The organism is Roseovarius sp. MMSF_3359 (assembly GCF_030733385.1).
Classification (GTDB): domain Bacteria; phylum Pseudomonadota; class Alphaproteobacteria; order Rhodobacterales; family Rhodobacteraceae; genus Roseovarius.
The window spans coordinates 1-55724 of sequence record NZ_JASHJC010000020.1 but is presented as its reverse complement, the minus strand read 5'-3'; the positions used below and the strand labels follow the sequence as shown (position 1 = coordinate 55724).

At 59.0% G+C, this 55724-nt stretch carries 53 protein-coding genes, 1 tRNA gene, 1 pseudogene and 1 riboswitch; of the genes and pseudogenes, 20 read left to right on the top strand and 35 right to left on the bottom strand.

The window, feature by feature from the left end:
* The 3 genes from RBB29_RS20520 to aat all read left to right on the top strand — a co-directional run.
* Positions 1–328: biotin/lipoyl-containing protein (locus RBB29_RS20520; RefSeq protein ID WP_306121213.1), on the top strand; the 328-nt coding region annotated here is incomplete at its 5' end.
* 10 nt (positions 329–338) lie between these two features.
* Positions 339–1688 (top strand): acetyl-CoA carboxylase biotin carboxylase subunit, encoded by a 1350-nt coding sequence (accC, locus tag RBB29_RS20515; RefSeq protein WP_306116880.1) that lies wholly within the window; start codon positions 339–341, stop codon positions 1686–1688.
* A gap of 18 nt (positions 1689–1706) precedes the next feature.
* On the top strand, positions 1707–2357 hold the full coding sequence (aat, locus tag RBB29_RS20510) for a leucyl/phenylalanyl-tRNA--protein transferase (RefSeq protein WP_306116881.1): 651 nt from the start codon (positions 1707–1709) through the stop codon (positions 2355–2357).
* Here the strand turns inward: aat and RBB29_RS20505 are convergent.
* From RBB29_RS20505 to RBB29_RS20495, 3 genes are read right to left on the bottom strand one after another with little or no spacing between them, the layout of a single operon-like run.
* On the bottom strand, positions 2321–2683 hold the full coding sequence (locus RBB29_RS20505; RefSeq protein WP_306116882.1) for a DUF2155 domain-containing protein: 363 nt from the start codon (positions 2681–2683) through the stop codon (positions 2321–2323). The genes aat and RBB29_RS20505 overlap by 37 nt on opposite strands.
* Positions 2680–3141 carry an outer membrane lipid asymmetry maintenance protein MlaD gene (gene mlaD, locus RBB29_RS20500; RefSeq protein WP_306116883.1) on the bottom strand — a complete coding sequence of 154 codons (462 nt, stop codon included), beginning with the start codon at positions 3139–3141 and terminating at the stop codon, positions 2680–2682. Before mlaD ends, RBB29_RS20505 begins: the two co-directional genes overlap by 4 nt.
* 7 nt (positions 3142–3148) lie before the next feature.
* Positions 3149–3532: an NADH:ubiquinone oxidoreductase subunit NDUFA12 gene (locus RBB29_RS20495; protein ID WP_306116884.1), complete on the bottom strand. Its 384-nt coding sequence runs from the start codon at positions 3530–3532 to the stop codon at positions 3149–3151.
* Between the two features lie 149 nt (positions 3533–3681).
* On the opposite strand from RBB29_RS20495, the gene RBB29_RS20490 reads away from it, so the two are divergent.
* Positions 3682–3996: a hypothetical protein gene (locus tag RBB29_RS20490; protein ID WP_306116885.1), complete on the top strand. Its 315-nt coding sequence runs from the start codon at positions 3682–3684 to the stop codon at positions 3994–3996.
* Between the two features lie 240 nt (positions 3997–4236).
* Here the strand turns inward: RBB29_RS20490 and clpX are convergent, their stop codons facing one another.
* The 3 genes from clpX to RBB29_RS20475 all read right to left on the bottom strand — a co-directional run bounded on the left by clpX (position 4237) and on the right by RBB29_RS20475 (position 7685).
* Positions 4237–5502 (bottom strand): ATP-dependent Clp protease ATP-binding subunit ClpX, encoded by a 1266-nt coding sequence (gene clpX / locus RBB29_RS20485; protein ID WP_306116886.1) that lies wholly within the window; start codon positions 5500–5502, stop codon positions 4237–4239.
* 145 nt (positions 5503–5647) lie between these two features.
* Positions 5648–6277: an ATP-dependent Clp protease proteolytic subunit gene (locus tag RBB29_RS20480; protein ID WP_306116887.1), complete on the bottom strand. Its 630-nt coding sequence runs from the start codon at positions 6275–6277 to the stop codon at positions 5648–5650.
* A 172-nt stretch (positions 6278–6449) separates the two neighbouring features.
* A complete protein-coding gene (locus RBB29_RS20475; RefSeq protein ID WP_306116888.1) occupies positions 6450–7685 on the bottom strand; it encodes an acyl-CoA dehydrogenase family protein in 1236 nt (411 codons plus the stop codon).
* A 225-nt stretch (positions 7686–7910) separates the two neighbouring features.
* Here RBB29_RS20475 and RBB29_RS20470 point away from each other — a divergent pair, with 225 nt between their 5' ends.
* Complete coding sequence (locus tag RBB29_RS20470) at positions 7911–8621, top strand: Hint domain-containing protein (protein ID WP_306116889.1); 711 nt, start codon at positions 7911–7913, stop codon at positions 8619–8621.
* A gap of 202 nt (positions 8622–8823) precedes the next feature.
* Here the strand turns inward: RBB29_RS20470 and RBB29_RS20465 are convergent, their stop codons facing one another.
* From RBB29_RS20465 to metZ, 4 genes are all read right to left on the bottom strand, one after another.
* The gene (locus tag RBB29_RS20465; RefSeq protein WP_306116890.1) at positions 8824–10272 is read right to left on the bottom strand and encodes a TrkH family potassium uptake protein; all 1449 of its coding nucleotides are present in this window, start codon (positions 10270–10272) and stop codon (positions 8824–8826) included.
* A 93-nt stretch (positions 10273–10365) separates the two neighbouring features.
* A complete protein-coding gene (locus tag RBB29_RS20460) occupies positions 10366–11046 on the bottom strand; it encodes a hypothetical protein (protein WP_306116891.1) in 681 nt (226 codons plus the stop codon).
* Between the two features lie 167 nt (positions 11047–11213).
* A complete protein-coding gene (gene folE2 / locus RBB29_RS20455) occupies positions 11214–12314 on the bottom strand; it encodes a GTP cyclohydrolase FolE2 (protein ID WP_306116892.1) in 1101 nt (366 codons plus the stop codon).
* Positions 12315–12465: 151 nt separating this feature from the next.
* Positions 12466–13647 carry an O-succinylhomoserine sulfhydrylase gene (metZ, locus tag RBB29_RS20450; protein WP_306116893.1) on the bottom strand — a complete coding sequence of 394 codons (1182 nt, stop codon included), beginning with the start codon at positions 13645–13647 and terminating at the stop codon, positions 12466–12468.
* A gap of 58 nt (positions 13648–13705) precedes the next feature.
* A riboswitch (SAM riboswitch) is annotated at positions 13706–13784 on the bottom strand.
* 164 nt (positions 13785–13948) lie between these two features.
* Between metZ and RBB29_RS20445 the strand changes: the two genes are divergently transcribed.
* Positions 13949–14836 (top strand): alpha/beta hydrolase, encoded by an 888-nt coding sequence (locus tag RBB29_RS20445; protein ID WP_306116894.1) that lies wholly within the window; start codon positions 13949–13951, stop codon positions 14834–14836.
* Positions 14837–14847: 11 nt separating this feature from the next.
* Here the strand turns inward: RBB29_RS20445 and RBB29_RS20440 are convergent, their stop codons facing one another.
* The 6 genes from RBB29_RS20440 to RBB29_RS20415 all read right to left on the bottom strand — a co-directional run bounded on the left by RBB29_RS20440 (position 14848) and on the right by RBB29_RS20415 (position 20751).
* Positions 14848–15480: a hypothetical protein gene (locus tag RBB29_RS20440; protein WP_306116895.1), complete on the bottom strand. Its 633-nt coding sequence runs from the start codon at positions 15478–15480 to the stop codon at positions 14848–14850.
* A gap of 90 nt (positions 15481–15570) precedes the next feature.
* On the bottom strand, positions 15571–16176 hold the full coding sequence (locus RBB29_RS20435) for an inner membrane-spanning protein YciB (RefSeq protein WP_306116896.1): 606 nt from the start codon (positions 16174–16176) through the stop codon (positions 15571–15573).
* Positions 16177–16194: 18 nt separating this feature from the next.
* Positions 16195–17097, bottom strand: a complete 903-nt coding sequence (locus RBB29_RS20430; protein ID WP_306116897.1) for an EamA family transporter — start codon at positions 17095–17097, stop codon at positions 16195–16197.
* A gap of 37 nt (positions 17098–17134) precedes the next feature.
* Positions 17135–18373 carry a signal recognition particle-docking protein FtsY gene (ftsY, locus tag RBB29_RS20425; protein ID WP_306121212.1) on the bottom strand — a complete coding sequence of 413 codons (1239 nt, stop codon included), beginning with the start codon at positions 18371–18373 and terminating at the stop codon, positions 17135–17137.
* Between the two features lie 72 nt (positions 18374–18445).
* On the bottom strand, positions 18446–19069 hold the full coding sequence (locus RBB29_RS20420) for a lysoplasmalogenase (protein ID WP_306116942.1): 624 nt from the start codon (positions 19067–19069) through the stop codon (positions 18446–18448).
* Complete coding sequence (locus RBB29_RS20415; RefSeq protein WP_306116943.1) at positions 19066–20751, bottom strand: NAD(P)H-dependent oxidoreductase subunit E; 1686 nt, start codon at positions 20749–20751, stop codon at positions 19066–19068. Before RBB29_RS20415 ends, RBB29_RS20420 begins: the two co-directional genes overlap by 4 nt.
* 183 nt (positions 20752–20934) lie before the next feature.
* Here RBB29_RS20415 and RBB29_RS20410 point away from each other — a divergent pair, with 183 nt between their 5' ends.
* Both RBB29_RS20410 and RBB29_RS20405 read left to right on the top strand, forming a co-directional pair.
* A complete protein-coding gene (locus tag RBB29_RS20410; RefSeq protein WP_371931534.1) occupies positions 20935–22113 on the top strand; it encodes an alkane 1-monooxygenase in 1179 nt (392 codons plus the stop codon).
* Positions 22052–22450: a hypothetical protein gene (locus tag RBB29_RS20405; RefSeq protein ID WP_306116944.1), complete on the top strand. Its 399-nt coding sequence runs from the start codon at positions 22052–22054 to the stop codon at positions 22448–22450. Before RBB29_RS20410 ends, RBB29_RS20405 begins: the two co-directional genes overlap by 62 nt.
* A gap of 90 nt (positions 22451–22540) precedes the next feature.
* Here RBB29_RS20405 and xseA read toward each other — a convergent pair whose 3' ends face one another.
* Positions 22541–24031 (bottom strand): exodeoxyribonuclease VII large subunit, encoded by a 1491-nt coding sequence (gene xseA, locus RBB29_RS20400; protein ID WP_306116945.1) that lies wholly within the window; start codon positions 24029–24031, stop codon positions 22541–22543.
* 101 nt (positions 24032–24132) lie between these two features.
* Here xseA and purD point away from each other — a divergent pair, with 101 nt between their 5' ends.
* On the top strand, positions 24133–25395 hold the full coding sequence (gene purD, locus RBB29_RS20395; RefSeq protein WP_306116946.1) for a phosphoribosylamine--glycine ligase: 1263 nt from the start codon (positions 24133–24135) through the stop codon (positions 25393–25395).
* 69 nt (positions 25396–25464) lie between these two features.
* Here the strand turns inward: purD and RBB29_RS20390 are convergent, their stop codons facing one another.
* A complete protein-coding gene (locus tag RBB29_RS20390; RefSeq protein ID WP_306121211.1) occupies positions 25465–26259 on the bottom strand; it encodes a VCBS repeat-containing protein in 795 nt (264 codons plus the stop codon).
* A 1-nt stretch (position 26260) separates the two neighbouring features.
* On the bottom strand, positions 26261–26584 hold the full coding sequence (locus RBB29_RS20385; protein ID WP_306116948.1) for a 2Fe-2S iron-sulfur cluster-binding protein: 324 nt from the start codon (positions 26582–26584) through the stop codon (positions 26261–26263).
* 277 nt (positions 26585–26861) lie between these two features.
* On the opposite strand from RBB29_RS20385, the gene RBB29_RS20380 reads away from it, so the two are divergent.
* Entirely contained in the window at positions 26862–27377 is a 516-nt protein-coding gene (locus tag RBB29_RS20380) for a peptidoglycan-binding protein (RefSeq protein ID WP_306116949.1), read from the top strand.
* A 55-nt stretch (positions 27378–27432) separates the two neighbouring features.
* Here RBB29_RS20380 and RBB29_RS20375 read toward each other — a convergent pair whose 3' ends face one another.
* From RBB29_RS20375 to RBB29_RS20345, 7 genes are all read right to left on the bottom strand, one after another.
* Positions 27433–28686, bottom strand: coding sequence for an alpha/beta hydrolase (locus tag RBB29_RS20375; protein WP_306116950.1), 1254 nt, complete (start codon positions 28684–28686; stop codon positions 27433–27435).
* 60 nt (positions 28687–28746) lie between these two features.
* The gene (locus tag RBB29_RS20370; protein ID WP_306116951.1) at positions 28747–29196 is read right to left on the bottom strand and encodes a YaiI/YqxD family protein; all 450 of its coding nucleotides are present in this window, start codon (positions 29194–29196) and stop codon (positions 28747–28749) included.
* A complete protein-coding gene (gene sthA / locus RBB29_RS20365; protein ID WP_306116952.1) occupies positions 29193–30629 on the bottom strand; it encodes a Si-specific NAD(P)(+) transhydrogenase in 1437 nt (478 codons plus the stop codon). The genes RBB29_RS20370 and sthA overlap by 4 nt, the downstream gene beginning before the upstream one ends.
* 3 nt (positions 30630–30632) lie before the next feature.
* Positions 30633–31466, bottom strand: a complete 834-nt coding sequence (fghA, locus tag RBB29_RS20360) for an S-formylglutathione hydrolase (RefSeq protein ID WP_306116953.1) — start codon at positions 31464–31466, stop codon at positions 30633–30635.
* 158 nt (positions 31467–31624) lie between these two features.
* On the bottom strand, positions 31625–32761 hold the full coding sequence (locus tag RBB29_RS20355) for a Hint domain-containing protein (RefSeq protein ID WP_306116954.1): 1137 nt from the start codon (positions 32759–32761) through the stop codon (positions 31625–31627).
* A gap of 183 nt (positions 32762–32944) precedes the next feature.
* On the bottom strand, positions 32945–33877 hold the full coding sequence (locus tag RBB29_RS20350) for an AEC family transporter (protein ID WP_306116955.1): 933 nt from the start codon (positions 33875–33877) through the stop codon (positions 32945–32947).
* A 76-nt stretch (positions 33878–33953) separates the two neighbouring features.
* On the bottom strand, positions 33954–34358 hold the full coding sequence (locus RBB29_RS20345; protein ID WP_306116956.1) for a cupin domain-containing protein: 405 nt from the start codon (positions 34356–34358) through the stop codon (positions 33954–33956).
* 245 nt (positions 34359–34603) lie between these two features.
* On the opposite strand from RBB29_RS20345, the gene RBB29_RS20340 reads away from it, so the two are divergent.
* Genes RBB29_RS20340 through RBB29_RS20325 form a run of 4 tightly spaced genes read left to right on the top strand, consistent with a single transcriptional unit; the run spans position 34604 to position 38833 of the window.
* Entirely contained in the window at positions 34604–35254 is a 651-nt protein-coding gene (locus tag RBB29_RS20340; protein WP_306116957.1) for a TetR/AcrR family transcriptional regulator, read from the top strand.
* Entirely contained in the window at positions 35251–36438 is a 1188-nt protein-coding gene (locus RBB29_RS20335; protein ID WP_306116958.1) for a pyridoxal phosphate-dependent aminotransferase, read from the top strand. Before RBB29_RS20340 ends, RBB29_RS20335 begins: the two co-directional genes overlap by 4 nt.
* The gene (locus RBB29_RS20330) at positions 36435–38036 is read left to right on the top strand and encodes a 5-guanidino-2-oxopentanoate decarboxylase (protein ID WP_306116959.1); all 1602 of its coding nucleotides are present in this window, start codon (positions 36435–36437) and stop codon (positions 38034–38036) included. Before RBB29_RS20335 ends, RBB29_RS20330 begins: the two co-directional genes overlap by 4 nt.
* 14 nt (positions 38037–38050) lie before the next feature.
* A complete protein-coding gene (locus tag RBB29_RS20325; RefSeq protein ID WP_306116960.1) occupies positions 38051–38833 on the top strand; it encodes a dimethylarginine dimethylaminohydrolase family protein in 783 nt (260 codons plus the stop codon).
* Between the two features lie 21 nt (positions 38834–38854).
* On the opposite strand, the gene RBB29_RS20320 is transcribed toward RBB29_RS20325, so the two are convergent.
* Positions 38855–39847, bottom strand: a complete 993-nt coding sequence (locus RBB29_RS20320; protein ID WP_306116961.1) for a YcjF family protein — start codon at positions 39845–39847, stop codon at positions 38855–38857.
* Positions 39844–41259 (bottom strand): YcjX family protein, encoded by a 1416-nt coding sequence (locus RBB29_RS20315; protein ID WP_306116962.1) that lies wholly within the window; start codon positions 41257–41259, stop codon positions 39844–39846. The genes RBB29_RS20320 and RBB29_RS20315 overlap by 4 nt, the downstream gene beginning before the upstream one ends.
* 112 nt (positions 41260–41371) lie before the next feature.
* Between RBB29_RS20315 and truA the strand changes: the two genes are divergently transcribed.
* From truA to RBB29_RS20295, 4 genes are all read left to right on the top strand, one after another.
* Complete coding sequence (gene truA / locus RBB29_RS20310) at positions 41372–42139, top strand: tRNA pseudouridine(38-40) synthase TruA (protein ID WP_306116963.1); 768 nt, start codon at positions 41372–41374, stop codon at positions 42137–42139.
* A gap of 49 nt (positions 42140–42188) precedes the next feature.
* A tRNA-Arg gene (locus tag RBB29_RS20305) sits at positions 42189–42265 on the top strand.
* Positions 42266–42400: 135 nt separating this feature from the next.
* Complete coding sequence (locus tag RBB29_RS20300) at positions 42401–43180, top strand: hypothetical protein (RefSeq protein WP_306116964.1); 780 nt, start codon at positions 42401–42403, stop codon at positions 43178–43180.
* Positions 43155–45008: a 7-cyano-7-deazaguanine synthase gene (locus RBB29_RS20295; RefSeq protein ID WP_306116965.1), complete on the top strand. Its 1854-nt coding sequence runs from the start codon at positions 43155–43157 to the stop codon at positions 45006–45008. The genes RBB29_RS20300 and RBB29_RS20295 overlap by 26 nt, the downstream gene beginning before the upstream one ends.
* 3 nt (positions 45009–45011) lie before the next feature.
* Here the strand turns inward: RBB29_RS20295 and RBB29_RS20290 are convergent, their stop codons facing one another.
* From RBB29_RS20290 to RBB29_RS20280, 3 genes are read right to left on the bottom strand one after another with little or no spacing between them, the layout of a single operon-like run.
* The gene (locus RBB29_RS20290; RefSeq protein WP_306116966.1) at positions 45012–46076 is read right to left on the bottom strand and encodes a site-specific integrase; all 1065 of its coding nucleotides are present in this window, start codon (positions 46074–46076) and stop codon (positions 45012–45014) included.
* A complete protein-coding gene (locus RBB29_RS20285) occupies positions 46054–46560 on the bottom strand; it encodes a helix-turn-helix domain-containing protein (protein ID WP_306116967.1) in 507 nt (168 codons plus the stop codon). The genes RBB29_RS20290 and RBB29_RS20285 overlap by 23 nt, the downstream gene beginning before the upstream one ends.
* On the bottom strand, positions 46557–46763 hold the full coding sequence (locus RBB29_RS20280; RefSeq protein WP_306116968.1) for an AlpA family transcriptional regulator: 207 nt from the start codon (positions 46761–46763) through the stop codon (positions 46557–46559). Before RBB29_RS20280 ends, RBB29_RS20285 begins: the two co-directional genes overlap by 4 nt.
* Positions 46764–48060: 1297 nt before the next feature.
* Here RBB29_RS20280 and RBB29_RS20275 point away from each other — a divergent pair.
* Entirely contained in the window at positions 48061–48441 is a 381-nt protein-coding gene (locus RBB29_RS20275; protein ID WP_306116969.1) for a hypothetical protein, read from the top strand.
* 1507 nt (positions 48442–49948) lie between these two features.
* Here RBB29_RS20275 and RBB29_RS20270 read toward each other — a convergent pair.
* The 3 genes and pseudogenes from RBB29_RS20270 to tnpA all read right to left on the bottom strand — a co-directional run.
* A pseudogene (locus tag RBB29_RS20270) lies at positions 49949–50173 on the bottom strand (transposase); the annotation flags it as partial.
* A gap of 433 nt (positions 50174–50606) precedes the next feature.
* Positions 50607–50900 carry a hypothetical protein gene (locus RBB29_RS20265; RefSeq protein WP_306116970.1) on the bottom strand — a complete coding sequence of 98 codons (294 nt, stop codon included), beginning with the start codon at positions 50898–50900 and terminating at the stop codon, positions 50607–50609.
* Positions 50901–50975: 75 nt separating this feature from the next.
* Positions 50976–51293 (bottom strand): IS200/IS605 family transposase, encoded by a 318-nt coding sequence (gene tnpA, locus RBB29_RS20260; RefSeq protein ID WP_306116973.1) that lies wholly within the window; start codon positions 51291–51293, stop codon positions 50976–50978.
* A gap of 100 nt (positions 51294–51393) precedes the next feature.
* On the opposite strand from tnpA, the gene RBB29_RS20255 reads away from it, so the two are divergent.
* On the top strand, positions 51394–53211 hold the full coding sequence (locus tag RBB29_RS20255) for an ATP-binding protein (protein WP_306116971.1): 1818 nt from the start codon (positions 51394–51396) through the stop codon (positions 53209–53211).
* A 1157-nt stretch (positions 53212–54368) separates the two neighbouring features.
* Here RBB29_RS20255 and radC read toward each other — a convergent pair.
* Positions 54369–55283 carry a DNA repair protein RadC gene (gene radC / locus RBB29_RS20250; RefSeq protein ID WP_306116972.1) on the bottom strand — a complete coding sequence of 305 codons (915 nt, stop codon included), beginning with the start codon at positions 55281–55283 and terminating at the stop codon, positions 54369–54371.
* Positions 55284–55724 lie beyond the last annotated feature (441 nt).

Genomic DNA, 55724 nt, shown 5'->3' with positions numbered 1-55724 from the left:
CCCCGCCGCCGCCCCGGCACCGACTGCTGCCGCTGCGCCTGCGGCTTCGGCGGAAAGCAAAGCCGCCGATCCGGTCGAAGATCCCGCCGATCATCCCGGCGCGGTCAGCTCACCCATGGTCGGTACGGTCTACATGCAGGCGGAACCCGGTGCCCCGGCCTTTGTCAGCGTCGGCCAGCAGGTCAGCGAAGGTGACACGCTTCTTATCATCGAGGCGATGAAGACCATGAACCACATCCCCGCCACGCGCGGCGGCACCGTCAAGCGCATCCTTGTGGATGATGGTGCGACGGTCGAATACGGATCACCGCTGATGATCATCGAATAAGGATCCGGACATGTTCGACAAGATCCTAGTCGCCAACCGGGGTGAAATCGCCCTTCGCGTCATCCGCGCCGCCCGCGAAATGGGCATCGCCTCCGTTGCCGTGCATTCAACCGCCGACAGTGACGCGATGCATGTGCGCATGGCCGACGAAAGCGTCTGCATCGGCCCGCCTGCGGGTTCCGAGAGCTACCTCTCCATCCCGTCGATCATCGCCGCCTGCGAAGTGACCGGCGCGCAGGCCATCCATCCCGGCTATGGTTTCCTGAGCGAGAACGCGAACTTCGTGCAGATCGTCGAAGATCACGACCTGACCTTCATCGGCCCCACGGCGGAGCATATCCGCATCATGGGCGACAAGATCACCGCGAAGGACACGATGAAAGAGCTTGGCGTGCCTTGTGTTCCCGGCTCGGACGGTGGCGTACCGACCTTGGCCGAGGCCAAGAAGCTCGGCAAGGAGATGGGCTATCCCGTCATCATCAAGGCAACCGCCGGTGGCGGCGGGCGGGGCATGAAAGTCGCCAATAGCGAAGCCGAGATGGAACATGCCTTCATGACCGCGCGGTCCGAAGGCAAGGCCGCGTTTGGCAATGACGAGGTCTATATCGAGAAATACCTGACCACGCCGCGGCATATCGAAATCCAGGTCTTTGGCGATGGCAAGGGCAAGGCCGTGCATCTGGGCGAACGGGACTGCTCGCTGCAGCGCCGCCACCAGAAGGTGTTCGAAGAGGCCCCCGGCCCCTGCATCTCGGAAAAAGAACGCGCCGAGATCGGCAAGGTCTGCGCCGATGCGGTGGCGCGGATCAACTATGCGGGTGCGGGCACGATCGAGTTCCTCTATGAAAAGGGCGAGTTCTATTTCATCGAAATGAACACCCGTCTGCAGGTGGAACACCCGGTGACCGAGGCGATCTTCGGCGTCGATCTCGTCCGCGAGCAAATCCGCGTGGCCGAAGGCCTGCCGATGTCCTTCACGCAGGACGATTTGCAGATCAATGGCCACGCCATCGAGGTTCGGATCAACGCCGAAAAACTGCCGGAATTCGCCCCGCGTCCGGGCAAGATCACACATTTCCACGCGCCTGGTGGTCTGGGTGTGCGGATGGATTCCGCGCTTTATGACGGCTATTCGATCCCGCCCTATTACGACAGCCTGATCGGCAAGCTGATCGTGCATGGCCGGGACCGCGAAAGCGCGCTCAATCGGTTGAACCGTGCCTTGGGTGAGTTGATCGTGGATGGTGTGGACACGACCGTGCCGCTCTTTCATGCCCTGTTGCAGGAGCCCGACATCCACAGCGGCGAATACAACATTCACTGGCTGGAAAAATGGCTGGAAACCAACCTTCAGGGCTGATCCGGCGCTGAGCGGGTCATGAGCGAACCGGATTTCATCCTGACGCCGGAAATCCTGCTGCATGCCTATACGCGGGGCGTCTTCCCGATGGCAGAAAGCCGTGACGACCCAGAGGTTTTCTGGGTCGATCCGCGCCGGCGGGGAGTGTTGCCGCTCGATGGGTTTCACCTGTCTCGATCCCTGCTCCGGAAGCTACGAAAACCCGACTACGATGTTGATCTGAATACGGATTTCCTTGGAGTCGTTGATGCCTGCGCCGACCGTGAAGAAACCTGGATCAACGATGAAATCCGCGGGCTTTATGCGGAGCTGCATAAAATGGGCCACGCGCATTCCATCGAAATCCGGCACGATGGGCAATTGACGGGCGGGGTATATGGTGTGGCCATAGGGGGCGCGTTCTTTGGCGAAAGCATGTTTTCACGCCGTTCCGATGCGTCGAAAATTGCGCTGGCGCATCTTGTTGCGCATCTGAGGATCTGCGGGTTCACCCTCTTCGACACGCAATTCATCACCAGCCATCTGGAAACACTGGGGGCGCAGGAAATCTCGCGTGCGGCCTATCATGGATTGCTGGAAGAGGCGCTCAGGCAGACCGCCGATATCCTGTCAAAGCCGCTTTGCCGCGCGCCTCACTCGGTCTTGCAGCGCAATACCCAGACGTCATAGCGCGGATGTTCCAGCGCATTGAGCGCCGGGGATGAGGCCAGCATCCAGCCCTCGAAAATCGCGTTCTGGCTCTCGGCATCGCGCACGGTCAGATAGGCATAGGCGTCCGAGATCGCGCCGGGCGGATAGCGGCATTCGCGGAGTTCAACGGACAAACGGCCCAGCTCGGCGGCTTCGCCATTGGCCAGCGACATGTCCACCACGTCGCCATCCACCTTGTCGAGCCCGCGCAGGACTGCGCCCGACCCGGCTCTGACATTTTCTTGCGCGAAACCTTGGCTGGCCATCAAGAGGACCGCCGCGGCCGACAGGCACCATGCCCTCATTCCGCGGCCGCCTCGTCACCATCGCCTGCGACGAATTTCATCAGCAGGGAAATCAGACTGACCGAGCCTTGCGTGAATTCGATTTCGGTCCCCGGTTCCAGGAAGAACGGAGAGCCGCCCGGAAGAAGTTCGACGTAATTGCCGCCCAAAAGCCCCTCCGACGAGATCGCAACTGCGCTGTCATCGGGGATTTCGATCCCGTTCTGCACGCTGAAGACCGTCGCCGCGCGGAAGGTTTCCGGATCAAGTTTGATATCGGTGACGCGACCGATCTTGACGCCCGCCATCCGCACATCCGTGCCCACGTTGATGCCGTCGGCGCTGCGGAAACTGGCGCTCATCTCGTATTCGGAACTGGCGCCCGACAGGCCCGTTGCCTGCCCCGCATAGACCAGGAAACCGATGGCGATCGCCAAAACGGCCCCGCCCACGATCACTTCGGTGGTGTTTTCAGACATTGCCTGCCTACTCCGGGCTCCACGCCTCGTAATCCCGGCGTTCCGCCGGTTTGCCTTTGCGAATCGACCCCGCCGGGGCATAGGCCAGCGCCGTACCGGTCAGGTTCTCTTCGTGCTCTTTTTCCCATGCTTTATGGGGCAGTGGATTATCCGAGGGCGGCTCTTTGTAGGTGTGATGCAACCAGCCATGCCAATCGGGGCTCACCCGGCTCGCCTCGCATTCGCCGTTGAAGATCACCCAACGCCGCTTGTCATCCTGCGTCCGGTAGAAGCGATTGCCCTGCGCGTCCTCGCCAACCTTGACGCCCTTGCGCCAGGTATAGAGTTGTGTGTTCAGGGTTTGCCCATCCCACCAGGTGAAAGCACGTAAAAGCGTTTTCAGAATGCCCATCGGGTCCTCCGCCTATCGTTCCTTCCGATATGGCCCATATATGCCGAAAGGTCCAGTGCCAGCGTGGCAATTCGGCTGTTCTCCGACCGCGCCAAATTCTGCCTCAATTGCGTGTTAGTCGTTTCGTTGAACAACCTGGATAGGGCCGCATGATCATCCGAATTACCATATCGCTTTTCATGGCGGCGGGGTTGATGCTGTTGACCGCCGGGATAAACGGCGTGCTGCAATCGGAAGCAAAGCAGGCACATCTGGGCTGGCGCGCAAAGACCGAGAGCGTTGCGACCCCGGCAAGCAATGAAACATTTTTCGGGCGGTTCATAACGTCATTCAGGGAAATCGTGCGCGCCGAGAAAGAACCGCCCAAGAGCGATCTTCAGCGGCTTCTTGATCGGCGCCGGCGTGACACGTCGCCTTTCGACCTTGGGGACCGCATGCCGAGGGCCCAACCGGTCAATCGTTGACACAGATTTCAGCAAAAATAATAGCAATATCAATTACGTAGAGCATATAGCTCTAGTTTCGGATTATACGGCAGATGGTCCGGGCCATCTTCAAAGGCTGGGTCACAAAATCCGGGCCAAACGATGCTGCGGCGGCACCTCATTACGAAGCATAACCCGTTCTGCATACCCCCCCGGTTATGACACAAAAAATGCCCGCGAAATCCGCGGGCATCCTGAATTTTCTTGCTCCGGCGCGGTTTATCCGGCGCTGGCTTCTTCCTTGGTCGCTTCGGAGTAGATCATCAGCGGGTTGGCATCCGCATTGACCGCCTCTTCGTTGACGACGACCTCGTTCACGTTTTCCATGCCCGGCAGGTCGAACATCGTATCGAGCAAGATATCTTCGAGGATCGAGCGCAGGCCCCGTGCGCCGGTCTTGCGCAGGATCGCGCGTTTGGCAATGGCGCTCAGCGCGTCGTCGGTAAAGCTCAGCTGCGCATCTTCCAGCTCAAAGAGGCGCTGATACTGCTTGACCAGGGCGTTCTTGGGTTGCGTCAGGATGGTGACCAGTGCGTCTTCGTCGAGATCTTCCAGCGTCGCAATGACCGGCAGACGCCCGACAAATTCCGGGATCAGGCCGAATTTCAGCAAATCTTCCGGCTCCAGATCCTTGAACACTTCGCCCACGCCACGGTCGTCTTCGTCCCGGACATCGGCGCCAAAGCCCATGGCGCTGCCCTTGCCACGCTGCGCGATGATCTTGTCGAGACCGGCAAAGGCCCCGCCACAGATGAAGAGGATATTGGTCGTGTCCACCTGCAGGAACTCCTGCTGCGGATGCTTGCGCCCGCCCTGCGGCGGCACGGCAGCCACGGTGCCTTCCATCAGCTTGAGCAGCGCCTGCTGCACCCCTTCGCCCGACACATCCCGCGTGATCGACGGGTTTTCCGACTTGCGGGTAATCTTGTCGACCTCGTCGATATAGACGATGCCGCGCTGCGCGCGTTCGACATTGTATTCACTGGCCTGCAAGAGCTTGAGGATGATGTTCTCCACGTCCTCGCCCACATACCCCGCCTCGGTCAGGGTCGTGGCATCAGCCATCGTAAAGGGCACATCCAGGATACGCGCCAGCGTCTGCGCCAGCAGCGTCTTGCCGCAGCCGGTGGGACCGATCAGCAGGATGTTGGATTTCTGCAGTTCGACCTCGCCCGCCTTGCCGGAATGGTTGAGGCGTTTGTAGTGGTTGTGCACCGCGACGCTCAACACCCGTTTGGCCATCGACTGGCCGATCACGTAATCGTCCAGCACTTCGCAGATCTCGCGCGGGGTCGGCACGCCTTCGCTTGATTTCAACCCGGCGCTCTTGGTCTCTTCGCGGATGATATCCATGCAAAGCTCGACACATTCATCGCAGATGAAAACCGTCGGCCCCGCAATCAGCTTGCGCACCTCATGCTGGCTCTTGCCGCAGAAGCTGCAATAGAGGGTGTTCTTGCTGTCACCGCCGGAACTATTCGCCATAACGTACCTTTCGAGGCCCGAGCCGCAGAATTTGGCCTGATAATCGGGCCGGTTTATCCACCAGTCGCCCTCAGCTTAGGACAGCGACGGGTGGTCCACAATCTCAAAATGTCGAAACCCGGCGCCGGGCCGGATCACCGATCCGTTATTCGTCATCTCCGCCCTTGGCGCGGTTCTCGACGATCTCGTCGATCAGGCCCCAGGCTTTCGCATCTTCGGGCGACATGAAATTATCACGCTCCAACGCCTCTTCGACCTTTTTCAGCGTCTGACCGGTATGTTTCACGTAGATCTCGTTGAGGCGCTTTTTCAGCTTCAGCGTCTCTTCGGCGTGAATCATGATATCCGTCGCCTGGCCCTGGTACCCGCCCGAAGGCTGGTGCACCATCACGCGGCTGTTGGGGAGCGAAAACCGCATGCCCTTTTCCCCGGCCGTCAGCAGAAGCGAGCCCATGCTGGCCGCCTGCCCGATCACAAGCGTGCTGACCTTGGGTTTGATGTATTGCATCGTGTCATAGATCGACAGGCCCGAGGTCACGACGCCGCCTGGGCTGTTGATATACATGGAGATTTCCTTGGACGGGTTTTCCGCTTCGAGGTGCAGAAGCTGCGCCACGATCAGGCTCGACATGCCGTCATGGACCGGGCCCGACAGGAAAATGATCCGTTCCTTCAACAAGCGCGAGAAGATGTCATACGCCCGTTCACCGCGGCTGGTCTGTTCGACCACCATCGGCACCAATGTGTTCATATACGTCTCAAATGGGTCTTTCATATCCGCCTGCCTGCTGCTGTCTTCTTCGATCTTAAACGAGCATGTACTAACCATGTCCTAAGGGAGTCTTAGTGTTGCGCCCATAGGGCTGCAAGGGGGGCCGCACCGTTTTGGTGTATCAACTATTTGTTTATGACTTTGGCATAGGGGCGGCCGGGCTGATGTCGCGGGGTCAGAGTCTCTCGTTCGAGTATCCACGCAACTCCGCGCGGGCCACCTGCCGCCGATGCACCGCATCCGGCCCATCGGCCAGCCTGAGCGTGCGCACATGGGTCCACATCGCCGCCAGCGGCACATCCTGGCTGATCCCCTGCGCGCCGAACATCTGGATGGCCTCGTCGATGATCCGAAGCGCCACGCGCGGGGCCACGACCTTGATCTGACTGATCCAGGGCGCTGCGGCCTTGGCATCGCCCTGATCCATCATCCAGGCCGCCTTGAGGCACAAAAGCCGCGCCTGTTCTATATCCATCCGCGCCTCGGCGATGATGTCGAAATTGGCGCCAAGCTGGGCGATCTTCTTGCCGAAGGCTTCGCGCTCCAGCGACCGGCGGCACATCAATTCAAGCGCGGTTTCGGCCTGCCCGATCGCACGCATGCAATGGTGAATGCGGCCCGGCCCTAACCGGCCCTGCGCGATTTCGAACCCGCGGCCCTCGCCCAGCAACATGTTTTCCACAGGCACCCGCACATCGGTGAACCGAAAATGCATATGCCCGTGGGGCGCATCATCCGCGCCATAAACCTGCATCGGGCGGAGCTTTTCAATCCCCGCGCTGTCCGCCGGTACGATAATCATCGAATGGCGCTGATGTTTCGGCGCCTCATCTCCACCGGTGCGCACCATGACGATATAGACCGCGCAGCGTGGGTCCCCCGCCCCGGTGGCCCACCATTTCTCACCGTTGAGCACGTAGTGGTCGCCATCCCGGACACAGGACATGGCGATATTCGTGGCGTCCGAACTGGCCACACCGGGTTCGGTCATGAGATAGGCGCTTCGGATCTCGCCCTTGAGGAGCGGTTCAAGCCAACGGCTTTTCATCTCCCCGGTGCCGTAGCGTTCGAAAACCTCCATATTGCCGGTATCGGGCGCGTTGCAGTTGAACACCTCCGCCCCCATCGGCGTGCGGCCCATTTCCTCGGCGAAATAGGCATATTCGACCGTGGTGAGGCCAATGCCCCGCGTACTGTCGGTCAGCCAGAAATTCCACAGCCCCGCCTCCCGCGCCCGGGCTTTCAACCCCTCAAGGATTTCCGCCTGCCGGGGGGTGAATTGCCAGCGATCCCCCTTGCCGATCTCCGCATGGTATTCGGCCTCCATCGGCATGATCTCATCACGGACCATCGCGGTCACCTTCGACAGCAGGTCCTTGATTTCAGGCCGAATTCCAAAATCCATGTCCAAACTGCCCCTTGTGCCGGTCCAATACCGTTTTGAGTTAGCTCAACGCCCGCCAGCGGCGACTATAGGTTGAAATTTATCCAAATTGTCAAAACCTGACCCCCAAAAACGCAAACTGCGGCCACAAATCAACCGGATATTACCAAATGTGACGTACAGGTACCTATCGGCTGATGGCGCATCTGTACATGTATGTGTTTTGAGTTAACTGAGTAACAGGACAAGTAGATGCAGGTAATGCAAGAGATGAGCACGATATGCTCGCTACAGGACCACAGGCCCGGTCAAATTCGTGGCCTGAACCACCTGCGGCAGCAAGACGACATGTGCAGCGAAGAAGACATTCGCGCCATCACATGTTTCACCCCGGGAACAGGCATCGCCACCCAGGCAGGTCTTCTACCCGTTGAAAAGCTTTCGGTCGGCGACCGCATCCTGACCCGCGACCACGGCTATCAACCCATTCGCTGGATCGGGAAAAGGCAGGTCTCCTGCGCCCGTTTCCCGACCACGCCGAATTCCCTGCCCGTTCTCATCCGCGCGGATGCGCTCGGTCCCGGGCGTCCTGAACGTGACATGATCGTCTCGCCACGCCATCGGGTGCTGACCACCGACCGCATGCACATCTCGATGACCGGCGAAACCGAAGTTCTGATCGAAGCCGGTGCTTTGGTAGGCCAACCCGGTGTCATGTGCGTCGTGCCGCATCACCTGACCTATGTTCACGTGCTTTTCGATCAGCATGAGGTCATCCTGTCCGACAATCTCTGGTCAGAGAGTTTTCATCTGAACCGCAAGGCGGCCGATGCCCTGCTGCATGAGCAGCATACGGCGATCCAGGACGTGTTCCCGGAATTGCGGACGCAATCGGACGCTTCGCTTCAGGTGTTGGCGCGGACCTGCCTGACGCGGGAAAACGTCCTGGCGCATTGCGCCTGATCCCGACCGGGCGTGAAGGAACTTCAAGCGTTCGGCGCCATCTCCCACATTCAGAGCGGGTTCAAAGGTGTTAAGCCGTCAGGGTGACCTATCACCGCCGGCGACACCGTCTAACGCATGACATGGCGGTGCTTTCCCCACGCCTGTTACGCATTGCAATTTGATAGGCTGAGACTGAGGTCCGGCGCCTCCAAACCAGTTATCAGGCGCGCCAGAATGCCACGGTAAAAATGGCATAAACCGCCAGCAATTCCAGTCGCCCGATCAGCATCGCGGCGGCCAGGACCCATTTTGCCGTATCGTTGAGTGAGGCGAAATTTCCCGAAGGGCCGATCGTATCGCCAAGCCCCGGCCCGATATTGGCAAGCGCCGCGGCCGCGCCGGAAATCGACGTGGTAAAATCGAGCCCGGTCAGGCCCAGGACCACGGCGACCACGCCCAGGGTGACGACAAAGAAAACAAAGAAAGACATCACCGAGTTCAGGACATCATCGCTGATGGTGCGGCCTTGATAGCGCGGTGTGAAGATGCCATTTGGCGACCGGATGCGACGCAACTGCGCCCCGATGGAGGCGAAGAGGAGCTGGTAGCGGAATACCTTGATCGAACAGGAGGTCGAACCCGCACAGCCACCGATCAACCCGATAAAGAACAACAGCGCCACCGGAAAGGCGCCCCAAAGCATGTAATCCGCACTCGCGTACCCCGTCCCGGTCAGGATCGAGACGGTGTTGAACAAGACCTTGCGAAAGATCGGCTCGCTCAGCGTTTCCTGCTGCAGGAATTGCCAAGTCGTCAGGACGCCTACAAGGACAATGGTCGTCACAAAAAAACCACGCACCTGCGGGTCGGTCAGCAGGGGCTGCGCCGTCCCCGCGGTAATCTGCACAAAGCGGACGAAGGGCAAGGCCGCGACCATCATGAAGCCAACAGCCACATATTCGGTGGCGGATCCGAAGGCGCCGAAGGAGGCGTCGTAATTGGCAAAACCGCCCGTCGCCACGGTCGTCATCGCATGCACCGTGGCGTCGAACGCATCCATGCCGGTGAGCAGGTAACACAGGATGCAGATCAGTGTCAGGCTGAGGTAGATCACCGATATACGCGACGAAATCTCCGTCGCCCGGGGGAGGATTTTACCAAAGGTATCAAAGCCTTCGCTGCGGAAGATCTGCATACCGCCGACGCGCAGTTCCGGCAGGAAAACCATCGCCACAACGATGATACCGATCCCACCCAGCCATTGCATGACGCCGCGCCACAGAAGCAGCCCCTTGGGCATGCTGTCGAGGCCGGAAAAGACGGTGGAACCGGTCGTGGTCAGGCCAGACATGGCCTCGAACACCGCATCGACAAGCCGGGCTTCGGTCGCGCCCAGAACAAAAGGCAGCGCGCCGAAGATCGGCAGGGCCACCCAGACGCCGGTTGTCAGAAGGAAGGTCTGCTGGATCGTCAACCCCTCGCGCACCCCGTTGCGGCACGCCAGCGCCACCAGGCCGCCAACAAGGACCGTCAGAATACCGCTCTCCGCGAATACCGGCCAATGGCCGAGGCCTTCGGCGATATCCACCATCATCGGCAGGAACATGGCCAGACCAAGCGCCGTGACCATCAAGCCGATCACGTAACCAACGGGACGCAGATCAATCATGAGCCGCAGAGTTGGCCCTGCGCGCTCTGGGTGTCAAGCGGGATTGAGCGGCGGGGGCGCACACGCATGCGCCCCTCCAACCGTCCGGCTGGTCTAGCCCTTGCCGGGTGTTTTGTCGCGCTTGGGCATCGCGGGCGGGGCCGAAGGCGCGCGGTGTGCCTTGTTCACGGTCGGCTTGGCACTTGTCTCAGCGTTCTTGGCAACAGCGGGCTTGGGCGCCTCGGCCTTGGCTTGGGGCGCGGTCACCTTGGCAACCGGGGCAGTGGTGGGCGCCTCTTTCGCGGGTGATTTGGGTTCCGCAGCGGGTCGCGCAACACGGGATTTGAACGCGGGTGCTGCGACGTCGCCGGCTTTCGCGTGACGCGGTTTCGCTGCGGGCGCCTTCGGCGTTGCGGGGCGGGCGGGCTTGCTTGCCTTCTTCACCGGCGCGGCGGGTTCTTTTGCAGGGACCGGCGCGACCGTAACCCGGCTCACCGGCTTGCGCTTGGCAGGTGTGGATTTCGGCGCTGCCACCGCCTTGGACTTGTTGGCCGCGTTGGGCGCCGCCTTTTTCGCCTTGGCGGGCGCGGTTTTTGCGACCGGTGCCGCGGCTTTGACCTTGCGCGAGACCGGCTTCACCACTTGCTTGCGCAAATCCGCAGGGATCGCAAACGGGTTGGCCATGAGCGCAGCTTCGCCTAGCGCCTGCGCGATCCGCAGATTGCTTTCGATCATGTACCCGGCGAGGCGGATACTGGCGGCGGACATTTCCAATTGGGTCGATACAGGGTTCATTTTCAATTCCTGGTTGTTGAGTCGGCAAAAGATAAACCGCAAAACGCGATTCACACCCTGCGGGCGCCCGGGTCAACATGGAAAAAGCACGCAGTGCGGAGTTTCGCCGGTCCGCACTGCGGACTGACGATTTCTTTGGCAGGTTGGCACGAAATCGGGCCGCGTGTTTATCCCACGTGGAAAAGCGTGTTGAAGAGCTTGGGGTCCAGACTGTCCGCGGCAAAGGTCGGCCCTTCGGTCAGGACGCTGACCGCATCGTGGCTGTGCAGGCTTTCCTGGTGGCTGGCGATCACCCGAAAATCACCGATCCGTTCGTCCTTCTGCAAGCCTTCGCAGAAAAGCCGCGCGGCGTCCTCGACGAAAATCGGGTTGGCGGCGTTCAACTCGGCAAAAGCCTGTTCGTCTTCGCGTTTGACCATCACCTGGGTTTCTGTCGGCACGGCCGCGCGGGCGAGGTCGATCAGGTCCTCGAACCACAGGCAATCCTCGCCCAGAACCTCGACCGACAGCCGCGCCACCGAGCGTTGCGAATGCGGTGTTGCCAGCTGCCCGCGCGATTGCCGGGCATGTTCGCTCAGCTCCAGCGAGCAGGGGCAGGTCGAGGAATAGACGTAGTCGAGATGCATGAACTTGCGGTGCGCTCCACCCTGCTCAACCAGTTCCAACGCGATGTCGTAGAATTGGAACCCTTCGAGGCCCGAGCGCAGGGATTTGATCTTCATGGGATAGGAAAACCGCATCTGGATGCGGGCATCGAAACTATCGAGATCGGCGATGTAGTCCTTTAATGCCGCCTCGATCACCTCGAAGCTGAAGGTCTTTTCAGCATGTTTGTAGAAGGACCGCATTATGCGGGACATGTTGATGCCCTTCTTGCCGGCCTCAAGGCTGACCGTGCCGGTCACCGAGGTTTCCAGCGTCAGATCGCCATTATCGCGCGTGTGGAAGCTGATCGGCAGGCGGAAATTCGAGATGCCGACATGCTGCAAATGCTGCTTGGCCCCACGGATCAGGGAACTCGGGCCATTTTGCAGATCGGGTAGCGATGCGCGATACGCGGGGTCGACCTCGAAATCCTCAGGATAAGCACGGGCCAGCGCCGGGTAATTCGATACGGCGTTTTCTGGCAGCAGCCGCGAAATCGACGGGTCGAGCGCGGCAATCTCTTCGGGCGTCACGGACCGGGCCCATGCCTGCAACACCGACAGCGCCTCATGGGCTTCTTCACGCTCCGGGGCCTTCTTTACTTCTGTTGGCTGCATCGTCATGACCGATCCCTATTTCCTGCGCCAAACGCCTATATAACGTCTGCAAATTGAAATTGCTAATCTCGTCATCGGGTACTTCAAAAGCGACCCGATGGATCAGAATTAGCGCAATTTGCGAAAAGACAAGCGGCGGTGGTGTCCTGTCGGAGCGTCAGACCGTCTCAAGCGCCTGCATCACGTCTGCAATCAGGTCGTCGGTATCCTCGATGCCGACGCTCAACCGGACCAGCCCGGGCGTGATCCCAAGCGCGGCCTTCTGGTCGTCCGGCAGGCGCTGATGCGTGGTCGTTGCAGGGTGCGTGATGATCGACTTGGCATCCCCGAGGTTGTTGGAGATGAGGACAATCTGCAGCGCATTCACAAAACGAAACGCCGCCTCCTTGCCGCCTGCCAGCTCCAGTGCCACAACGGTGCCGCCCTTGCCCATCTGTCGGGTGACCAGATCATTCTGCGCATGGCTGGGATGGCCGGGATAAATCGCCCGGCTGAGCTTGGGATGCGCCTGCAAGGCCTCGCTCAGGGCAAGTGCCGACCTGGCCTGCGCCCGGACTCGCAGGTCGATCGTCTCAAGCCCCTTCAGCATGACCCAGGCGGTGAAGGGCGACATCGAACCGCCGGTATGCTTCATATAGGGCTCGACCGTGCCGCGGATATACTCGCGCGACCCAAGAATCACGCCGCCCAATGCACGGCCCTGCCCGTCGATATGTTTGGTCGCGGAATAGACCACCACATCGGCGCCCTGTTCGATGGCGCGCGAAAACACCGGCGTGGCAAAAACATTGTCCACCACAACCTGCGCGCCCACCGCATGGGCGAGCTTGGAGACCGCCTCGATATCGACCACTTCGAGGGTCGGGTTGGCGATGGTTTCGAAAAAAACAACCTTGGTGTCGGCGCGAATGGCCCCGCGCCACCCGTCGAGGTCGGGACCATTGACAAAGGTCACCTCGACCCCGTAGCGCGTCAGGATTTCTTCGAGCACATAGAGACACGACCCGAAAAGCGCGCGCGCGGCGACCACATGATCGCCCGCCTTCAGCATCGAAGTGAGCGCGCCGGAAACGGCTGCCATGCCGCTGGCGGTGGCAAAGGCGTCTTCGACACCTTCAAGCGCGGCAATGCGTTCTTCGAACATGGCAACGGTCGGGTTGCCATAGCGGGCATAGATGAACTCGTCCGGGCCGCTCTCCAGAAACCGCGCTTCGGCCGCCTCGGCACTGTCGTAGACAAACCCCTGCGTGAGAAAAATCGCCTCGCTCACCTCGTTATACTGGCTGCGGCGGGTGCCGCCATGAACCAGCTTGGTGCGTGTGTTCCAATCGTCGCTCATTGTCGTCCTCCGGGCGGCTCCCGCCCACAAAAAAACCCCAGTCGCGGTCAAGCGAAAGGAGTTCCTCCGTCTGACCTCTTTAGCGGTGATGTTTAACGTGGCCCGCAATCCGGTAACAAATCGCCACAACCGCTCTTTAGCGCCGCACCGGAGAGGCGTCAACCGCGTGCGCCCTGCCTTAACGCGCGCTTCAGCATATTCGCCGTAAAATCCGCGGTTAAACACGCGAACTGCCATCGGACCCCTCGCAATGCCGCTTCTCAGGATCAATTCAGGCCCCAATGGCGCGGAACTGCACGGCATGAAACGCCCGCTGATTCCGATGCTTCTGCGCGGGCTGCAACAGCCGGGGCCGGTCATCCTCATGGTGCACGGCTACAAGTACGAACCCGGCCACGCATCCGCCTGTCCACATGACAGCATCCTAGGGATGAAAACCCGGCGCGAAAGCCGCACGGCACGAAGCTGGCCACGGGGGCTGGGCTTTGGCAGCGGGGTCAGTCGCGAAGGTTTGGGGATCGCCTTTGGATGGCCCGCCCGCGGCACGATCTGGCAGGCCTATGGGCAAGCCCGGATCGCCGGACGGGCCTTGGCCGACCTGATCGCGAAAATCCAACAACTGGCCCCGGAGCGCGAAATCCACGCCCTTACCCATTCCCTGGGCGCGCGTGTGTTGTTGAGTGCCCTGCCCCGGCTCCCGACAGGCAGTGTTGGTCGTGTTATCCTCTTGTCCGGGGCGGAATTCGGCAGTCTGGCCGAGGAAGCAGTTGAAAGCCCTGCTGGGAAAACAGCGGAATTCATCAACATCACCAGCCGGGAAAACGATCTCTTTGATTTCATGCTGGAACGGCTCGTGTCGTCGCCGCGACGGCATGACCGATCGCTTGCCCATGCTATGCCTCAGCGGGTCAACACACTGACCCTGCAGATGGACCATCCGCAAACCCTGGACAAATTGCGGCGCTGCGGGTTTCGCATCGCGTCTCCGGCGACGCGGATATCGCATTGGTCGTCCTATATGCGGCCCGGGGTGTTCAGCCTCTATCGCGCGCTGTTGCGGCGCAGCGCCCAGGTCGATCTTGGGCATTTGCAATCGGTGCTGCCAACACAGCCAGAGCCGCGCTGGTCGCGGATCATTCCGCTTTCGATGGTGCGACCGGGATTACCTGGCGGGGACAGGGTGCCCTAGATGCCGAAGCCTCAGGCGCGCTTTTGCTGATCGCTTGCGGTGGGCAGGATCGACAGCACCATCAACCAGTAGAAGGCGTGCAGGGCCAGCACCAGAAGCGGCATGACACTGATCCAGACGGCGAGGGTTTCAAAGGCAATCAGCATCTCGTTCACACCAATCACCACAGCGGCGACAATTGCGTTGATCCGCAGAAGGCTGACCGGCGCGCAGATCTGTTGCGGCATGCGCCCTTCCGGCACGACACGGTCCAGCATCTCCTGCTCCCGCAGGATGCCCCAGATCATCACCAGCAGGAACAGCAGGCAGAACACGGTCACGACCCGCTGCGTGAATAACGGGCTTCCCAGCCAGAGCTGCAGACCCGCAACAGCGATGATGATCGAGACCGGGATGACGAGCATGCGCGGCTTGCCACGTTCGACATGTTGCAGGCTGAGCGCCGCCCCGGGCAGGTTGCGCCAGATCGTGTAGGCCTGCGCCGTCACGCAGCCGATCACAAATGACTGTTCTTCGGAAACACCGCAAAACCGCAGGCCCACCCAGAGCATCACCATGACCAGGACCGGCAAGAGGTTCCCGGGTTTGATCGGTGGGATTGACGTGGCCAGGTGCCACAGGCGGTTCGCAAGTTGCTTAATCATGCCCCCGGCATAGGCGCGAATTGCGGCCTAAAGTCGGCAAGTCTATGTGATTTCGTGGGAAATCCGATTGGTGGCAGGGCTGATTGACCGTTATTCCGTTTCGTCTTCTCCGGTGCCGTGTTCGTTGAACAACCGCCCCTGCGTCATGAAAAAAAGGAAAATCGCGGCGGTCAGGCCAAATGTCTTGAAATAGACCCAGATCTCTTCGCTTTGGGTGCGCCAGACCACCTCGTTCAGCACCGCCAGTGCGAGGAAGAAATACATCAACCGACGGGTCAGAATCATCCACCCCTCGTCCGTGAGCGGCATCAACCCTTCCATCACGGATTGCAGGTAGGATGTACCCCGCATCAGGCCCAGGGCCAAAACACCCCCGAAAAGCAGGTAGACGATCGTCGGTTTCATCTTGAAAAACTTCGGATCATTGAACCAGACGCTAAGCCCCCCAAAGACCACGATCAGGACCGCCGTGACCACCTGCATCTTCGACAGATGCCCGGTCAACTTCCAGAGGATCGCCATCGAGGCCAGGAAAATGGGGATAAACCCGGCCGTCACCACGACAAATCCGGCATATTCCGTACCACCGATGGTAAAGACAGTGTCCTTGAGCCACAGATAGGCGACGAAGAACGCCAGAATCGGCCCCAGTTCCAGCGCCGTTTTCACTTTTCCATCAATCTGCTTCTCGGCCATTGCCGGATTTCTCCTATCCTACCCGCCCATCTCAACTATGACCGCGCCCGCGGCAATCAATGCCATCAGGGCAATTCGGCGCGGTCCCACCGTTTCGCGCAGCACCAGCCAGCCGATCAGGGCGGCAAAGACCACGGATGTCTCGCGCAGTACCGCCGCTTCACCCACCTTGTCCAGCCGTGTGGCCAGCATGATCGACCCGAAGGACGAAAACGCCAGCAATGCACCGATGAAACCCCGGCGCAGGAGCGGCACCATCGGCGGGCGGTCCGGCATCCTGCGCCAGCGCAGATAGGCAACCGTCGGCAAGGTCATGCCCTCGAACATGAAAAACCAGGCAATGAAGGAAAACGGATCGGCGGTCGCGCGGATGCCGTAGGCGTCGTAGGTCGTGTAAAGCGCGACCATCAGGCCAGTCAGCACCGCAAGGAAGAGCGCGATCGGCAACGTGTCGCGATCGGTGACCAGGAAGATCAGGTTATAGACCGCCAGGCCAAAAATCCCCGTTAGCAAAACGGCGATCCCAAGCCACTGCGTCAGCGTGAAGGTTTCCGAGAAGATCAGATAGGCGCCGATGACGGCAAAAAGCGGCCCGGTGCCGCGGACCACCGGATAAACGACGGTATAGGCCCCCTTCACATAGGCCTGCGCCTGCAAGATCTTGTAGATGACGTGAATGACCACCGCGCCCGCAAAGATCGGCCACATGTGCGGCTCGGGCAGCGGCACGACAAAAATGGCGAAGGGGGCCGCCAGCAGGAAGAGCCAGACGTCAATCGCCCCGCGGGTCAGCCAGGGATCAAAACGCCCCTTCTGCAGCGCACCGAACACCGCGTGCAGGAACGCCGCGGCCAGGGCCAGCGCCAACGCAAGCGATTTGCCCTGCTCGGTTCCCTCAAGCGAGATCAGCCAGTCGCTCATGCCGGGCCGCCGGTCACATCAGACGCGGCGGGCGCGGTCATTGCGTCTCCAGCCCCGTGAGGGCAGCGGCAAATTCTTTCGGGTCAAAAGGCGCCAGATCATCGATCTGCTCCCCAACGCCAATCGCATGGATGGGCAGGCCGAACTTGTCTGCCAAGGCCACCAGCACACCACCCTTGGCGGTCCCGTCGAGCTTGGTCATCACAAGGCCCGACACATCCGCGAGCTTCTGGAAGGTTTCGACCTGGCTCAGTGCGTTCTGACCCGTGGTCGCGTCCAGCACGAGCAAGGTGTTATGCGGCGCGGTTTCGTCCTGCTTGCGGATCACGCGGACGATCTTGGCCAGTTCTTCCATCAAATCTGCCCGGTTTTGCAGGCGGCCCGCGGTGTCGATCATCAAAAGGTCCGAGCCATCCTTGTGCGCCTGCGCCATCGCGTCATAGGCGAGGCTGGCCGGGTCGGACCCTTCGGGCGCGGTGAGGACCGGCACACCGGCACGGTCGCCCCAGACCTGAAGCTGCTCAACCGCCGCCGCGCGGAACGTGTCACCCGCCGCGATCACGACCGATTTGCCCGCCGCGCGGAACTGGCTTGCCAATTTGCCGATGGTGGTCGTCTTGCCGGAGCCGTTGACGCCTACCACCAGAACCACCTGCGGTTTCTTGGGGTAAAGCGGCATCGGACGCGCCACTGGCTCCATGATGCGGGTCACCTCGGCCGACAGCAACTCCTTGATTTCCTGAGTGGAAAGCCGTTTTCCCATGCGCCCTTCGGCCATGTTGGCGGTCACGCGCAGGGCCGTGTCAACGCCCATGTCCGCGGTGATCAACAGCTCTTCGAGCTGCTCGAGCATGTCGTCATCAAGCGCCCGGCGGATCACGGTTTTCTTTTCCGTCCGCCCCAGCAAGCGACCCAACAGGCCGGGCTTCTTCGCCTCAGGCTGTGGTTCCGGTTCCGGTTCCGGTTCCGGTTCCGGTTCCGGTTCCGGTTCCGGTTCCGGTTCCGGTTCCGGTTCCGGTTCCGGTGAAATGATCTCGGATTCGGCCTGTGCTGCAAGCACCTCTGGCTCTGGCTCTGGCTCTGGCTCTGGCTCTGGCTCTGGCTCTGGCTCTGGCTCTGGAAGGGGCTCGTCGATGGCGACTGTCGTGTCAACCGCCGGTGCGTCGACCTCGATCTCTTCTTCTTCGCCACCTTCCTCGACGATCGCATCCAGACCTTCTTCGATCTTGGACGAAGACCGGAACAGCCGTTCCTTGAGTTTCTTGAAAAACGCCATGCGTCCCCTCGCTGCGGCCTTTGTGCCAGTGCTTTTCTTCCACCTAATGCGGATCAGCGCCAGATGGAAGCCTCAGCCGATGAACGCCCACAAGATCAAGAGTTGCGCGGCGTAGTAGAGCGCCCAGAGCGCGCGGGCGATGGGGATGTGCCAGCGACTTCCCGGTGGCAAGCGAAAGAGCTGAATGGCGAGGAGCGTGTCGGACGCCATGAAGGCCCCTGCCCCGATGAGCGCCAGTGCCATGGCGGCGGGTAGCGCCAGCGCCGAAAGGCCCATGCCGGTGATCAACACTACATAGAGGCGGACGGCGCTGCGCATCTCGCCGGTATGGGGGGCGAGCCAGACCTCGCTCGATATGGCATAGGCGATCAGGACGACACCCGGCAGTATGGCGGGCCAACCCGTGGCCAATGCGGCAAAAAGCAGGATATACGCCAGATGTGCGAGGGCAAAACTGCCGAGGCCGATCAGGAAAGCGCAGTCCCCGTCCCGCGACAAAGCCATATCCCCAACCGCCGAAAGCCCCAACCCCAGCACGAGCAGCGCAGGCGCGTCGGCGAGGGCTGCGGCGCAGGCGAGAAGTGCGACCCCGGCTGTTTTCAGAACACTGCGAAGCGCGGACGGCCCGCGTTGACAGAAGAACGCCCCATAGATCAGCGCGCTAAGGGCGCTGATCGCGATGAAACCTGTACTCACACCTCGTCGGGGAAATGCTTCATCGTCAGGCGGATCGGGTTGGGCGCGGCCTGCCCCAGACCGCAGATCGACGCATCGGCCATCGCGCTGCAGAGTTCTTCCAGCAGTGGCTGATCCCAGGTGTCGGCCTGCATCAGCTTGACCGCCTTCTCGCAACCCACGCGGCACGGCGTGCACTGTCCGCAGCTTTCATCCTCGAAGAAACGGAGCATGTTGAGCGCGGCCTCTTTCGCACTGTCCTGATCCGACAGGACAACAATTGCCGCCGAGCCGATGAAAGTGCCATGTTCCTGCAGCACATCGAAGTCCATCGGGATATCAGCCATTGATGCGGGCAGTAGACCCGCCGAGGGGCCACCGGGCTGATAGGCTTTGAAACTGTGCCCGTCGAGCATGCCGCCACAGGCCTCGATGATATCCGACATGGTGGATCCCGCGGGCAGCAGGTGCACACCGGGGTTCTTCACCCGGCCCGAGACCGAGAAGGACCGCAGGCCCTTGCGGCCGTTTTTCTCGACCCCGCTCAGGATCTCACCGCCTTCGCGCAGGATGCGGCAGACCCAATGCAGGGTTTCGACATTGTTGACGAGCGTGGGGCGGTTGAACACCCCCACCTGCGCCACGAAGGGTGGGCGGTGCCGCGGTAATCCGCGCTTGCCCTCGATCGACTCGATCATCGCGCTTTCTTCGCCGCAGATATACGCGCCCGCGCCCCGGCGCAGGTCTATGTAACCGGGTTTGACGATTTCAGCGTCTTCCAGCGCCTTGATCTCGCGGCGCAGGATTTCCAACACGGCGGGGTATTCATCGCGCATGTAGATGAAGCAGGTTTCCGCCTCGACCGCCCAGGCGGCGATCAGCATTCCTTCAAGGAAAACATGGGGTTCCCGCTCGAGATAAAAGCGATCTTTGAACGTGCCAGGCTCCCCTTCATCACCATTCACGGCGAGGTACCGCGGCCCCTCTGCGGCCCGGACGAAACCCCATTTGCGGCCCGATGGGAAGCCTGCGCCACCCAGGCCACGAAGCCCCGAGTCCAGAAGCGTCTGCTGGATCGTGTCGAAATCGCCATTGGCTCGCACATCGGCCAGCGTCTCGTAGCCGCCCGCCGCGTGATAGGTGTCAAAGGTCTGATAGTCCGGGATATGCGCGTGGGTGTCATCGGCGGCAATCGCGGCCTGCACCTTCTCGGGCGTGGCATGGTCGATGTGGTTATGGCCAAGTTCAAGCACCGGCGCGGTGTCGCAGCGGCCCATGCAGGGCGCGCGCAGAACCCGCACCTGCGATGCGTCCAGCCCGTCTTCAAGCGCAGATTTCAACTGTTGCGCGCCCGCCAGTTCGCAAGCCAGCGAATCGCACACCCGAATGGTCAGCGCGGGCGGCGGAGCCTCATCTTCCTTGACCACGTCAAAATGCGCATAGAAAGTCGCAACCTCGTAAACTTCCGCCTGGGAAATCCGCATCTCCTCGGCCAAAGCGCGCAGATGGGCGGCCGACAAATGGCCGAACTTGTCCTGGATCAGGTGCAGGTATTCGATCAGCAGATCACGGCGGCGCGGCGCATCGCCCAGAAGCGCCTGGATCTCGGTCCAGGGCTGATCCTCCAACTGGCGGCCTTTGGGCGTCCGACGTCCCTTGCCCTTGCCCGATTTCCACACGCCTTTGCGTTCGTCCAGTGCCATGCGATGCCCTCTGACTTGATACGGCACGACAAATAGCCCTCTGGACCACGCAAAGCGATAGCAAAAGCGACACTCATCCCCTCGGAAGCGTTCAGCGCCGCGCAAAATCCTCTCGTTTCTGCCCCTTCACCGCCGGATTCGCCCTTTAGGGCGGTGTGGAACAACATGACCGGGGCCTCCTGCATGAGCCTTTTCGCCATCGCCACGTTCAGCCCTGCGCTGCTGATCCTCGCCGCCATTCTATGGGGCGGGGTGTGGGCGTGGCTTGCAGCGGGGTTTGTCACTTTTCTGGCCTTTTCGCTCGACCGGCTGACGCCGGAGCAGATCGAAAACACCGACCCGCAGGCGGAGTTTCCTGCAGGCACGCCGCTTCTCATTGCCCTCGGCTTGGCTCACATCGGACTGCTGGCCGCAGGCATCTGGGCAGTCGCCGGAGAAAGCGGCCTGACAATGACCGAGCGTGGGTTGATTGCTGCCGCGATCTCCCTGTTTTTCGGACAGATTTCCCATCCTGTAGCCCATGAGCTCATTCACAGATCGCGCCGCAGCCTGAGGTTTCTGGGCCAACTGGTCTATACGACGATGCTTTTTGGTCATCACGCCAGTGCACATCTGAAGGTGCATCACGCCCATGTCGGCAGCAGGGCAGATCCAAACAGCGCGCCCCTGGGCGAAGGGTTCTACAGCTTTGCCCTGCGCGCATGGCCTCAAGGTTTCATGGCCGGGCTTCGAGCGGAAAACCGGCTGCGCAAGGGGCGTTCGGTCTGGCGTCACCCCTATGTTTTCTATCTTGCGGGCGCGACCCTCGTGGCGGCGGGCTCCCTGATGCTGGCCGGTGTGCCGGGGCTTTCGGCGCTGGTGGTCATCACGCTTTACGCGCAGCTACAGATCCTGATGTCCGACTACATTCAACACTACGGGCTGCAACGGCAGGTGCTGGCAGATGGGCGGCTTGAACCGGTGGGCCCGCAACATTCGTGGAACGCACCGCATTGGTTCACCTCTGCCATGTCGCTCAACGCGCCGCGCCATTCCGATCACCATGTCACGCCTCGACGCCCCTATCCCGCCCTGCAGCTCGACGAGGACAAGATGCCCTGTCTGCCCTATTCCCTGCCGATCATGGCAGGCATCGCACTGGTGCCGCCCGTCTGGCGGCGGGTCATGGATCCGCGATGCGCCCGGTGGCTGCCAGTGTGGATCGACCGGGCTCCGGTCGACGCGCGCAATATCCCGCCCGCGGTCGTGGCCCATGCGAAACCGGCTGGTACCACCGGCGCGGTTCTGCCAGACTTCGCCCATGCCAAGGACACTCCTCCCCCTGTGCCTGATCCTCAGCGCGGCAACCGCCAGCGCCGGTGAGTTGATGACGGCCGAGGAATTCGACGCCTACACGCGCAACAAGACCTTCTACTACGGCAACCAAGGACAGCCTTATGGCGCCGAGGAATACCTGAATGACCGACGGGTGATCTGGTCCTACCTTGATGGTCAATGCGAGATGGGAAGCTGGTACCAGGAAGGCGAACAGATCTGCTTTGTCTACGAACACAAGCCCGAGCCGCAATGCTGGAGCTTCCGGCATTCTCCCAACGGATTGATCGCCCAGTTCGAGAACGATCCGACGCAAATCGAGCTTTATGAGGTCCAAAAAAGCTATGAACCTCTGGTTTGTCCAGGGCCAAAGGTTGGCGTCTAGTATAACAAAGGCGCCTGAAATCGTCTTTCAACCCGAATAATCCAGCCAATAACTTTCACAAATTCAATATTCGCGATCAAATCAAGACGCTCAGAACAGACTGCCTTGGTCCGGCGTGTCCGATTTACGTTTTTCGGCTTTTGGCGCTGGTTTTGCGGGGCCGGTTGGCCGAAAGCGGCCATCCGAGAACTCGATTTCCAGGCTCGATGCCTTGCCGGCGGCGGCCTTGGTGGTCACCACATCGCCATCCCCCCGCACAACCGCGTAGCCGCGCTGCAAAGTGGCTTTGTAGCCCAAGGTTTCCCGCAACCGGTCGATCGCCGTCAGCCGGTCGCGCCAGGTGCCTGCCTGTCGCGTGGCCGCATCCGCAAGACGATGGCTCAGCCGGTCAAGCTCTTGCGCCTTCCGGTTCGTGTCCGCCCGCAGGGCGCGCAGGTTCAGGCGAGCGGAGATATTCTGTAGCCGTTGCCGGTCCCCCTCGACCGCGCGGCGCAAGAGCCCGGGCCGCAATGCGCCCGTGGCCTCAGAGAGTTTCACGCGCCGCGTCTGCACGGAACGGGTCAGGGCGGCCGGGAGTTTCTCGCCCCAGGTATCCAGCCGTTGCCGTGGACCGTCGAGCAACCCATCCGCCCGCGGCAAGGCCCGCGACAGATCACGCAGCCTTTGCCCCCGCGTGGCGATGCCCGAACTCAGCGCATGGGTCAATCGCGCTTCCTGGCCGTCAAGCCAGGCCAGAAGGTCCAGCCGGACGGGCACGGCCATTTCGGCGGCGGCGGTCGGGGTTGGCGCGCGTTTGTCCGCCGCATGGTCGATCAGGGTCGTGTCGGTTTCATGTCCCACGGCGGAAATCAGCGGAATGTCACTCTCAGCGGCGGCACGCACCACGGCTTCCTCATTGAAGCCCCACAGGTCCTCGATGGAGCCGCCACCGCGGGCAACAATGATGAGGTCCGGCCGCGGCAGGGCCCCGCCCGGTGTCAGCGCGTTGAAGCCCCTGATGGCGCGGGAAACTTCCGGCGCGCAATTCGCGCCCTGCACGGCCACGGGCCAGATCAGCACCTTGCGCGGAAACCGATCTCGTAGCCGGTGCAGGATATCGCGAATGACCGCACCCGAGGGTGAGGTCACAACGCCAATGATTTCAGGAAGATAAGGGATGGGCCGCTTGCGATCTGTATCGAACAGCCCTTCGCCCGCCAGTTGCTTGCGGCGTTTTTCCAGAAGCGCCATCAACGCGCCCTGCCCGGCCACGGCAACCTCATCTACGTTCAGGTTGTACTTGGACTGCGCCCCGAATGACGTGAGCCTGCCAGTCACGACAACCTCCAGCCCCTCTTCCGGCACGACGGAAAGCGACGCGATCTGTCCTTTCCACGTGGTGCAGGCCAGCACGTTCTTGTCGTCTTTCACGTCATAGTAGAGATGCCCCGAGCGCGCCTTGAAGACACGGCCTACCTCGCCCTTGACGCGGACACGGCCAAAGGTGCCTTCAAGCGTGCGTTTCACCTCGCCGGAGATTTCCGACACGGTATATTCCGGCAGATTTTGCCCCGGTAGCGGATCATCAATCAGGTCAGACATGTCCCATCAATGACCGATACGGCGCGCAAAGAAAAGTGCTGGCTTGCCTCCGTCCCCTCTGCCGCCTATTGAGGCCGCGATCACCGAAATGGGAGGGGCGGATGAACATTCTGATCTTGGGCAGCGGCGGGCGCGAACACGGGCTGGCCTGGGCGGTGATGCAGAACCCCAAATGCGACCGGCTGATCGTGGCCCCGGGCAATGCGGGGATCGCGGATATCGCCGATTGCGCCGATCTCGACATCATGAGCGGTGCCGCCGTGGTGGGTTTTGCCGAGGAGAACGCCATCGACTTCGTGATCGTCGGCCCCGAGGCACCCCTGGCCGCCGGGGTAGGAGATGATCTGCGCACTGCCGGGTTTCTGGTCTTTGGCCCATCGGGCGCAGCGGCGCAACTTGAGGCGAGCAAGAGCTTTACCAAGGAAATCTGCGACGCCTCCGGTGCCCCCACGGCGGCCTACGCCCGGTTCACCGAAGCCGATCCCGCGCGCGACTATGTCTGCGCCCAGGGCGCGCCCATTGTCATCAAGGCCGATGGTCTGGCCGCCGGGAAGGGCGTGATTGTCGCGATGACGCTCGACGAGGCGTTGGCCGCGATTGACGACATGTTCGACGGTGCCTTTGGCGGTGCCGGCGCCGAAGTGGTGATCGAAGAATTCCTCGACGGCGAAGAAGCCTCGTTCTTTGTGCTTTGCGATGGCGAAACCGCCCTGCCCATGGGCACAGCGCAGGACCACAAGCGTGTGGGCGAAGGCGACACAGGCCCCAATACCGGCGGCATGGGCGCCTATAGCCCGGCCCCGGTGATGAGCGACGCGGTGACGCAAAAGGCGCTCGACGAGATCATCAAACCGTCCCTGGCCGAGATGGCCCGCCGCGGCACGCCGTTTCAGGGCATCCTTTTTGCCGGGCTGATGATCAAGGACGGTCAACCGAAGCTCATCGAATACAACGTTCGGTTCGGCGATCCCGAATGCCAGGTCCTGATGATGCGATTGGGCGCGCAGGTGCTCGACCTGCTGCATGCCGCCGCCGAAGCGCGGTTGCACGAAGCACATGTGAACTGGGCCGACGACCATGCGCTGACGGTCGTCATGGCGGCGCAGGGCTATCCCGGTAGCTATGAAAAGGGGTCTGTTATCAAGGGATTGGAAAACATCCCGGAAGACAGCTTCAACATGGTGTTTCACGCGGGCACATCGCGCAAGGATGGTCAGATCGTGGCCACGGGCGGCCGTGTCCTGAACGTGACGGCGCGGGGTACGACCCTGGCCGAAGCGGCGGAGCGGGCCTATGCCATGGTCGACCGGATTGACTGGCCCCAGGGGTTCTGCCGCCAGGATATCGGATGGCGGGCGCTCTGAGGCCCGTAATTTCGAATTGCTTGCGCAATCCGACCGGCGCGAGGGGCTGCGCCCCTCGCGAGGACGATCTCAGGAACAACTAAGCGCCGCGTTCAGGTCGGCAGGGCCGGTATGCCGTGCAATCTTGCGCGATGAGATCACACCATTTGCGAAACGCGACGCCATGACATGGCTCCAATCGGCATTGGCGCTGATGATTTCCACGACACCACCGCAATTGCGGACACCGCCCGGGATGTAATCCCAGCCGATCTTGTGATTGGTCAGCCCCGGTCGTTCCGCCACCTGCCGAAGCTCTCCCTGCGCAAAACGCCAGATGCGCAGTGTCTTGGCCAGGTGGGGCCGATCAATATAGGCGATCTCGATCCGGCCATCCCCATCCAGGTCCGCCGCACCAATAGGTGCCAGCCACCGAAAACGCGTACCGATCGCGGGGGTCGTTGCGATGTACCGGAAATCATCGCCATCATATCCAATCACCGCCAATCGTGCGCCGCGATCCTGATGACTTATGACGACAACAACTTCGGGAAGGCCATCGCCGTCGATGTCCCAAAGGCGCGGCTCGGTGTCTTCAAAGACCGTTCTGGCGGGAGCTTTGATCCGGTAGGTCCGACTGACAGGACCACTGAGCTGCGCGCCTTTGGGGCGCGAAACCGTGACTTCGACCGCAGCCCATTCCAGGTTATCCCCCAGGGCGCCATGTGGGTAAATGTCCGTCGGGCTGACATAGCGTGCATCGCTCAACCCCTGCGCAGCTGTCGAGACAGGCGCCAGCAACGGCAGCCAAAAACACAACGGCAGCACCGCGCGGCGAGCGGACCGCTGCAACCGGCGCAACAGAATACGCCGCGCCCCGTTCACATCAGATCTGCTTTTCGGGCATCTGCACGACAAGACCATCGAGCGCGTCTGTCACCTTGATCTGACAGGTCAACCGAGACCGGGCCGGATCGGGCTCATAGGCGAAATCCAGCATATCTTCTTCCATGTCATCCTTCGCGGGCAGTTTCTCGACCCATTCAGGGACCACATAGACGTGGCAGGTCGAGCAGGCGCAAGCGCCGCCACAATCGGCTTCGATGCCGGGGATGTTGTTGTCGCGCGCGCCTTCCATCACGGTCAAACCATTGGCGACGTCCACGACATGCTCGGTGCCGTTATGCTCGATATAGGTGATTTTCGCCATGCGAACGCACTCCCTTCACAATCTTTGCTCAGCGGTTCCTAGCCAAGCGATGTAACTCTTGCCAGTCCCATTTGCGACCCCTGTCGAAAAGAGTCGCGACAAAATTCAAATGTTTCCCCTTCGTTCCCGCCGAAATCTCCGTTCGGACCACACCGAACAAAGATCAAAGGGGTAAAACAGGGGGCGACCGGCCGCCGGGCCAAGAGCCGACCATGCTTTCCCCGGGCAATCTAATCCGCTAAGCTGCGCGGCAAACAAGGCTTCGAGGCCCGAGCACATGATCCGATCCCTGCCCTGCCTGCTGATGGCGGTCTCCTTGGCTGCCGGCTGCGCTGTGCCTTTGCCCGGAACGGAACCCGAATTGCCTGATGGCGCCGCAACCGCGCCGCCCGGGGCCAAACCTGGCACCTGTTGGGGCAAGAATGTCAGTCCGGCGGTGGTTGAAACCGTGACTGAACAGGTTCTTGTTCAGCCCGCCGAACTGCGCAGCGACGGAAGCGTATCGCAACCGGCGATCTACCGGACGGAGACCCGCCAGGCCATTGTTCGGGAACGCGACGAAACGTGGTTCGAAACCCCTTGTGCCGCGGTCCAGACTCCGGAATTCGTGGCCACGCTGCAACGGGCACTGGCCGCAAGAAACCTCTACCCTGGCCCCATCACCGGCCAGATCGACGCCCGGACACGTGCCGCCATCCGCGCGTATCAGGCCCCGCAAGGGCTCGACAGCGGGATATTGTCCATGGCGGCGGCCCGAAAGCTGGGGTTGGTTGCCGTTGAACGGCCCGAATGACGAGTAGCCAGGTACCTGGAAAGCCCCGACGTACAACCTGGGAAAGCCAGCGACGTCACTCCAGCCGGATCTTCCAGTAGGGGCCGTCTGGTGTGTCGACCTGCATCAACCCGGGCCGATCCTTGGCGGCGTTGAGGCTTTGCAGGAGCTCATACATATCCGACAGGATCGTGGCGTTGTCCCCGAAATAAGTATGGCCAAAGAAGTCGGACTTGGCCCCCGAGGCGTCGATCAGGTCCACGCCGGGCATCGGAAACAGGCCCTGCGAGGCATCCCCGATCCGGTGGAACCCATTCACCGCCTTGGACGCCTTGAGCGCGGTGTCATCATCCGACGCATAAAGCGTGATCGCGCGCGGCAAGGCCTTGAACTTGGGCAATAATTCCTCACGGAAAATCTGCGCGTCGATATCGGGAGCGGCCAGGATGACGGTGGTCACCCGCGCCGCCGCCTCGGGATCTTTATCCGCCAGCCGCGCTAGCCCCTTGGTCAGAAGCCGGGTGCCCATCGAATGGGCAATCACGATGACCTGATCGGCCTCGCGGCTGGTGAGGTGTTCCAGGAATTCGGTCATATGCGGGACCGACCATTCGGCATTCTGGCTGTCGACCGTATAGGCTTCGGTCCGGTCCTGCGAGGGCCAGCTGAAAAAGATCGACGGCCCGGTAAAGCCCAGATCATAGGTCAACTGCCCCGCCCGGCGCGCGGCCTTGCGGTAGCTCGTGTTGTACCCATGCACAAAGGCCAACAGCGCGCTGTCCTCGACCGCGGCCAGCTTCTCCTTGACCTCGGCCAGCATCTTGTCGCGATCCCATTCGCGCACGTCCAGAAGGGTTACGTGCTTGTCGGGCTCAAACCCCACGAGTTTCTTCATCAGCCAGTTCGGCGTTTCCAGATGCCCCATCCGGTGATCGCGCGGGATGGAGATATCGGCCACGCCATAGCGCATCGTGCCACGCTCGTTATTGTACCGGCTGGACGGGTCGTCAGGGTCCCGCTCGGCCTCGGGGCGCAGCCCGCGATTGGTCGCGTAATACATTGAAACCTTGACAAAATCTTCCTCGACAGCCTCGTGCGCGGCACTGACATCCGGTTCAATCACCGGCGCTTCGAAACTGCCCTCGGCCTCGACCGTTGCCTCCGGTTCGGCTTCGACGATCGCCTCCGGCATGGGCGCTTCGGAAAGCTCCTCGATCGAGGAATTGAGCTCTTCAACCGACGCATCGTCGCCCGTGCGCAGCATCGCAACATAGCCGAGCGCCAGTACGACAAGGATCGGAAGCACGACCCGGAATATGAACTTCGGCATTGATGCGCCCCATCGCATGTTTTGAACCGACGACACTATTGCCGCAAACTTCGGGGAAATCTAGCGTTTCGCGGCCCGTACGGCGCGTTCCAGCGCATCGAGGAAGCGGGATCGGTCGGCCTTGGTAAATCCCTTGCCGCCGCCCTGGCGAAACGGGTCCGCGGCGCGCAGATCGGCCATCAGGTCGCGGGTGGCCAGCACATTGCCGATATTGGCCGCGGTCAGCGCCTCGCCGTTATGTTTGAGGACCTGCGCGCCTGCCTCGACGCATTTGGCGGCCAGCGGGATGTCGCTCGTGACGACCACATCGCCCGCCCCCGCCCGTTCGGCGATCCACATATCGGCTACATCGGGGCCGTCGGGAACAATTATGGTCTCGACCAGCGGGTTTTGCGACGGGCGCAGCCCCCCGTTCGAGACCACATAGATGCGCAACCCATGCCGCGTGCCGACGCGCTCGACCTCGGCCTTGACCGGACAGGCATCGGCATCGACATAGATTGCGCTCACTTGGATTTGGCGGCTTTCTTGGACCGCTTCACCTTGAATTCCTCGGGGATCGGCATCCGGTTGAACGCATCAAGCCCGGCAATCTTGTAGGCCTCGGCCAGGGTCGGATAGTTGAACGTGTTCTGCACGAAGTAATCCACCGTCCCTTTGAGGTTCAGGACCGCCTGGGCGATGTGTATAAGCTCGGTCGCGCCTTCGCCCACGATCTGCACGCCAAGAACCCGGCGGGTCTTGAGCGAGAAGAGCATCTTCAGCATGCCGTGCTCCAACCCCATGATGTGGCCCCGGCTGGTCTCGCGGAACCGCGCGATGCCGACCTCGTAGGGGATGCCGCGTTCCTGCATCTCTTCCTCGGACATGCCGCAGGTCGAGATCTCCGGCACCGAATAGATGCCATAGGGAAACCACGGGCTTTCTTCGAGCGTCGGCACTTCGAGCGCGTGACAGGCCGCAACACGGCCCTGCTGGATCGAGGTCGAGGCCAGGCTGGGATGGCCGATCACGTCGCCGGTGGCATAGATATGCGGCACGGCGGTCTGATAGGTCTTGCGATCCACCGACAGCCGTCCGCGATGGTCGGTCTCGAGCCCGATCGTATCCAGGTTGAGCTTGGTCGTGGCGCCCATTCGGCCCGCGGCAAAGAGCAGCATTTCGCTGCGCACATGGCGGCCATTGCCCATGGTCACCTCGATATGTTCGCCCATATCCTCGATCTTCTCGATCTCGGAGCCGAGGCGCAGATCGACGCCGTTCTCACGGATCTGGTGGGTGAATTCACGGATCGTCTGCTGGTCGATGAAATCGAGGAAACTGTCGCGCGGCTCGATCAAGGTGACCCGCACGTCAAGGGCCGAGAACATCGTCGCATATTCGACCCCGATCACACCCGCGCCCACCACGGTCAGGCTGCGGGGGATCTGGCCCAGTTCCAGGAACTCGTCGCTATCGACGATGGTGCTGCCGTTGAACGGCACATAGTCGGGGCGATATGTCCTGGTGCCGGTCGCGATGAGAAACCGGTCGGCGGTCACAGTGCTGACGTCCCCGGCCTCGGTCGCGACTTCGATGGTGTTGGGGTCGGTGAACCGCGCCATGCCCATCATCGTGTCGACATGGTTGCGGTTGAACTGATGTTCCAACACATCGACCTCGTAATCGAGCGTCTTGTGCAGCCGCGCCTTGAGGTCCTGTGCCTCGATATCGTCCTTCACGCGATAGGAACGGCCGTAGAAACTGCGCTCGCGCCACCCCGAGAGGTTGAGCACCGTCTCGCGCAGGGTCTTGGACGGGATCGTGCCGGTATGGACCGACACACCGCCCAGGCGATCCTTGCGATCGACAACCAGCACGCGGCGCTTAAGTTTGCCCGCCTGGATGGCCGCGGACCTGCCCGAGGGGCCGGATCCGATCACGATCAGGTCATAATGGCTCATGGCCTACCCCGCGTAGAGTGCTTCGGCATGGAAGGCGACGTGGTCTTCCATGAAGGTCGAGATGAAGAAATAGCTGTGGTCATAGCCGGGCTGCATCCGAAGCGTGGCCTGCTGCCGCCGCGCCGCAACCGCTTGCGCCAGGGCCTCGGGGCGCAGCAGGTCGATGAACTGATCGCTGGTGCCGGTATCGACAAGGACTGGACCGTCAAAGCCGGTCTCGCGCATCAAAAGGCTCGCGTCATGGGCGGCCCAGGTGCTCTCATCCGCGCCCAGATAGGCGGTCAGTTGCTTGCGGCCCCAGTCGCTGGCCACCGGGTTGGAAATCGGCGCGAAGGCGGAGACGGATTTGAACCGTCCCTGCAGGCCCATGGCCAGGGTCAGCGCACCATGCCCGCCCATGGAATGGCCGGTGATGGCCTGCCGATCGGGGTCAATGGCGAACTTGTCGGCCAGCAGCGCGGGCAACTCCTCGGCCACGTAATCCCACATCCGGAAATGCGGCGCCCAGGGGTCTTGCGTGGCGTTGACATAAAACCCCGCGCCTTTGCCGAGGTCATAGGCGTCATCATCGGCCACATCATCACCGCGGGGCGATGTGTCAGGAAAGACCAGTGCGATCCCCTGTTCGGCGGCCCATCCCTGCGCGCCCGCCTTGGTCATCGCGTTTTCATGGGTGCAGGTCAGCCCCGACAGGTACCAAAGCACCGGCACCGGACCGTCCTTCGCCTCTTCGGGCAGAAAGAGGCCAAAAGTCATATCGCACGAACAGACATCCGATCTGTGGGTGTAGACCCCCTGCACTCCGTCGAAACAGGCGTTTTCCGATTGGGTTTCCATGCGTTCCTCCCTCCACTGAACCGGTTTTGTTGTCTCTAACAGGCCGTGTGCCGCGGGGGAACGGAAAATCGTTGGATGATGGTCGACGGTCACTGCGCGCACTGCCATCCCGCTTGGTCATTGCTGATGGTGAGACGATCCAAACCGGGGTGCAGGGGCTATTGGCTGATAGTCCAATCGTGCTGATGCGTCCGTCCGGGTTTGGCATGCGATGCCAGATCGCGCCGATTTCCAAAGCCGATTTCGCTCATCAACAGGCGCGCTTCGTTGCGCTTCAGCACCGGTGCCGCGGTCGGTCCGTAAGTGGTGCCGGCACTATCGGCAAGCTCGGGAAACACGGTCAGGATTTCATCACGCGATGCACGAGCCATGCTTTGGAGCGCCATGTCACCCGGATGCAGGCTTTCGCTCGGGGCGCCGTTGGCGAAAATCACCTGATGATCGTCAAAAAGAAGGTGGAAATAGGTGACACGCGGCAGGTCGAAAACCTGCTCAATGCCCGGCTGGCCAACCAGAAACTTGGCCGCGACCAGGACCGAACCTTCGCCGTAGAGAAGTTCATTGCGGGGCGACCGGATCAGCATCCTGTGGTTGGGGGACACCAACAGGTCCTGCTGTGGAAGGCCGTTGCCCAACGATCCGGCGGAAATCCTTACAGGCCAGAGCGCGTTGCTGCTGGTAAACGCTGGCAGAACCACACGATGGCCGATCCAACGGATGGCCTCGGCAGTTCCCGCCTCGGTCAAGACCCGGTCGCCAACCTCAAGCGTTTCGATTGCGCGTTCCCCCTGATCCGTCCGGATCATCGTGCCGGCGGTGAAACAGGGAACGTCGGTAAGCGCGCCGGGATCGGTCGTATCGGGCGCATTGGACGGGGTGACGTTCGAGGTCGTGAAACTGTAATTCGTGCCGGGCACAAGCGGCTCGGACGTGATGTAGCCAACAAGGGTACCGTCCACCTCGACACGAAACAGCTCGATCGACCCGCCGCCCGGCTTGGCAAGGGTATAGGACTGTTCAAGGTACATGTTGCCGCTTGTTCCGGTGGGTGTTCCGTCAAGGTTGCGCACAACGCCAGTCTGCGTGGAATCGTCGCCGGTTTCGTTGTTGAACCGGTCACCATCGAAAAGGATACCGTTATCGGCCCGCCCGCTCAGCACCGTACCACCCGCACCGTCGGTCACATCGAAGATGACCCTGTCCGTATCGGGATCAAACCCGTTCGACAGCGTGATTGCCCCGCCACCAAAGGAAATGACGCCGGGCGCGTAGCCGATATAGGAATAGTTCGCCATGTTACTCGCGCCCTTTCAGCCGACGGCCCATTGCTTGGTACGCGCACCGCACCACCGGCCGATTTGCTCATGATTACTCATCTTGGCCAGAGATAGTTATCATTTGTGGTGATGTTAAGGCGCGGATTTCGGAGAAATTCTCCTTGATTTTCAGAAAACTGCCATTTGAGAGAATCGGGCGGATCAGAGCATTTCCTGCACCCAGCCGATCACCAGGGAGACGGTGATGACCGCCGTCACCGTCGAAATCAGGATCGAGGCCGACACCCGTTGCGGTGCCACGCGGTAGTGTTGCGCCAGGATATAGACATTGCCGGCCACTGGCAGGGCGGCGGCGGCGATCATGACGGCCGCAGCATAGGGCGCGACCGGGAATAGCCAGATCGCCGAGATCGCAACGGCGGCCGGGTGCAGCACCAGTTTACAGAGGCTGAGCCAGCCCGCCACGAAGGGACGTTCGGCTGATTTCCCCGCAAGCGACGCCCCGATGGCAAAGAGCGCGCCCGGCGTGGCCGCCCCGCCCAGAAGCGATAGAAACTCGTTCATCACCTGCGGGATCGGCAACGCAAGCGCCGACCAGCTCAGGCCCAGAACGATCGACACGATCATCGGGTTCCTGAGCAGCCCCATGCCGACGGTGCCGAGGATACCGATGCTCATCCGGCCATCCCGGGCGCCGGTAATGAGGATCACGATCAGCGACCCGAAGACGATCAGATCCACCGCCAGCACCAGCATGACCGGTCCAATCGCGGCCTCGCCCATTAGCAGCACCAGCATCGGCACCCCCAGAAAACCGACATTGCCGATCACCGCGCATTGCGCCTCAACCGCGGCCTCTTCGACGCGCAAGCGCCTTAGCATCGCGACCAGCGTGGCCAGCAGATAGATCGCCATTGTCCCGACCAGGTAGGCGGTGACAAACTGCCAATCCAGGATTTCCGCCAACGAAAGGTTGGCCGAAAAGCGGAAGAGCATTGCCGAAAGGGCAAAGTAGAACACGAACTTGGTCAGCCAGGCGGTGGCCTCTTCGTTGAAGAACCCGCTGCGTTCAGCCCCGAAGCCCAGCCCGATGATGAGGAAAAACGGCAGAGTTTGCAGGAAGATGGCAAGCATTGGGTTGTCGTATCACGCTGAGGATCATCGTCAATGCGTTTAACCGTGGCCGGCGCGGATGATTGACCTTGGCGGTCTATCCCGGCTGCGCCGGATACTGGTCATCGCTGACCTGTTCCAACCAGGTGACCGCCGAACCATCCTGCGCCTCCTGCATTGCGATATGGGTCATCTCCTGCCCGGGCGCGGCGCCATGCCAGTGTTTCTCTCCCGGAGCGAACCACACCGTGTCGCCGGGTCTGATTTCGCGTATCGGTCCGCCCCAGCTCTGCGCCAGGCCGAGGCCCGACAGCACATGCAGCGTCTGACCCAAGGGATGGGTATGCCACGCGGTGCGGGCCGATGGCTCGAACGTCACGACAACCGCACGCAGGCGGGCGGGTTCCGGGGCGGAATGCACCGGGTCTATGCGGACCGTCCCGGTGAAGTAGTCCGGCGATCCGTGGGACATTTCACGAGATGCTTTTTCAAAAATCTCCATGCCGATCCTCCTGCGGCTTACCCAATATGCGTGCGACTGTAGCGAAGAGATGCCCGAAAGGCAGCCCATGCGCGGCAAGAGAGTGGCATTGCATTTGTCCGGCCCGCACCCGACAGGTGGTCGCATTCCCGATGCGGTCCGGCTTGGGGCCGCCCCTCGCGTCGCGGCACCGTCGTTTTCCTGCTTGACTCATGATTGATTTTCGCAATTATGCAAACGTATAATTACTCAACATCAGAAACCCAATGTCCCAAACGGCCCCGAAATTCAGGCGCGAACCCGCAGCGCAGCGCAAGGAGGCGCTGATCCAGGCGACCCTGTCGCTGGTCGCCGAGGAAGGTGTGCATGGGGCCACGGTGCGGGCCATTGCCGATCGCGCCAATGTCACGCAAGGCCTGATCCGCCATTACTTTTCCTCCAAGGAAGAACTGATCATGGCGGCCTATGCGTATCACATGAACGCCATGACGACCCTGACCACCGCCCCAGGTACCGATCCCGGCATGTCGAACAGGGCACGGCTGGCGCGCTTCATTACCGTCGGCCTCAGCCCCCCGGTTGTCGATCCGAAATCCGTGTCGCTTTGGGCGGGCTTTCTCAACACCGTGCGGGCTGATGCGCGCATGAAAGCCATCCACGAACAGACCTACCATGACTTCCGCGACCGGCTTGAGGCGCTGATCGGTGCGGCGCTCGAAGAGGCCGGCACCCCTGCCCCGGGGCACCAGTTGCGGTCCCTGGCAATCGCGTGCAACGCCCTGGTCGACGGCCTTTGGATGGAAGGGGGCGCTTTGCCCGATGCGTTCGGCGCGGGCGAACTGCCCCGGATCGGATTGCGCTCCGCCGGGGCGATCATTGGTCTGGATTTAACGATGTCAGAAGAGGTCTCATCATGAAACACACGGCAATCACGGAACGCCTCGCGGGGTTGGGCGGCGCGAAATGGGAGGTCTATCAGAAGGCCAAGGACCTGGTGGCCGAGGGCCGTGATATCATCGAAATGACCATTGGCGAGCCGGATGTACCGACCCCCGACGCCTTGATTGGCGCCACTGTTGACGCGCTGCACCGTGGGCGGACGACCTATTCCAACGGCCGGGGGGAGGCCGGGCTTCGTGCCGCGCTGGCGGAGCGGTACTCGCGAAGCTGCGGGCGCCAGATCACCACCGATCAGGTCTTGTGCTTTCCCGGCACGCAAACGGCATTGTTCAACGTCCTTATGGGGGTGGCCGAAACCGGGGACGAGGTGCTCGTCGGTGATCCGATGTATGCCACCTACCAGGGAGTGATCCGCGCCACGGGGGCGGATGTAATCCCCGTGCCGTTGCGGTCGGAGAACGGTTTTCGCATCAGTGCCGCCGACATCGCCGCACGGATCACGCCAAAGACATCCGCGATCCTGCTGACCACGCCACATAACCCGACGGGCGCGATCCTCTCCGATGGGGATATCGAGGCAATTGGACGGCTGGCGATCGAACATGATTTCTGGATCATCTCGGATGAGGTCTATGAAGAGCTGATCTTTGACGGTGCCGCGTTTTCCTCGCCCCTGTCGCGATCCGAACTGGCCGACCGGGTGATCGTGGTCTCGTCGATCTCCAAATCCCACGCCGCACCGGGGTTCCGCAGCGGCTGGTGCGTCGGCCCTGCCAGTTTCGCCGAGGCCTTGCTGCCGCTGTCGGAAACCATGCTTTTCGGCAATCAGCCGTTCATCGCGGACATGACCGAAAAGGCCATCCGCGACGGGTCGAGCGTCGCGCGTGGCATGGCGGAGCGGTTTGCCGAAAGGGCAACTCGCCTGCAGGAACGACTCGCAGCAAAGACCAACCTCAGGGCCCTGCGTCCGCAGGCGGGCATGTTCGCGATGATCGACGTGTCGGCCACCGGCATGAATGGCAACGACTATGCGCTGCATCTGCTGGAACACGGGAATGTCGCGGTCATGCCCGGGATCTCTTTCGGCGATACGGTGGATAACTGGGTGCGGGTGGCGCTGACCGTCGATGACGCGCGTTTCGCCGCCGCCTGCGACCGGATCATCGCCCACTCAAACACCCTGCACTCGGAGGACGCATGACAAGTATCGGAGAAGAGTTGGTATCCCAACTGGTCGCGCGGGGCGTCGACACCGTTTTCGGCATCCCCGGCGTGCATACGCTCGAACTTTATCGCGGCATTGCCGCCTCGGGTATCCGTCACGTCACCCCCCGCCACGAACAGGGCGCGGGGTTCATGGCCGATGGATACGCCCGGGTGTCCGGCAAGCCAGGCGTTGCCTTCGTCATCACGGGTCCCGGCCTCACCAATACGTTGACGGCAATGGGCCAGGCCCGCGCGGACAGCGTGCCGATGCTGGTCGTGTCGGGGGTCAATACGCTGGACAGTCTTGGCAAGGGGTTCGGCCATCTGCATGAACTGCCGGATCAGCGGGCGATGACGGCGACAGTTGCCCTGACCTCGGAACGGATCGGTCATGGCGATGACCTCCTGCCCGCCCTCGACCGGGCCTTTGCGCCGTTTCAGTCCGGACGGCCCGGGCCGACCCATATCGAAATCCCGCTCGACGTGGCCGGGACGGATTATGCGCCGGCTGGCGATGCGGCCACCTCGCCCGCTCCTGCAGCAATCGACGCCCAAGACGTCACCAGGGCGGCCGAGCTTTTGTCCACGGCGCGCGCGCCGGTGCTGCTGATTGGCGGGGGCGCGCGGTCGGCCGCGGACGGGATCCGCAAACTGGCCGAACGGCTCGATGCGCCGGTGGTGCAGGCCACCAATGCCCGGGGCCTGCTCCACGACCATCCGCTTGGCGTTCCGGCCAGTGCCAGCCTGCAGGCCATCCGCGACTTGATTGAGGCGTCCGACGTGGTCCTCGCCATCGGGACCGAGCTTGGGCAGACCGATTACGACATGTACGCGACCGGCACGATGGCGGCGATGCCCACCCTGATCCGTGTCGATATCTGCCCCGAGCAGATTGCCCGCCATCCGGCGGCGCATGCCATCCTTGGCGACGCAGCGGCGGTCGTGGCGGCCCTTGGCGACACCCTCGGCCCTGCGCCTGCCCACGCCGATGGGGCCGCGCGCGCGGCACAGGCACGCGCGGCGGCCTGGGAAGAAATCGGCCCCGACATGCAGCACCTCAGCGAGGTGCTGGCAACCATGCGCGACACGATCAAGAACGCGATCATCGTGGGCGACTCGGTTTATCCGATCTATGCGGGCAACCTCTATTACGACCATGACCGCCCCGGCGGCTGGTTCAACGCGGCAACCGGGTTTGGCGCGCTTGGCTATGGCATACCGGCGGCGATCGGAGCGGCCCTGGCGGCGCCGGACGCGCCGGTGATCTGCATCGCGGGCGATGGCGGCGCGCAGTTCAGCCTGCCCGAATTGATGTGCGCCGTGGACGAAAAACTGCCCATCACCTTCGTGATCTGGAACAATTTCGGCTATCAGGAGATTGCCACGTCGATGCAGGCGGTCGGGGTCACCGTCGTCGGGTGTGATCCGACGCCACCGGATTTCGAATTCGTGGCGCGCTCCTGCGACATGCCGTTCTGGCGTATTGGTCCGGCCCTGGGTGAGGTCGCCGATGCCCTGCGTGCGGCCCAGACCGTGGACGGCCCGCGCCTGATTGAGATCAGGGCGCCGAACCAGTCCCACGCCACCGAATAGGGGGGCCGCACACCATGACCGATCCAACCATCGAGTTCACCCGCGCCATCACGCGCCGCCCCGGCCAGAGCATCACCGAAGGCCTCAGGGCGCAGGATACCGGCACACCCGATTTATCCCGGATGCTGGACGCGCATGCCCACTACGTCGCCACGCTCAAGCAGACAGGTGCGGAGGTGATCGAACTGCCACCGCTGGAGGCCTATCCCGACGCGGTGTTTGTCGAGGATACCGCGCTTTGCCTGCCACAGGGCGCGGTGTTGATGCGCCCCGGCGCGCCCAGCAGGATGGGTGAAGTGGCCGCAATGGCGCCCACAATCCGCGAAGTCTATGACGATGTCCGAGAGATCCGCGGACCGGGTCATATCGAGGGCGGCGACATCCTGGTGACGGGTAAAGAGATCCTCGTCGGGCGGTCCGACCGCACTGATGCCGACGGTGTGGCGGAGCTCACAAGGGTCGTGGCCGATTGGGAGCACAAGGTCAGGGAGGTTGTCACCCCACCCGGCGTTCTGCATTTCAAGACCGATTGTTCGCTTCTGGATGCGAACACCATCCTGTCGACCAAACGTCTTGATGCATCGGGATGTTTCGACGGCTACCGCGTTTTGCATGTGGCCGATGGCGAGGAAGCCGCCGCCAATTCGATCCGGTTCAACCAGTTCGTCCTGGCCCCTGCGGGTTTCCCGCGAACCGTGGAAATGCTGCGCGCGCAGGGCTATGATGTGGTCGAGATCGACAACGCGGACTGCGCCAAGCTCGACGGTGGCATGTCCTGCCTGTCACTGCGGCTCTGAAAGACGCGCTACTTAAGCCGCTCAGCCTTTGACAAAAAGGCCGGACAGCGCGCGTTTGACCAACCCCGTCACCGAGGGGCGCTTGGCACGTGCAAAGGGCAAGGGGCGGCAGACCTCGATCGCAGCCACGCCGACGCGGGCGGTCAGTGCGCCGTTCACGATACCCTCGCCAAACCGGCGCGAGATCTTGGACAAGACGCTGCCCCCAGCGACGGAGCCGATCAGGTCATCGCCGATCGCCACTGCACCGGTCGCCACCAGGTGGGTCATCACCGCCCGGGTCAGGCGCCAACTGCCCAAAGTTCCGGAGCGGCCGCCATAGATCTCGGCCACGCGGCGGATCATGCGAATGTTGGACGTGAGCGCCGCCACCACATCCGCCAGTGCCAGCGGAACGATGGCGGTCACGGTGGCCACCTGCCGGGCGGCGGCCTCGACCTCGCGCAGCGCCGCCTGATCGAGCGGGCCGAGCAACTCCACCTCGGCCAGCCCAAGAAGGTCTGCCGCCTCGAACTGATCCCCGCCATATTCTTCTAACCGATCCCGCCCCCAGCGGGTTTCCTCCCGCCCGGCGTAGAAGCTGGTCAGGCGTGACACAACCCGCCGTGCCTTGCCAAGATCACGCTCGGAGAGGGCCTCCTCCGCCTCCGCCTGCAAGGTGTCGATCCGCCTGAGGCGCGAGAATGCCGAGAGTTCCTTGAGCGCAATGGCCAGCATCACGAGGCCCAGAAGCGCCAGCAAGCCGGTGACCGTCCAGCCAAGCACCGGGGATCGGGCAAGCAGGCCGGTGACGAAATCCCACGCGGCGACCGAGACAACCACGCCCAGCAGCGTGAGCAGGATCGACCAGAACCAGCGCGCCAGCCGGGAGGGGCGCCGCGCGGCAAGCGTCGCGACCGCCTGCATCGCCTGCCCCTGCGGCACGGGTGCGATATCGGGCACCGGCGGGGCCGTGTCCGGGCCTTGTTCCGCGGCTTTCCCCTCGAGGTCGATCAACACCGGGCCTTTGCTCATAGCCTGTCTCCCAGAAGGAACTGCGCCGCGCGATCAAGCCGGATATGCGGCGGCCCTTCGCCGGGTTTGAGGGTGAGCGTCGCGGGGGCAAATTGCATCACCTGATAATCCGCGTCGAGCCACTTCTTCGCCCCCTCCCGCGCCGGGGTCAGAAGCCGTTGGGGATCCTGCGGCAGGTCGCCGGGATAGAATGCCGCCTGTTTGCCGGTCTCCAATAGCCGGCCGCGCACACAGGCCAGATCGGCGCCGTCATGCTTAATCGTCTCTTCCACCGTGGCACGCAGCGCGGCGATCGCCATCGCCTGCGTCTCGGCCCCGGCAAAATCCGCCCGATCGCGCGCCTCGCGCGTCAGCGCCTGCATGATCGCGGCCAGCCGGTCATGTTGTGTATGATGCAGGTGATCGGCCTTGGTCGCCGCAAAAAGGATCTTCTCAACCCGCCGCCCCATCAACAGCCGGGTCAGAAAGTCGTTCCGGCCCGGGCGGAAAGCCCCGAGTATCTCGGTCATCGCATGGCGCATATCCTCGACGGCCTTGGGCCCCTTGTGGATCGCCCCCAGCGCATCGACAAGCACAACCTGCCGGTCGATGCGCGCGAAGTGATCGCGAAAGAACGGTTTGACCACCTGCGCCTTGTAGGCTTCGAAGCGGCGGTCCATCTCGCGCCAGAGCGACCGGCGCGGCGGGCGATCGGGTTGCGGCAAGGGGGCGAAGGTAATCGCCGGAGACCCCGCCAGATCCCCCGGCAACAGGAACCGCCCCGGCGTGCAATCGTAGAACCCGGCATCGCGGGCCGCATGCAAATAGCCGGTGAAGGCTTCGGCCAGGGATTTCGCCACCGGCTCATCAAGTTTCGCGCTACCATCGGTCGCCTTGGCTTGCGCCAGGTATGCCTGCGCCTCGGGGCGATCCTGAACCCGGGTCAGAACCTCGTCGCTCCATTGCGCATAACTCTTGTCGAGCAGGGCCAGGTCAAGCAGCCATTCACCGGGATAGTCGACGATATCCAGATGCACGGTCTGCGGACCGCGCAAGCCCCCCAGTAACCCTCCGGGGCGGACCCGAAGGCTCAACCGCAATTCCGAAATCGCGCGGGTGCTGTCGGGCCAATGGGGGGTGTCGGCGGTCAATGCGGCTTTATGAGTCTCGAAGTCAAAGCGCGGGACGGTATCGTCGGGTTGTGGCTGCAGGAATGCGGTCTGTACGCGCCCATCGGAGGCCGCCAGAAGCGCGGGCATCCGGGCGCGGTCCATCAGGTTCGCTACGAGCGACGTGATGAAGACCGTTTTGCCGGACCGTGCAAGACCCGTCACACCCAGGCGGATCACCGGCTCGAACAATGTCTCTGATATCGTGTCACTGACGCTCTCAAACCCGCGCGTCACGCCGTCCGCGATCGTTGTAATGACCAAATGGCTGCCCTTTCCGCCCGCTACCGCCCCTAGATAGCCACCCGGTGCCGCCGTTGCCAGAGGGGAGGTTTGGGGGATTGTTCCCCTGCCCGCCCCGGTTTATGGGGGTCGCATGCCCAGATACGCCCTCAAAGTCGAATATCACGGCGCGCCCTTCGCCGGATGGCAGCGTCAGGCCGATCAACCTTCGGTTCAGGGCGCGATCGAGGCGGCATTGGCCAGGCTTGAGCCGCGCGAACATACAATCGCGGCGGCCGGGCGGACCGATGCAGGGGTGCACGCGCTGGCGCAGGTGGCCCATTGCGACATGGAGAAGGACTGGGACCCTTTCCGCCTGTCCGAGGCGCTGAATTATCACCTGAAACCCGACCCCGTCGCCATTCTCGCCTGCGCGCCGGTCGCGGAGGATTGGCACGCGCGGTTTTCGGCGTTGGAACGGCGGTATTTCTTTCGGCTGCTGACCCGCCGCGCGCCCGCGACCCATATGGCCGGGCTGGTCTGGCAGGTACCGCACCAATTGGACATATCCGCGATGCGCGAAGGCGCCGCGCACCTGATTGGCCGACATGATTTCACCACCTTCCGCTCGTCGATCTGCCAGGCCGCAAGCCCGGTCAAGACGCTGGATGCGCTCGACATCAAAGAGGTCGAGACGCCCGGCGGGGCCGAGGTGCATTTCCACATCCGCGCGCGCTCGTTCCTGCACAATCAGGTCCGCAGTTTCGTGGGCACCCTGGAACGGGTCGGCACCGGCGCCTGGCCGTCTGCGCAGTTGAAATCCGCGCTCGACGCCCGCGACCGCGCGGCCTGCGGCCCGGTCTGCCCGCCGCAGGGGCTTTATCTTGCGGGCGTCACATATCCCACGGACCCTTTCGCCTGATTTGCCTTTGATCTTATGCCCGGCCCGCGCTAAAGCTGCGGATCAGAGCGGTCCCGTAGCTCAACTGGATAGAGCAGCTGACTTCTAATCAGCAGGTTCGGGGTTCGAGTCCTCGCGGGATCGCCAATTATTTCAAATATTTAGAGTTAATTTACTTTTATCACGCTGGTATGGGTAAGCATAGGGTAAGCGTAAGGACCTCCTTTTTGTTTGATTTCTTCTATAGGTTGCGTCAGCGTTAGAGGCCACAGGGAGAACGTCATGGGCCATATTCGGCTCGGCACATTGCCACAGTCGAAAAAGTGGCGAGATGTCGTTGATTTGATTGATTCTGATGCGCCGATTGACGCAATAGCCGAGGCGGCGACCAGAGCGTCAGAACTCGATCTTTCACGTGCCAGCGACGACCCCCGCTTTCAATTTATCAGCGCCCTACTTGTACGATTACCTTTGATGGCGCGAGCTCCGGGTTTCGAGCATGCATTGGCTGGACTCGGTGTGGGTGAAAACGCGCTGTCTTCGGTCGCAGGATTGCTGTCCGGACTTGAGTTGGTAGTTGACCAACAGAGTTTCCAGAGCGGTGCCTCATCGGATGCAGGCGAACTCGCAAAATTTGCATTTCTTGAAACTCTCTCAGTACAGTTGCGCGACCAGCTACCAACCCTCTTTGAGCCAACACCGCAGGAAATCCGCACGGCTTTGGGTAAATACTCGTCCGGAGATCGGTTCGCTGAACTCGCCCGTGGTTTTTTTGCTCGGTTAACATACCGGTCGCTTGACTATTATCTCAGCCGCGAATTGGCCAACCATACGGGTCAAGGAAAAAGGTTCGCAGATGATACGCAGCGAGTAGCCTTTCAACACGCATTGGCTCAGCACACTTTTGAAGCATCAAGGATCGTCAAGGAGTTTGCGAGCGGTTGGTATGGCAAGACTGTTTGGCAGAAGCAGGCGCTGGACCAGGAGTCGATAGATCGCTTCACCAAATACGCATTCAAGAAAATGAGGTCCGAGCTTGGACGGCGTCGAGACACCGCCTGAGCATCATGTCCGATGCCTCGCTCCGCTAACCAAAAGCGGCGGCGATGAGAAGCTTCGTCTTGAGATTGACGGAAAACCTGTGGGCGTGAAGCTACGGATCAGCCAATTGAACAGTCAGCTGGTGGCCGGACTACCGGATCGTGCACTAGACCTGTTGGAAGTAGCAGCGCTTATCTATGGCGCGGACGCCGCCGTAAGCCGGGGCGGACCAGTGGATCAAAATCTGGGCCGGAAATGGCATCGCCGGTTCATTGTTGAAATGCCGGTACGTGATCTCGTGTTTTGGCATTCGGGAAAAATTGCACAAACGCTCGAAGAAACATTGATGTTTCTCTCCGATGACCGATTTGAGTTTGAGTTCGTCCAAAAGAATGAGCCCGATGCCGAACGCACGCGGTTCTTCAAATATGACAAAGAAAGCTCCTGGAAGGCAGATCGTATCCTGATGTTCTCAGGGGGCTTGGACTCGTTTGCAGGCGCATTGCAGGAGATTGTCGAAAATCGTCAGCACGTTGCTCTTGTTAGTCACTTCTCGGCGACGAAAATCGCGCCTATACAGCGTAACCTACAAAAGGTTTTAGCCAAGAAATTTGGAGACCAAAGCTGTCAACACATACCAGTTCAAGTTCAAATGACCGGAGGCAGCTTGAAAGAAGGCACCCATCGCAGCCGGTCATTCCTGTTTGCCGTTTTGGGTGCGATTACAGCTCAGGCCTTTGGGCGGAACCAAGTCTCTTTTCATGAGAACGGTGTTGTCAGTCTGAATTTGCCGCCCGTCGGGAATGTACTCGGTACGCGTGCAACACGAACGACGCATCCTCAAACGTTGACGCGATTTACCAATTTCTTTGGCCTCGTGTTCGATGAAGGGATGCGTGTGGACAACCCGTTTTTCTGGCGCACAAAAACGGAGGTAGTTCAGACTATTTCCCGGTTGGGCTTGGCGGATCAGATACCCCATACACGCAGCTGTGCTGACGTGCACAATCAGACCAAGCAACATGTTCATTGCGGGCGGTGCTCGCAGTGTATTGATCGACGATTTGCCATGCTTGCAGCGGATTTGGAAGCTTTTGATCCTGAAGAAGCATACAGTGTGGCGTTGATGGATGACGCCAGGAATGATGGGATAGATCGTGAGATAGCTTTGTCTTACGTGCGAAACGCTCATGCATTCGAACACATCTCACCAGCGGATTTGGAGCGGGCTTTTCCGGCGGTATTGGATGCTGTCAGTCATCTCGACAATCCGCCTGAAACGGGACTTGCGATGATTTCCCAATTACTGAACAGGCACGGCGCATCCGTATCGAGCGTGATGCGCAATACACTTCGAAATTGGAAATCAGAGAGCTTCCCCGATGGCAGCCTGCCAAAGCTATACGGTGACACACAGCGTACGGCAGCCTTACCTGGACTTAGTGTTTCTATTGCAAAAGAAACGGAACCATCGTCAAAAACACTACTTCTCGAAGTTGAAGTACAAAAAAAGCAGATCAGAATTGATGAGCGCATCACAATTCAAGGCAAGTCGACAATCGAGCTCTTGATCGAGCTTTCCAATTTGTGGCTGGAGGGTGCGGGACAAGGTCTCGATCCGCTTGACTATCCTTGCTACAGCGCTTCGCTTCTTGCAAAGCAACTTGGGTTGGCGAGCGAGGAGGCTGTCCGAAGAAGGGTTCTTCGCGCACGGTCTCAAATGAAGCAGTATTTTGCATCGTGTGGAATGGAGGAAGCGTTAGGGCAGGATTTGATCGAGAACGTTAGTTGGCGAGGATACCGGCTTCGCCCTGATCTCGTTATTGTGCGAATGAGCAAAGCGAGTTGAAACTCATTCAATGACATCAAAATCATCATCACATTCCAGTGGCCCGCGTGCCCAAAATCGGTTCATCAGTTCTATCTGCCGACCCGAGGCAACTGAGCCATAGGAGCGGAAGGTCATCAGGACATCATCGTGACCAATGTTCTGAGACCATGCCTTGTAGTCTTCCGGAGTTCGACAATGGTCCTTGGCCAGTTCAGCGACAGTGTCACGCACACGGTGCGGTGAAAACGGTGGAAGGTCCATTTCAACGAAAGCTTGTTTGAAGATCTTTGCGCAACTTGAAGCGCTGGCCCAAGGTTTTCGTTCGATGCCCAGCGCTTCAAATCGCTGAGAAGAACCAATTCCCACATGGGTCTTGGGAAACAAGGGGTCTGAGTTGGAAAAGAGATGTTGTTGCCTTAGCTCAGCTATCCAATTGTTCAGAACCTGTTCCAAGTCCTTCCCAAACGGGAAAAAGGCGGTTGTAAAAACTCTGCCAAACTTCGTGTTTACCGAGCGTCCATCGAAGTGCACACATCTATTACTCAAGTCGACGTGACCAATTTGCAGAGAGATGGCAGCTCCTTCTCTCGATCCAGTGAGAAACAAGAAGGCTATGAGAGCCCGGTTACGCCGATCAATAACTGTAGCCGTAGGCATGTTGGCGATGACATGCCGGACTTGTTCAGGCGACGGATGCGGTTTCCAAAGTGATCCACGTCGAGCGTTGTCAGATCGGCGATCTGGGGTCAGGTAGTCAGCATCCGAATACGTGATCTTTGACTTGTACCCTGATTGATCTGCCAGCCACCGAAAGAAACCCTTCAGCTCCCGCAACGTACTCGCAATTGTGGACGCAGAGAGCAATGCACCGGTACGTTCGTTCTTTTGAGTGGATAGATGTCGTTTGAAAGAACGCGCACGCTCGGAGTGAAACGCACGGAAATCCTTTCCCTCAAGCCAATTGTCATAGATCGAAATCGCGGACGCCGCCTTATCAATTGAAGCCTCAGACAAGCCCCGCGCATCCTTAAGCCAGACAAGGTATTTTCTTTTGATCCGCAGGTTATTTTTGTTGCGTTTTGCCATGGGGTTTGTCCTCCGCTGTAAAGGTGACGTTCAAAGAGGGATTTGTACGGGACACTAATCTTGGGTGAGCCTTCTGAACTGTCACCTCGATTTTGGCCCGGATCGCTTCCAGACCAGATCGTCTTACGACCTTGTTCATGAGAGATCCGCATTCAGGGCAAAGCGCTGTCAGACGACCAGTATTAGGAGTTTGATGCACATAATCCGCTATCTTGCCGTCTGGCTCTCGCGGCCCTTTGCAGCCGAAGCAATAACAATGATGCAGAGCCAGCTTACAGCGCCCCTTGCTTTGCCTTCTTCCGAGAAATGTCTTGAGGTCCTGTCCTTCGATCAGCCAAGGCTTGTTCGAAGTATCTGCTACCAGCCTTCCGTTCTTAATCCATCGGATGACGGTCCGCTTGTGGCACTTCAGAAGTTCAGAGGTTTCCCAGACGGTGTAGACTCTATGCTTTTTTATCCGAGCCGCGGAAAATGACTTGGTCACGATCCGCCCTCCGAAGAAATTGGGCCATTGGTGTTCTGACACACCTGCGACGCCTCGTATGCTTCAACCTCGATCTCATCATAGAGAACCCGCGCGCCAATCTTGAGAAATTTGGGCCCCTTCCCTAACCAACGCCATTGCTCCAGCGTTCTGGGGGATATCTGCCAGCGCGCCGCTAAATGTACTTGTGTAATCTTCGCCATCGAAGTGCCCTTTGTATCTCAGTGCAAGTCGCTTTCTTGCGGTCTGCTTCTGGACATAAATATGCGCTTCTATTGCTTGGAATTCTGTAGACGGTTGGTTGAAAGATGTGACCGTTATCGAGGTTAAGCGCTTATTTCTAAATTACTAAATGTGAAAAGATGTGACGGTTATCGGTAAGGTGTGACATGTGGAATAACGCTGATCGCCGCCATTCGAGTTTTACGCAGCCAATGTCCACATTGAGCCCAAAGTGCTGAATGCCGCAGGGTACACAAATACTCCCCCAAGATTCAAGCTTCTGAACCTGCTGGCCAATAACAATACAGTTTCACTCATTGGTCAGCAGGTCCGAAACTATCATTGGGCTATTGAGGCAATCGTCTTCAGCAGAGCAACACCTCGTATCCCCTCGTTAGCTAGAGTGAGAATACCTACCGAGCAGACCAATAAAACGGACTTCCCACAAGACTTCAAAGAAAGATCCGTTAACCATTTGTTAGGCGACAAGTCGTAAATGGTTAACCAAGCTGGTCTGTTCCTTGTGTGGTTGGCTTACGGTTGCCTCCAGGCGCTACGAGGGTGCAGACCAGCGCGACCAACCTCCACAACCATAAGATAGCCAGGGTTTGTGACGTGTGCACGATCAATTGGGGATGCGGGACACGATAACAATCACACCCTGGCCTTCAATCACTCTTTACCGCCAGTACATCGAGAAACATTCGGAAATCGTACCATTACCCACAACCTCATCCTTGGCCGACATCGCATCGGAGCAAATACGTGTGATTGCCTAGGCGTTGTACGCAAGCGTGCCGGAAACCTTCAAGCGCGTGCTCTTACGTCAGATGACGGGTTTGTTCCCAGGTTGGACAAGAGCTGTTGTCAGACCAAGTTAACCACTGACAGAACGAAACTTCGAAACAAGACGGCGAGAAACGCAAAACCTGCGGACAGAATTACTAACCGTCCAAACTTTTGGAGGGTGGAAGGTTTGCGGTTGTCGTTTGCAGGAAACAAAGTTGGCCCTCATTGACGATTTAAAAGAAATTCTGGCGAAATTCACATAACTTGAGCGAAATAACGCCGAGTTTACCATGTGCGCTTTAAGGTTAAGAATTCATTAGCACTCTGTTAATAATGTTGACTCATTAAAGCTAAAGAAATTGTAAAATCAGGAGTGAATCATGGACACGAACGCAATGTTGGTACGCACCATGAATGCTGCGAAGGAGGCTCGCGCAAGGGGCTTCGAAAATACCGCAGATGCTTTCGATGAGATTGTGGAAAGCCTGCTTGAGCTACTCAATTCGCATGCTCAATCAATGGAAGGGAAGCGTTCAAACTCTCGCACGGACGCCCAACACATTCACTAACAGTTTCACCCGTTTCAAGGTTGTTACGGAGCGCGTTCAACTTTTGTTAACGATTATCCCTAAAGTTGTGTTCGTGGTGGATGCCACAGACCAATATTCCAAGGGATGCAAGAATATGACGTGCCGTAAAGACGCAGTTGTTTTGTTGAACGACCTCGAAGAATTTGCCGACATTCACGAATATCCTGAAGTCGGAAACCTTATCGCAAAAGCAAGAATGGCTTTGCGAAAAGACCGGGGAAATGAGTTTCCTCCAGTGCGTAAATCGCGCGGGTCGTCGCAAGTCTACTTCATCCAATAAGCTACTTGAGGGCACTAACCCTCATCGAAAGCACGTAAGGAATACCTGACTTTCAGTTCACTGCTAGAGCAGGCTATCATTCCTCACGTGCAGACAGAACCCGTCGCATATACGGGCAATCATATGCACCTCCCTGTTGGACTGGCCCCGGCATCGCCCGGGGTCTTTTTTGAGACGATGTGGTGGAGAGTTTATTGGGTTTCGCAAACTCCCAGGCTCAATTTTCTGAAGAGTCGCGTGCAAACACGCGAACTGATGTGCTCCAGGTCCACTGACAATAAACTCAATTACGATCAGTATAAGCAAGTTCACCTTTTATTAATTTCTTCTCCTAATAATTTTTTGTGGGTGGTTAATGTTAACGAATGCATCAAGAGATTCCCCAGAATGATGAGCTACAACGACGCTATTGTCTTGTTGAACGAATTCGAAGACTACGCCAAAACTCACAATGTTCCAGCAATCTTGGATCTTATCGTAAATGCGCGAACATCTTTGGCGAAGGATTTCGGTGTTACATTCCCCCCAGTTCAGATCCCGCAGACTGTTTCCCGGCACAGCGGGATCTAATAGTGACAGGTTGAACAGTTCCTGTCGCATGCGTAGGTCCCCGCACTGATCCTTACCGGCGTGCCCACAAGTGCCATGGCGGTATTCCCCGGATAGCTGAGCGGCACTCTAGGCTTTCTCAGGTAGCTTCGGGAATTCCCGCTTCGCCACCGGATCGTGCTGCTTGACCTCTCGCTCTGCCGAGCAGCTCCGTCATAAGCTCCGGGTCTTCGATGGTATCCACGAGGATCTGACGCGCCTTGTCGTTGATGAGGCGTTGAAGGAACCGCTTTGGAAAGCCGCTTGGCCATGTTGGCGATTTGCAGACTTTCACCATGCTCTGGCCCTTTCCGTACCGGGGTCGGACAGCCCGCCCCCCCCCGGCACCAACTAGTGTCCGAGCTCCCTGGCAAACCGTTCGCAACGCTCATCGCCGCAACCTGGTCGTCCTTTCCATCACGGCACGATCCCGGGGGCCAAAGAGCAAACGATCGTCCGGCTCGGGTCTGACAGCGGCATCACCGAAATCTGTCTAACGACCAAACAGAAGCCAGATTCGCCAGAAGCAACCGATTGAATTTCCTACTTCAAATTACACGTCAGGGGAAACTTCACCGTTCACGAAGAGACAACGCCACTTCACCCAAGCCCTATTAATCTGTTTGCATGCATACTTAGCAACCAAGCTCAACGAAATGTATGTTTTGTGGGTCACGTGCATTAGCGCTTTCTTAATTTCTTAGTGGCAAACCGTTAATCTCCACTAATGGGATCTCATGAATGGCGTTCTCGATGTTCTTTGGTTTGATTGCTGCTGTCGCGGCAGCCTTGTTGTTGTTCTTGATTGTGGTCCTCGCGCGAGAACCATTGAAACGCAGGAGCAAGAAAATGCCGAACAGAGTGGCCTGATCTGACGGGTCCAATGTGATTTTGGGTGCTTAAGCGGTCTGTGTTTCATCGGCATGATGGTTACCGGTGCCGGACGGCGATAGCCCAGTGCACCGTGCGGCCGTCCGCTGTTGTATGCCCTCGATTCTTCAGTGATGATCTGAGCTTCTCTGAGCGAGCGGGAGATTTCCCCGTTCAACAACTCATCCCGCATTCGACCGTTGAGGCTTTCGCAACATCCATTCTCCCATAGCGAGCTTGGCACAATGTAGGCCGTCTTGGCTTTGACAGCCGCAGAACCGCCAGTTCAACGAACTCAGGGCCGTAGCACGTCAGGAATCTGTCTGATTGCATACAGACGAGGCATGCCTTGCCCCATCAGAAGTTCAACCTGCCGCAACTTCGAGACAATCTCTTCCCGCTTCGGTCTTCTGTTCGCCATTCTTGGTCCTCCGTTTCCTGAACACAGCAGTGGATCAGTTCGGTTGGTGAGGCTAAAGAGATCCCAAGACTACGGAGAAAAAACAAAGGGGGCCTCCCTAGTTACGAGTTGGCTTTCTGACTTAGTAGGCCACTGGCTTGAAACATATCGTACATTCAAAAGAAATTGCGTGTTGGCAGGTGTTTCGACCAATTCCAGCAGGTACTATGGCGCTATGAGAGATAAGTGCTCTTTTTCGTATCTTAGCCAGTGCTTTACTAGACCCAGCCGCTCCGGACATGGCGTGTTACTTGCGCACCGAGTGGAACTGACACTCTGACAGCGCCGGAATAGGCCTGGGTTTTAGCTTAGCATCATCTTCTCGATGCCAGAACTTCAATCGCCATATTGAATTCTTGGCAAATTCTAGCCCCCTTAAAATGTTTGGGTGATAGGCTTCCACTGCCGCCATGATGACCATACCCAGCAGCCCGGAAACCACATAGGTCATCATCGCAATCCACAAAGGCCAACCGGAGAACACCAAGCTTACTGCTGAGAGTGATCCAGCAAACATTGCGACAAAAACGATTCCAATCATTTGATTTCTGCCTGTTATGGTTAAAAATACAACCCTAAGGAGATATTAAAATAGTTACTCAATAATTAATGCTTTTCAGATAACTTGAAGTTTTGTGCAGTTGGTGGTCGAGAAATTGCCACGGCCCCAAAACCAACTGCCACAGTAGCGCTGCTTCAACCGCGGGAATTCGCGCTGCGCCTTTTGGGATGAACGCCCTTTCATCAGCCGCACCAATTCACTCACCGCGAGTTTGGGTGGCGCGGAAACAAACATATCGACATGGTCAGATGAGAGAACGTCACGGATGAAGTCGACACCCTTCTCAAGGCAAGCCTGACGGCAGGTTTCTCTTACTAGCAGGCGGATGTCGCCTTGCAACGCCTTGAATCGGCGCTTGATCGGCCAAACAATGTGATTGTGGTGGTACCTACCAGACTATTCAACAAATCAAAAATCAACCAAAGATAGTATCGTAAATTGAAGAATCTCTAATAAAGGGAGAATTAGAAGTTTGGCTATTTTGAAACTCTCGGAAGATCCTGCTCATATTCGTGCTCAACAAATCAATGCGCTCGCGCGCATGATGCCAGCATTGATGATCGTCAATATGGTGAACGCCGGAACGTTGGCTCTCGTGCTTTATACCACCGATCAATTCAGGACATTGGATGCAATCTGGACTGCGGCAATCGGGTTCTTCTCTCTCCAAGCTTTGCTGAGAGTTCGCTACCAGCGTTTGCGAACAGTGCCCGATACCGTCAGTCGTCGTTCGGTAATCAGAGTGTTGCGCAGTGCAGCAGTTTATGGCCTGATCTGGGTATATCCCGGTATGTTGGTGCTACCGATAATTGATGGCTGGGCACAGATGTTTGCTGCAGCATTGATGACTGGAATGATATGTGGTGGTGCGATCGCACTATACCCGTTTCCAATGGCCGCCGTAATCTATTCGGGGCTGGTAACCATCGGTTGCTTGATAGGACTCTTGGTGGAAGGTAATCCCGCCGCAACCGGCCTTGCCATTATCGCAGCGAGTTTTTTCTTTGTTTTTTTTCAAGTCATCAGAAGGCATGCCCAGTTGTTTGTTTCAGAATTCGTAGCCCGGCGGGACCTTCAAGAAAGCCACAAATCAGTTGCACGTCTTCTGGTGGAGACAAAATCCGAGGCAACAGAGGAAAAGCGACGTTCGCAAAAACGCCTGGCCGAAGCGCAAAAAATGGAGGCGATTGGGCAACTGACAGGAGGCATAGCCCACGACTTCAATAACCTGCTTGCCGTGATCCAGGGCAACGCTGAATTGCTGGAGCAGCTGGATATACGCAATGACTTGAAACCGATTACTTCGGCGATTGTCCACGCGACCGGGCGTGGTGCGGAACTGACCCAAAGACTACTGGCGTTCTCTAGAAAGCAACCGCTGAGGCCTGAGGCGGTAAACATGCATGCGCTTCTAACCAGCATGGCGGAGGTCATGCAGCGCATGCTAGGTGAAACCATTGAGGTTATAGCACGTTCAGAGGATTGCAGCTGGAAGGCTCTTGCCGATCCGGGCCAGGTAGAAGCTGCGTTGTTGAACCTTGGGATCAACGCCCGGGATGCCATGCAGGACGGCGGCAAGTTGACCATCGAATGCAAGAATATCACGATGGATGAAAACAGCTCTGTCAATGGGTCGGACATCCCCGCCGGGGAATACGTTGTTCTCTCGGTGTCGGATCACGGCGTTGGCATGTCCGAGGAGGTTCGAAAACACGCCTTTGAGCCGTTCTTTACCACCAAGGAGGTGGGTCAGGGAAGTGGACTTGGTCTGTCGATGGTCTACGGTTTCGCTCAGCAGTCGGGCGGGCAGGCAACGATATACAGTGAAGAAGGTCAGGGCACGACAATAAATCTTTACTTGCCACGGGCGCGATCAGAAATCGAAAACCCTGAGAAACCTCATATGGAAGCGGTTCCGCGTGGCAAAGGAGAAACTATTCTGGTCGTTGAAGACGATCCCGAAGTTCTAAGACTTGCCGAAGTGATGCTCGGGAACCTCGGCTATCGGGTGATTTGTGTGGAAAGCGTAAAATCCGCATGGGAAATCATTGATCGAAATGTAAAAATTGACTTGGTGTTGACTGATGTCGTGCTGGCGAGTGGTGCAAGTGGGCCTGAGTTTGCAGAAGAACTCAGGACTTTCTGGCCGGAAATGAGGATCATCTTTATGTCTGGCTATCCAACTGAGGCCGCGAGGCAAAATGGTTTCCTTGGCTCTGACAGTGTCCTGCTGAACAAGCCATTCAGATTGGTACAGCTTGCAAGGGAAGTAAAGACAGCACTTGAATGATTGCCTTTTGGATTCAGAAAGTGATAGCCGACAACTTACGGTTGACAGAAAAAGTCACGCGCAACCAATTTACGTAACCTATTCAGCAGATTGCTGCGTTCATCATGAACAGCTACTAGCTTTTCCAACTGGGTCAGAGGTTCTTCAACTTCTGCCTAGACAGAATCAGCATCATTCGATGCTAGATGGTGGTTCTTTCCCATACAATACGCTCTGGTACGATCCAAAGATGGTCGGGCTTTCGAAAGATGACAGCGTTTTCGAAGCCGGAAAGTAGTTTCGCCTCGTCTGCTGTATGAGCCAATGCCCAACCGTGAGCAGTGATTCCATTGGCGCTAACTGAAGTAACCTCGATTTTCCAAACCTGCAGCATAATTGATCCTTTGCACATCAGCGGTGATAAGAAGTAGCCGTGTTCAATTTGTCTTTGGCATAAGAAATGTTTTTCTTGTGCAAACGGTGGAAGCGTTCAGTAATGCACCAACCAGCGGACATATCGCGGAGAACAACAATAGCAACAATCCTATCGAGAGCAGATCCAAACTGAGCTTTAGCCGCACCCTTAAGTAGGTCGCAACGAAACGTAGGTAGTTCCTTTAGCAACTGTGCGTTGAGTGCAACAAATAGAGATCGCATGACAAAACTAGGAAGCATTAGCAGCGCTCCCCCAAAATGTTGGCATCCGACAATCCTACTCCATTAACAGATTTTTCCAGCATTGAGCCCATGCCTTGTGCAAGTCACTTAGTCCGAATGTGCTCGGTTCCGCAGAGGGTCAAAACAAGTCAGACATCCTTCTTTTCAGTTCAAGTTGGCGACTTATGGTAAAAATAACCTTAAGAAAAGAATGCGTTTATTGATTCTAAAAGACTGTTCGGCTAAAAATATTAGCCATTCCCGCAAGAATTTTCGCGCCATTGTTTGCCCGCATCCATTGCGTCAAGAGCATCGGCTAACTGACATCAGCCAATGTCTACTTTGATCGGACCGAAACTATCCTCAGACGTAGAAATTAGATCAAATCCGGAGAAAACAGAAACGCCGCATTCTGCATCAAGAGAACGCGGCATAGACTTAAACGTGAGCGAACCTGATCCTATCAAACTAACCGAACGCTCGGGTTCTAAGTCATTCGGTTATGGGCACTCTTGATAACCTTAAATTAACCCCCTTTCCCGAAACGAAATCTCTCTGCTCTTTCCAATTATTATATGGTCGTGAACGGATACTCCGATTGCCTGACAAGTCTTTATGACAGATTTCGTCATTTCTATATCTTCATGACTTGGTGTTGGATCTCCGGAAGGATGGTTATGAGCTAGAATTATAGCGCTAGCATCAAGTTCCAAAGCCCGCTTTGCTAGTTCTCTAGGATAAACGGGCACATGATCTATGGTACCCTCGGCTTGTTCCTCATCCGCAATAACCGCGTTTTTCTTGTCCAAATAGAAAACTCGGAATTGTTCCTTTGATTTATATGCCATCGAAACGCTGCAGTATGCCAGCAAGTCGCGCCAACAAGATATGACTTCCTTTCCCAGAACTTTTTCTCGAGACATTCTCAAAGAGATCTGTTTGATCACGGAAAGGCGAACGAATACATCGTCCGAAACGCTTTCGATCTTCTGGAGTCTATTATCTGAGGCTGCCATTACATGGTTGAGGTTACCGAATTCCTGCAATAATCGAGTCGCCAAGGACTGCGCATTGCTCACATTGGGGACATCGAACAGAAGTAATTCTAGAATCTCACTATCGAGCAAGTACTCCGCTCCGCCGCTTAATATGCGCAGACTGTTTGTCTTGGCAAAGCTTGGTATACATTCGTCATTGTTGTTGGCTCCACAGCCTGTTCTCGGAATGTCGGGCTTACGAAGAAGATTGACGCTTTGCCCCTGCCCTTGCATCAGGTTTACCTTCAGCTTGGTGACAACCCTGGATCGGGTTCTGGCTTCTGCCAGCCCACACGACCTTTCAGGCTTAACGATTCCAAACGACCCTTTGAGGTTTCCCCGTTCTTTAGCGTTGTTGATCCTGGTATCATTATTGTGATCAGTGTATTTGGAAACCATTCTTCCTCGCTCTAAGAGATGCGGCACCATTTTCGTTCGATTGAACTTACCAACTTTGATAGCGACTCCAATTCCTCCGAAGGCGTCGCCCGACGAACAGTATTTGCTTTGTAAGGTTAAGCCTTGATTAACTGGCTAGGCGAGAGTTCAAATGGCCATTTCGTCGTCCCAACTTTGTCCAGCCATGCATTGTGTTTTGGTGCTTCAGCAGTCAATCATCTACTCCATGGGACACTGACTTGTTTCAGAAAATAAGCGACCAAAGTTTCAGTCTTGTGTTTCGAAGCGGTTGCAATTTGTGCCGCTTATCTGGATCAAGAAGCCTTGTGAAAGTCGTATATATCTCCCTAGGTTGAGTATTAATATGACCTGAGCCCCAAGTTTCCTCCACCTTGCGGAGAGTCCTTGGTTTGGGTTTGATCGCCTTACGCGGCCAGTTTG

Coding starts and splice junctions, on each gene's coding strand:
- xseA (WP_306116945.1), bottom strand. CDS start 24,031: ATGTCTGACCTGATTGATGATCCGCTACCGGGGCAAAATCTGCCGGAA.
- RBB29_RS20480 (WP_306116887.1), bottom strand. CDS start 6,277: ATGAAAGACCCATTTGAGACGTATATGAACACATTGGTGCCGATGGTG.
- ftsY (WP_306121212.1), bottom strand. CDS start 18,373: ATGGCGTTTTTCAAGAAACTCAAGGAACGGCTGTTCCGGTCTTCGTCC.
- metZ (WP_306116893.1), bottom strand. CDS start 13,647: ATGAGCGACGATTGGAACACACGCACCAAGCTGGTTCATGGCGGCACC.
- fghA (WP_306116953.1), bottom strand. CDS start 31,466: ATGGAAACCCAATCGGAAAACGCCTGTTTCGACGGAGTGCAGGGGGTC.
- RBB29_RS20355 (WP_306116954.1), bottom strand. CDS start 32,761: ATGGCGAACTATTCCTATATCGGCTACGCGCCCGGCGTCATTTCCTTT.
- RBB29_RS20410 (WP_371931534.1), top strand. CDS start 20,935: ATGAGCCTTTTCGCCATCGCCACGTTCAGCCCTGCGCTGCTGATCCTC.
- RBB29_RS20320 (WP_306116961.1), bottom strand. CDS start 39,847: ATGAGCAAAGGCCCGGTGTTGATCGACCTCGAGGGGAAAGCCGCGGAA.
- RBB29_RS20340 (WP_306116957.1), top strand. CDS start 34,604: ATGTCCCAAACGGCCCCGAAATTCAGGCGCGAACCCGCAGCGCAGCGC.
- aat (WP_306116881.1), top strand. CDS start 1,707: ATGAGCGAACCGGATTTCATCCTGACGCCGGAAATCCTGCTGCATGCC.
- RBB29_RS20440 (WP_306116895.1), bottom strand. CDS start 15,480: ATGATTAAGCAACTTGCGAACCGCCTGTGGCACCTGGCCACGTCAATC.
- folE2 (WP_306116892.1), bottom strand. CDS start 12,314: ATGACGATGCAGCCAACAGAAGTAAAGAAGGCCCCGGAGCGTGAAGAA.
- RBB29_RS20380 (WP_306116949.1), top strand. CDS start 26,862: ATGATCCGATCCCTGCCCTGCCTGCTGATGGCGGTCTCCTTGGCTGCC.
- radC (WP_306116972.1), bottom strand. CDS start 55,283: ATGGTTTCCAAATACACTGATCACAATAATGATACCAGGATCAACAAC.
- RBB29_RS20375 (WP_306116950.1), bottom strand. CDS start 28,686: ATGCCGAAGTTCATATTCCGGGTCGTGCTTCCGATCCTTGTCGTACTG.
- RBB29_RS20280 (WP_306116968.1), bottom strand. CDS start 46,763: ATGGCGAAGATTACACAAGTACATTTAGCGGCGCGCTGGCAGATATCC.
- RBB29_RS20345 (WP_306116956.1), bottom strand. CDS start 34,358: ATGGAGATTTTTGAAAAAGCATCTCGTGAAATGTCCCACGGATCGCCG.
- clpX (WP_306116886.1), bottom strand. CDS start 5,502: ATGGCGAATAGTTCCGGCGGTGACAGCAAGAACACCCTCTATTGCAGC.
- RBB29_RS20405 (WP_306116944.1), top strand. CDS start 22,052: ATGCCAAGGACACTCCTCCCCCTGTGCCTGATCCTCAGCGCGGCAACC.
- RBB29_RS20490 (WP_306116885.1), top strand. CDS start 3,682: ATGATCATCCGAATTACCATATCGCTTTTCATGGCGGCGGGGTTGATG.
- RBB29_RS20300 (WP_306116964.1), top strand. CDS start 42,401: ATGGGCCATATTCGGCTCGGCACATTGCCACAGTCGAAAAAGTGGCGA.
- RBB29_RS20330 (WP_306116959.1), top strand. CDS start 36,435: ATGACAAGTATCGGAGAAGAGTTGGTATCCCAACTGGTCGCGCGGGGC.
- RBB29_RS20470 (WP_306116889.1), top strand. CDS start 7,911: ATGCAGGTAATGCAAGAGATGAGCACGATATGCTCGCTACAGGACCAC.
- mlaD (WP_306116883.1), bottom strand. CDS start 3,141: ATGTCTGAAAACACCACCGAAGTGATCGTGGGCGGGGCCGTTTTGGCG.
- RBB29_RS20435 (WP_306116896.1), bottom strand. CDS start 16,176: ATGGCCGAGAAGCAGATTGATGGAAAAGTGAAAACGGCGCTGGAACTG.
- RBB29_RS20325 (WP_306116960.1), top strand. CDS start 38,051: ATGACCGATCCAACCATCGAGTTCACCCGCGCCATCACGCGCCGCCCC.
- RBB29_RS20290 (WP_306116966.1), bottom strand. CDS start 46,076: ATGGCAAAACGCAACAAAAATAACCTGCGGATCAAAAGAAAATACCTT.
- RBB29_RS20385 (WP_306116948.1), bottom strand. CDS start 26,584: ATGGCGAAAATCACCTATATCGAGCATAACGGCACCGAGCATGTCGTG.
- RBB29_RS20495 (WP_306116884.1), bottom strand. CDS start 3,532: ATGGGCATTCTGAAAACGCTTTTACGTGCTTTCACCTGGTGGGATGGG.
- RBB29_RS20465 (WP_306116890.1), bottom strand. CDS start 10,272: ATGATTGATCTGCGTCCCGTTGGTTACGTGATCGGCTTGATGGTCACG.
- RBB29_RS20445 (WP_306116894.1), top strand. CDS start 13,949: ATGAAACGCCCGCTGATTCCGATGCTTCTGCGCGGGCTGCAACAGCCG.
- RBB29_RS20460 (WP_306116891.1), bottom strand. CDS start 11,046: ATGAACCCTGTATCGACCCAATTGGAAATGTCCGCCGCCAGTATCCGC.
- RBB29_RS20505 (WP_306116882.1), bottom strand. CDS start 2,683: ATGAGGGCATGGTGCCTGTCGGCCGCGGCGGTCCTCTTGATGGCCAGC.
- RBB29_RS20335 (WP_306116958.1), top strand. CDS start 35,251: ATGAAACACACGGCAATCACGGAACGCCTCGCGGGGTTGGGCGGCGCG.
- accC (WP_306116880.1), top strand. CDS start 339: ATGTTCGACAAGATCCTAGTCGCCAACCGGGGTGAAATCGCCCTTCGC.
- RBB29_RS20350 (WP_306116955.1), bottom strand. CDS start 33,877: ATGCTTGCCATCTTCCTGCAAACTCTGCCGTTTTTCCTCATCATCGGG.
- RBB29_RS20430 (WP_306116897.1), bottom strand. CDS start 17,097: ATGAGCGACTGGCTGATCTCGCTTGAGGGAACCGAGCAGGGCAAATCG.
- truA (WP_306116963.1), top strand. CDS start 41,372: ATGCCCAGATACGCCCTCAAAGTCGAATATCACGGCGCGCCCTTCGCC.
- RBB29_RS20265 (WP_306116970.1), bottom strand. CDS start 50,900: ATGATTGGAATCGTTTTTGTCGCAATGTTTGCTGGATCACTCTCAGCA.
- RBB29_RS20415 (WP_306116943.1), bottom strand. CDS start 20,751: ATGGCACTGGACGAACGCAAAGGCGTGTGGAAATCGGGCAAGGGCAAG.
- purD (WP_306116946.1), top strand. CDS start 24,133: ATGAACATTCTGATCTTGGGCAGCGGCGGGCGCGAACACGGGCTGGCC.
- sthA (WP_306116952.1), bottom strand. CDS start 30,629: ATGAGCCATTATGACCTGATCGTGATCGGATCCGGCCCCTCGGGCAGG.